We start from the raw sequence: 57,671 nt of genomic DNA, 5'->3' as shown, positions 1-57,671 counted from the left end.
TCGGAGCCTGGTCGATATCAATTTGCCGCTGAATCAGGTGCTGGCCTCGCCGCAACTGGTCCAGCAAGTGATGAAAGCGAGCGGTTTTGGCGGCAAGCCGGTTCGCGGCGCTGACGGCCATTCGACGGTGACGTATTCGCGACAAAGGAACTCGATCAATATTTACGTCGACCTGGATATCAGGAGCGTCACGATCGAGCTCGACTCAACGCATCAACACGCGGTTTCGATTTCGGCTTATCCGTCCGTGCTCTCGCGCGACATGCTCGATTATCTTGTGCAGGCACAGCTTTTACATCCCTCGGTGCTCGAACTGGATGTCGAAGAAACGCGCCCCGATTTGCTGAACAAGCTAAGCCCCGATGGAACAAGGCTTGACTTGACGCACGTGTTTGTGGCTTCGCTCCGAGATGCGCCGCCCGAGGTCACAGACGCGACCCGCGGCAATTTCACGGAGCTTGTGCTGCCCGGTACACTCAGTTCGATTCCCGCATGGGTCGAGAGCTTACCGAATCTCCGGTGCATGGAGGTACCCAATTATTTCGGCTCGGAATTGACGGTTCGCAGCCCGTCTCTCGAAGCGCTTTATACGGACGGCGGCGCGCTGCGTACCATCGAAGTGCCGGCGACTGCCGAAGCGTATTGCCGGGGGCGAACTTGGCCCGATCAAGAAAAGATCGAAGTCACATATCGCGACACACGCACGGGCGAAGTCGTGCGCAAGGGGCCAGCGATCGGCCACCTTTATTACACGTTCGATCCGAATTCGAGGATCGACTATCGGGCCCACCTGAACACTGCTGAGGCAAGGTTTCAAACGGGGAAGGAGATTGTCTGCCGGCATTTCGCCATGGACTGGGCCCACCGTCTTCAACAACATCGCGCGCGGCGTGACGTGGGGCGGTTTGTAGACGAATGGGCGGCAAGCCATGCGGACCGCGACAAGATTGAAAGTTCGGTGAGTCCCGACACGGATGCCCGGCTTGAGGAGGCTCACGCTCTTGGCCCCGAACAAGCGCTAGTCGGACATCAGCAATGGGGCACCTTTTTTCGCGACGAGTTCTCGCGAATGCGCCCCGGTGCGATGAAGCAGTTTATCGTCAGCGTGGCTACCCATGTCATGGTGATAGAACTAGCCATCACGCGGGGCGCTCATGGCAAACGCTATATCGCGACGTATTACGATCCGAATCTGACGTTGAACCGCGCACGCATTGTGGAAGACAGTCTCGATCACGTCGCGCATTGGAGCGGCGATAAGTTCATGAGTCGGTCCGAAGCCGAGGCGTACTATGGCGGGCGATCGCAACCGGAGGTCGCGCTTTTTATCTCTGTGCCCAGCGAGTTTCATTCGAGGCATATGTCCGAGCCGTTATTCGACGCACCGCCAGCAGACCGCACGTTGCGCGATTACCTGGCGCCGGAAGATCGAAGCAATAGCGCCGTTTCGGTCATTTTGTACCATTCAGATCACGTTACAAGCGATGCATTACGTTCGATGCTGGCGGGATGCCGCACGCCAGCCGAAAAAATTGCGGTCCTGGCCGGCAAGCGCCTGGACGGCTTGTCGAGCATTTGGGACGCAACGTTGCACAACCGGTCGCGATCGATAAGCGCATTTTGCGAGGTCGTCACGCAGGCTCGGCTAGCAGGCGAGCTTACCCATGATCAGGTGTACGGATTGATGTTCCCCGGACGCGACGATCTGATCCCGATGTTCCAAACGGCGATGCTTCTTAACGATGCAAAAATGGCGCGCTCATATCTTGATATGTTCGAGCGCATGCTGATGCACGATGTGTGGCCAGCTCGACAAAAGATGGGGATGCTCGCATCAGTAGCACCGAATGGCGACACCGCGCTTTATGGAGCCTCTGTCGCTCGAAACGTGGAAGCCGTGCGTCTGTTCGGCCAAACGCTGGTACGACTGCTGGCGGCCGGTCGCCTGACGCAAGAAGAATTTCTCGAACTGTTGAGCTGCGGCTCGCAAGATGGCTGCGCCATTCGCCGCGCGGTCGAAGCCCAAGATAAAGAGATGCTGCTCGCGCTTGGCGAGATCATCGGGCAAGGTGCAGCCACCGAGCGGCTGTCGAAAGACAAGGTGTTCGAGCTTATTGCCGGAAACGGGGTCATTGAACCATCGATTTTTGCCGATGCAACAAGCCGCTGGCCGATGGGGGCCATTCACCCGTTTTGCACACTGCTCAAAAACATGTGGTCGGCGGGCGCGCTCTCCAGCCCGCAAATCGTCGAGATACTGGGAGGCGAGCACGCCGGCAACCCGCCGCCTTTTTACACGGCGCTACAGGGAGCCATACCTGATGCCACGCTCGCATTTGGCGACGGCCTGCGCGATTTATACGAGGCCGGCGCATTGACACGCGACCAAGTCGAAACGTTGCTCGAAGCCAAGGCGGACAACGGCAAGATCGCCGTGGCCAGTGCGCACGACCACGGAAACGATCCGGCCGTTCAAGCGTTCTGGGCCGTTGTCGGCGAAGGGTTGAGAGGCGGCTGGGTGAGCACGGCGAAAGCACTCGAATGGACCTCGGCAAGCTCGCCCTGAGCCGCACGCGCTTCGTAAGCAGTCCTAATTAAATCTCTGCAACCCGCACCACGAGCTTGCCGAAGTTGCGCCCTTCGAGCAGGCCGATGAAAGCGGCGGGCGCATGCTCCAACCCGTCGACCACATCCTCGCGCAGCTTCACAAGACCGCTTTCGACCCACTCGCCCATCTCGCGACGGAACATATCGAAGCGTTCGCCATAGTGATCGAGGATCACGAAGCCTTGCATGCGAATGCGCTTTTGCAGCACGGTCGACATGACGAGCGGCAGACGGTTGGGACCCGCCGGCAACGCTTGTTCGTTGTAGTGCGCAATCACGCCGCATACGGGCACGCGCGCGCCAACGTTGAGCAACGGCAACACCGCATCGAACACCGCGCCGCCGACGTTTTCAAAGTAGACATCGATGCCATCCGGGCATGCGGCAGCGAGGCGCTCGGCGAATTGCGGATCCCGCCGATCGAGACAAACATCGAAGCCAAGTACATCGACCGCATAGCCGCATTTGTCCGCGCCGCCCGCAATGCCGACCACGCGCGCGCCCTTGATTTTCGCGATCTGCCCGACTGCCGAGCCGACCGGCCCGGTTGCCGCGGCCACGACGACGGTCTCGCCCGGCTTCGGCTGTCCGATATCGTGCAAGCCGACGTAAGCCGTGAAGCCCGGCATGCCGAGCCCGCCCAACGCTAGCGACGGCTTCGCTGTTTGCGCGAGCGCCGTGAGGTCCTGGCCGTCGGAGATCGCATAGTCTTGCCACCCGGCATTGGCAAGCACGAGTTCGCCCTCACGCCATTGCGGATGATTCGACGCTACCACGCGGCTCACCGTCGCACCCACCATCGGTTCGTCCAATTTCACGGAAGACGCATAGGCCGGACCGATTTCCTCCATCAAATTGCGCATGTACGGATCGAGTGAAAGATAAAGCGTGCGCAGCAGCACTTGTCCTTCGTTCGGCGTCGGCACGGCAGCCGCTTCCAGCCGGAAATCTCGCGGCGTCGGCAAGCCCTGCGGACGCGCGGCAAGGACGAATCGGCGATTGATGTTGTCGGTTTGGGGCATCGGCCTACTTCCTTTCGAAGAGAAATGTATGAGCGAATGGATCGGGTATCGCCCGCCAATTAGACCGGTCGTCTAGCGTGCGATACAAAAAAGTTGCTTCATGCCGCGTCCGGTACCAGACCCAGCAGTTGCCGGGTAGCGACCATCGCCGTGTCAAGCGGCGCGCGACTGCGCGTGATCTTCGAGAGCAGGCTTGCGCCGAACCAGCTCTGGTAAAGCGCCATTGCTGTCGTCGGCGCGTCGAGCACGGCCGGCAACGAGCCGTCGGCCTTACCCACTTCAATGCAGCGCGCAAGACGCTCGGTCACACCGCCGGTACCGCGCGCGAGTGCGGTGCGCATGGCCTCCGACAGATCGCATACCTCGGCGCCCAACTTCACCGCGAGACAGCGGCTTTGCGCTTCGTCGCCGGTTTGCGAATCGAGCCAGTCCCGGAAGTAGCTGATCATCCGCTGCGCTGCACTGCCGGGCGCGCTCAGCAACTTATCGGTTCGAGCCAAGTAAGCGTCGAAGTACGCATCGAGCAGTGCCTCGCCGAACGCTTCCTTCGAGCCGAAGTAGTGATAAAACGAGCCTTTCGGTACCTTTGCCGCCGCGAGCACCTCGGTCAAGCCGACCGCCGTGAAGCCCTTCGCCAACAACAGCGGATAGGCCACATCGAGGATGTGCTGACGGACATCGACAGGGGCGGTAGTCGCACTCATGGGAACGGACTCTAGCATCTATTAGACCGGTCGTCTAGCGCCAAAGAGAAGTCCGAGCTCCCAGGCGCATATCCGTTAAAATCACGGCACGCGCGCTCTTTCTGATCGCCGCCTGATCAATCATCCCCGTCGACGAAAACATCAAGCGAACGGCCGCCTTGCATCTGCGCAACGCGTGGCCACGCGCTTTCCCAGCTCCCGCTCATTCAACGAACGTCGAGCGTGGCGCTATAAAGATCCAGTTAGTTGGAGAAACAAACTTGTTTACGTGCAGAAACCAGAGCTGCGGTGCGCAGTGGGCGCAATCCGATGTTGTCGTCAAGAACGAAGGGCAGGGGTTACTGTTTCGCTGCCCGATGTGCGGGGCGCGCAACTATGTGGAGCGAGTCGATACGAAGGACGGTTCGGTCGTCTTTCGGCAAATCGAAAACCGCCCGTCCAACTGACTCCACCTGACGCCATCCGACGCCACTCCGACATGAACGACAAACACATCAACCCACCGGCCGCGCCTTTCAGCGAGCTCGCGCTCCCTGCTGCCACGCTCGCCACACTCGCGCAACTCGGCTATCTCGAGATGACGCCCATCCAGGCCGCGAGCCTGCCGATCGCGCTCGCGAGGCACGATCTGATTGCGCAGGCGAAGACGGGCAGCGGCAAGACCGCCGCATTTTCGCTTGCCTTGCTCGCACGGCTCGATGCGCGACGCTTCGACGTGCAGGCGATGGTGCTGTGCCCAACGCGCGAGCTTGCCGATCAGGTCACGCAGGAGATTCGCCGCTTGGCGCGCGCCGAGGAAAACATCAAGGTGCTGACGTTGTGCGGCGGCACACCAATGCGTCCGCAAACAGCGAGCCTCGAGCACGGCGCACATATCGTCGTGGGCACGCCGGGCCGCATCATGGATCATCTCGAACGAGGCAGCTTGGCGCTCGGCGCACTCGAGACCCTCGTGCTCGACGAAGCGGACCGCATGCTCGACATGGGCTTTTTCGATGACATCGCAACGGTTGTGCGCCAATGCCCGAGCGAGCGTCAAACGTTGCTGTTTTCCGCGACCTATCCGGAGGGCATCGCCAAGCTGAGCCGGCAGTTCTTACGGAGTCCTAAGGAAGTGAAGCTCGAAGAGCGTCACGACAACAGCAAGATTCGCCAACGCTTTTACGAAGTGACCGAAGACGAGCGGCTGCATGCGGTCGGAATGCTCCTCAATCACTATCGCCCGGTCAGCGCGCTTGCGTTTTGCAACACGAAACAGCAGTGCCGCGATTTGCTCGACGTATTGCGTGCGCAGGGCTTTCATGCGCTGGCACTGCATGGCGAACTCGAGCAGCGCGAGCGCGATCAAGTGCTGATTCAATTTGCGAACCGGAGTTGCTCGGTGCTGGTGGCCACCGATGTCGCCGCGCGAGGGCTCGATATCGCGCAATTGGAAGCCGTAATCAATGTGGATGTGACGCCTGACCCCGAAATCCACGTGCATCGCATCGGCCGCACAGGGCGCGCGGACCAGGACGGGTGGGCACTGAGTCTTGCGAGCGTGGACGAAATGGGGCGCGTCGGCGCGATCGAGCAAGCGCTGAGGTGCGAACTCGAATGGCATACGCTTGCGGAACTCAAACCGAGTAGCGATACCCCGTTGCTGCCACCGATGGAAACGCTTCAGATACTCGGCGGGCGCAAGGAAAAGATCCGTCCGGGCGATGTGCTGGGCGCGCTGACGGGCGAAGCGGGGTTCGACGGCGCGCAGATCGGCAAGATCAATGTGACCGAGTTTTCGACTTACGTCGCGGTGGAGCGCGGCATTGCGCGCGACGCGTTGCGCAAGCTCAGTGCAGGCAAGGTGAAGGGAAAAAAGGTGAAGGTACGCTTGATGGATGAATAGATTCGTTTGCCACGGTAGCGTTCGACAAGAAAAGCTCGCGATTATGGCGGACGTTTCGCGTGTGACCTTGAATCTGTGCCATGTCACGGTAAAGTTGCTCGGCTCGCAGAGCCCAATAATCGTCACCGAAACAGCATAGACCAACCCTTTTTGCATGAAGGACGCCATGCGCTTCCCATCCTGCAACAATGATGGGGTCGAGCGCCCGGACGAACCCGGCGACGCCAGCGGCGCTAACAGCAAAGCCACGCCCGCGCCGCAGCAACACACCGTTGCAGGCCCCCTTTCGAACCTGATCGACAAGGCGCAGCCGCGTCGCAATGCCGGTGCTCGTGTCGGTCAGGCCGAAGCATCGCCAAACGTGCCGCCGCCCGCTCGCGAGACGCCGGCTGATCCGGTAGTGATCGCGCCATTCGTCGTCGACAGCGCGCAGCGCACCATCACGAAGTTCGGGCAGCCCTGCCTGGTCTTTAGGCAAGATCGCGGCAAGTCGCGCTCGCTCACCCCCAAGGAATTCCAAGCCGCCGAACTGCTGATTCACAACATAGGCCAGTACGTATCGCGTGAAACGCTCTGTTCGCAATTGGGCTGCGATTACAAGGCGCTGCAAAAAATTCTCGCCAATGTACGTCAGGCCCTCGGCCTGGGCAGTATCAAGAATCCGCTTGCGACGCTGATGCTGTTGCCCAATGGTTCTCCGGTGCGCGGCTACGGAATATTCCATGCCGCACCGAGCACGGCCAATGCTCGCGCGCATGCCGGCGCGAATGCCGCCATGCGCGGGACGCGGGATGCACTGCTTGCGGACCTCGGAGCCGACGTGCAAACAGTGAAACCGCCGCAAGACGACCCAACACTCGTCGTGCGGATCGATGATGAAACCATCAGGCTGCGGGCCTGCCGCATCGTCGGGCGCACGCAGACAAAATTCAACGCCGCCGCAACGGTTGAATTACCCGCGCACGATACGGATGAGGTGCAGCATGACTTGATGATCGGTTGGGATCACGCGCGCGGTGTCTATGCCATCAGACGCACAGGACGGCCTCTCGTCATCAGCGCCGGACTACTCGACGAGGCACAAGCCTCCGGCACCGCCTATACGCTCGAGCAAGCGCGCGATACCCCCGATGGGGTATCCAAGGTCGAGAGTACCTGGGCTGCGCAACCCGCCGAACTCATGGCAGCGCTCAAAAATTTTCTAACGCACGAGCGCTCACAAACGGAAGGGATTCCGACCAATCTCTCGCTACAAAAGGACGCGCAGATCGCTATTTTGGAGCGCCTTGGCGCCACGCGTCACGGGTTGCCCGGACTCAACCCGCTGCCTGTCTATGGCTTACCCGCCCCTTTTCCTGAGAACGCGTTGCTTTATGCGAATACGATCTCACAGCACGGACAGCGTGGCTTTGGCATCGCGCCTACGCTTGCAAAAAGTAGCGAAGCAGGGGCTGCCGGAAAACACGCCGCGCGCTTTCATCAACGCGACGACATGACGACGTTCATCCTCGGTCTTTACCAATACGACGACACCATGCTCGTCGTCGCTTGGGACCCCGAAATTCGCTCGGAGATGAAGAAGACCCAAATACTTTTGACCGTCAACGAAGACACGCTGCGCGAGGCCAAACAACAAAGCCGCGTGGTCGGTCAAGCGCGCCGCAAGATCGGCGCCGGATATTCCGAGGAGATCTTTGCAGCGCCGCTCGAACATCTCGATGCGTTGATCGAAATGCGCATGCGCCCAAATGCACAGCAACGGATGATCGACGCGCTGGGCGGAACGGCTCGCTTAAAGGAACGGCTCAACGAGCACAGTTTGACCATCGAGAGCGCCTCGCGATTGTTCCATATCCAGTGGTGCGGCCCGCTATTTCATGAAGAAGCGTCATCGCATATCAAACCATTCTCAATCGCAGACCGTTTCGTCGCCCCGCAACCCGACGCAGTCGTCCTCTATGCGGCCTACGACATCGAGACCAACGTCATCGTGCTGTGGCATCAGGCACACGACGCGCCCATGCACAATCAGATGGCTTTTGCGGTCCCGAACCGAATCCTGGAAGAAGCACTGAGCACCGAATTTGCTGAGAACTCCGAATTAATTGGGCAAGGCCAAACCTGGTTCAGAGAGGTCGTTGCCGTCCGATGCGAAAAGCAATCCTTGATGTCGGCGTTTCGTCGCCTGTCACAGCCGTCCGATCGCCCGCAGATCTGGCGAACACCTCGGCGCGCCGACATCCATAGCGAGTTGCAGGCTTATTTGCGTCCCACGGAATGGACCGACTGGGAGCGCACTCGAATACGTCCTTGGCCTATCGTCGTGAACTTGCCCACGCTCGGGAAGACATCGCTGGCTGTCTTCGCCTATCGTGCAAACGTGCACAGCGAGCGCGCTAATTCGATCTCGCTTGTCGTGCGCCCGCATGTTCAAAGCGATGATGAGCGTCCCTCGTTTTTTGCGGCCGGACGTGAACCCCTCTTGCTCGGCGAATGGAACGGCATCTATGTGCTATTCGACGCGAGAGCGCACCCGCGCATCGCGCGTAACCAGTCCATCACAGTTGCGATGCCGCGCCGTTTGCCGCCGCAGATTCAGCGTAAGGGCATCGCGCACGTAAAGCGCTTGGTCGGAATGGGTGAGATCGAAGAAACCATCATCTTCGCGAGCGCAGAACATTTACTCGATGCGCTCGATTTGCGCTTGAAAACATTGCCCAAAGCGAATCTCGATCGGGCTCGTCGTGCCATCAACCTGAATGACACGCAGGCCGTGAACGATATGGTCGAACGCCTTCGGTATGCATTGAATCTGCCCGACCGCAACGCGTTGACCGGTACCCGCGATGCACCGGCGGCCATGCTCGTCGCCACCGAGCCGCCCGAGGGCATCGCGCTCATCGATACTGATGACGCCTTACGTGAGATTGCGCAAACACCGGGCCCCGTTGCGCCGAATCATTTGCTATGGCTTGGCGCGGACGAAGCTGATCACACGGTTGTGCTCGATGCCCGCTTGCGCGCGGTACTGCAAACCGATCAAGCGCCGCGCTGGCCTTCACCCGCACAGTTCGACGTGCTGTGGACGCTCGTGCATGCCGCGGTTCATCACGAGCCTGTTGCGAACGAAGTGATTCAATCAGCGTGTGAGCGCTCGCTTGAATGGTTGTTCCAGGGCAAGCGCGCACCTTTTGCTCTGGATCGCGAGGCTTACGGCGCGTATCGCGTGCGATTAAACAATGCTGCCGAGGACGCAGGCCCAGTGGCGTCGATGCACCCAGCCATGCTCGATCGCGTGTTGAATCATTCGAGTCTTTATGCGCCATCTGGGCGCCAGCCCAGCATCGTTTGGACATTCGTGAAGCGAGTTGGCAGAGCCCGTATCCTCCCGGCCGGCTCGGGCGACGATGTGGTGTTCGAATTGGAAGGACGTCGTGTTTGGGTTTATGGGTTGACCCGCGTTTTACGCAGAAGCGAAGATGGACAAACGGACTATGTGGTCCCCGAACTATCGAAGGCCCAATTGAACCGAATCCGGCTGCACGGCGGGGACCATCATGTATTCGCCGCATTCGATCCTGAGCGCGGCGGGCCTAGTTGGGTGTTCTGGTCTGCGCGCCCTCACCTCGACCGGTTGGGCGACCCGGGCTATCGACTGCATGTCAGCGCGGACTTGCCCGACAACGCCTCGTACGAATGGCGCGAAACGGACGACAACCATGAAGAGAAAGTCATTCTTTATCGCTCAGACGTTCGCAGCACTTCCATCATCGCTTTATTGAAGCGCGCCGTTGCCCAGCTCCCTGACACTCAGCGTCTCGCATTGCTGCAGACGGATGCTTCGGGACACGGCGTGACGTTGGAACAGGTGCTCGGCGTGATGAAGCCGCTCCATCAGATTGCCATGGCCATGCGCCATGGATTCGCACCGTATAGCAAACGTCACTCGACCAAGGAAATCGAAGCAACGCTAGGCACACACGCCATGCCGAAGGACACGGCATATAGCATGGCCGTCAAGCGCGCTCGTGCGAGCGTTGATGCAGGCGAGGCAATTCCATCGCTTGCCGACGTGATGGCGTTACTGCGCGACGAACGCGCCGAGCAGTACATCGGCTCACCCATCTTGCTCGAGATGCTACGCCAACTGTACGGGTTGACCCACGATGCCAGACCGGCGTCGTTTGTCGACGTGTTCGGCGATCGCGATCTCGCCCCGGCATCGTTGCAGCCTGCATATCGCGAGTTGGTCATGCGTCTCGTGCGAGGTAGCGGTGCGCGCGCAGCGTCGACGGAAATATCGCCTGCCACGGCGGCGGATGCTTTGGCCAACGTGCCTGGCGACGCGGCCGTCCTGCAGCCGGGCACATCGAATGCGGCAACGCCTACGCCGGCCAACAGCATTTCACGCGATGAGGTGTTGTCCGCCCTGATTCTGCCCGACCCGGAGACGCTGCAGGCCAGCTATCAGCGCGCCATCGCGGATATCGAACGGTTTGGCAGCAGGGCATGGCCTGAGGACGTCCTCCTGCCTGACGCGTTGACTCGGTTGCCTGCCGACGTCGAACTCGTCATGCGAGCCTGGCTGGGTATATGGCCCTACACGCAGGGGCAGGCGGCGGCGGCAGTGGCGGCGCAATTCGAAATCACGCCGGTTCATCTCTGCCAGTCCTTGATCCATCGCGCCTGCGAGGAGTTGATCGCCCATGCTTGTTCCATGCGAGGCATCGTGTTGGACGAAGCCTTGGCACATCCGACGCTGGAAAGGCTTAGTGTCCTGATTACGACCAGGTCCGATCACTTGAGCGACGATGAGTTGGATGCCGTGCTGACGCGGCATGGGCTCGCCGGTGCCGAGCCGACCGTTTCGGAGACAACGCGTCAAGGAGAGTTACGAGCATTCCGACCATCGGCGCAATATCGCGTTGCACTGGACAAGCTCACCGGTGAATTCGAAAAATGGCAGGCATTGCGACAAAACAGAAACGAATCGCATTGGTCGCACGAGTACGTCGATGCCATCTATAAGCGAATCGATGTGGGAGTGTACGCGCGTATTCTGCTGCTATTGCGCGACCCGGCTACACGCGATCAGACATTTTCCGACATGGTTCTGAGATCCGTCTCCGCCGCCAATCAGCGCACACTACACCGTGAGGTCGTGACGAATGGAATAAGAAAAAACACGATGCCTCGAAGGAGCGGTGCACAGCGCGGGCCTCACCCTTCGCTATTTTATGAGGCGACGGTAACGAAGGTCTTGGGTATCAATCAACGCATCGAGACATTCGCATATCGTGCGCAGACAGTCGATGCCGTACTCGAGCGCGCGCTGACCATCAGCGATGCTGATGCGAAATTAGTGAAGGCGGTCGCCCAGGACGGCCAGCGCGCGTTCGATGATTTCTACACGGCGAACGTCGACCTCGCGCGCTGGGCCGCCAGCCGGATGGGGTACTTCGAAAGCAAACCTGAAACGCACGGGTTACTCGACGATGCGATGGTCGAACTGCGACGCGCGATCGAGGGTTATGTGCCACGCATGTCGACAGCTTTTTCAGCTTATGCACGCGCTGTCCTGGACTCGAGAATGTTCGTTGGATCACTCAAGCGGTATGCGCGGCGTCTGGATGTACCTGTCAGCCGTGCCCGCGACATCATCATGACGCGGTCCATACGAAATAAATTGCGCAACAAGGCGGCCGCCCAAAACCTGCAGCGCGAGCCGACCCACGAAGAGCTGGCGCGAGCCGCATTCAAACCGGAGTTGCGCCGTCGGCTCGTGCGCGAGTTGAAGGCGGAGCCGACCGCAAGCCAAATAGAGACGGGTTGGCGCAGATACATGCCGGAGTTCATAAGCCGGATAAGAGAAATTATCGAAGTACTGACAGATGAGGACCGAGGGCGGTTTGCCGTTTCGCTGGACAACTCCGCCTTCGCCGACGGCGGCAGAACGCTCCATGAAGGTGTGGCGTCTGCGGAGCCAATCGGGCCGGTATTTCCCGGGGACGAAGCAGACACTCAGGATAACAGTGCACTCGCCGCTGGTCTGCTGGAGGCTTTCCAGCGCGTCGGGCTAAGCGAGGATGAGCAGGACACGCTTCGAGATCATTTCGGCATCGCTGGACATCCCCAGTTACCCATCGACGAGATCGCGAAGCAGCAAGGTATTAGCAAGGAGGCCGTTTCGCAGACCATCACATCCGCGCTTGCGAAGATCGGAGCGTCACCAGACGCGAAGGATCTTTTGATGGACTACCTTCGCCCATAAACGCCGCTTTCGGATACGTCGAGTAAGCCCGGAACGACCACCGAAACCGCATAGCCCAAACCTGCTCGCATGAACAATGCCACGCGCTGCTCACCCGGCGGCAACGACGGCGTCGATCGCCTGGGTGAATCTAACGGCGCCGACGGGCGGGAGTCCGACACCACGCCCGCGCCGCAGCATCGCACCATCGCAGGCCCGCTTTCCGAGTTGATGGATGGGGCACAGCCGCGTCGCCACGCATCCGTTCGGGACACGCCAGTTGATCCGGTAGCGGGCACGCCATTCGTCGTCGACCGTGCTGCGCGCACCATTACGAAGTTCGGGCAACCCTGTCTGGTCGCGCGGCCGAACCGCGGCAAGCCGCGCGCATTGACTCCGCAGGAATTTCAGGCTGCCGAACTGCTGATCGGTAACATCGGCCAATATGTCTCGCTGGACATGCTCTCTTCGCTGGTGGGCCGCAACGATAGAGCCTTGCGCAGAGTTCTGGACAACATACGCGAAGCGCTGGACCTCGGCAGCATCAAGAATCCGCTTGCGACGCTGATATTGATGCCCAACGGCTCGCCCGTGCGCGGCTACGGCATATTCGCGCCGGCTCCAGGCGCAACCATCGCCGGCGCGAATGCCGCCATGCGTGGCACGCGTGAGGCACTGCTTGCGGATCTGGGCGACGACGTTCAGACGGTTGCGGCCGACGCACAGCATGACGACGCAACACTCGTCGTGCGGATTGATAACCAGACCGTCAGGTTACGAGCCTGCCGCATCGTCGGACGCGCACAGACGAAATTCAACGCCACCGCAACGCTTGCATTGCCCGCTGCTAACACAGACGAAGTGCAGCATGACGTGCTGATCGGCTGGGATAGCACGCGCGGCGTCTATGCAATCAGGCGCGCGGGGCGGCCCGTCGTGATCGGCAGCGCAGTGCTCGACGAGGCGCAGGCCGCGGGCATCGCCTATAAGCTCGACCCATCGCGCGATGCGCCCGATGGCGTGTTCACGGTAGACAGCACCTGGGCCGCGCAGCCCGTCGAGCTACTCACGGCACTGAAGAATTTTCTGACGCACGAGCGCTCGCAAACAGCAGACATTCCGACGAATATCTCGCTGCAAAGGGATATGCAGATCCTGATTCTCGAACGTCTCGGTGCCACCCGTCATGGGCTACCCGGGCTCAACCCGCTTCCTGTCTACGACTTACCCGCGCCTTATCCCGCGAACGCATTGCTTTATGTCGGCACGATCTCACAGCATGGACGGCGTGGCTTCGGCATCCTGCCTACTCTTGCGGGGCGGGGTCAAGCGTTGGTCACGCGTTTTCATCGACGCGAAGACATGGCGACGTTCATCTTCGGTCTTTACCAATACGACGACACGATGCTCGTCGCCGCCTGGGACCCGGACAGTCGTTCGGAAACGAAGAAGAGCCAAATACTTTTGACCGTCAGCGAAGACACGCTACGCAAGGCGAAAGAACAGAACCGCGCGGTCGAAGAGTTGCGCAACATTGGCATGGGGCGTTTCGAGGAAATTTTCGTCGCGCCGCTCGAGCACCTCGATGCATTGATCGACATGCGCCTGCGCCCGAACCCGCAGCAGCGGATGATCGAAGCGCTGGGCGGAACGCCCCGCTTGAAAGAACGCCTCAACGAACACAGTTGGACGATCAAAATAGCAGGGCACGTGTTCCACGTGCAGTGGTGCGGCGGACTGTTTCGGGGGGAGACTTCGTCTCATATCGAACCGTTCTCGATCGCCGAGCGCTTCGTCGCCCCCCAACCGGACGCACTCGTTGTGTACGCCGGCTACGATGTCGAGACCAACGTTGTGGTGCTATGGCAGCAGACGCATGATGCCCCGGTACACGATCAGATGGAGTTTACTGTTGCCAACAACATTCTTGAAGAAGCACTGAGCGCCGGATTTGCTGAGGACTCCGAATTAATCGGCACAGAACGCGTCCGGTTCCGAACAGCCGTTGCCGCCCGCTGCGAAAACGACGCATTGATGGCGGCGTTTCATCGCCTGTCGCAGCCGCGTGAGCGCGCGCAAGTCTGGCGCGCAAGCGGACCTTCCGGCATTCACGATGAATTGCAAGCATACCTGCACCCTACGGAGCGGACCGATGCAGAACGCACTCGAATACACCCGTGGGCTATCGCCGTGAACCTGCCCACGCTTGGCGAGACGTTGCTTGATGTCTTCGCCTATCGCGCGAAGACCTATTGGGAGCGTATCGAATCGATCCCGCTCGTCATTCGACCGCAGATTCAACGAGACGACGAACGCCCTTCATTTTTTTCTGCGAGACGCGAACCCGTTTTGCTCGGCGCATGGAACGGCATTTATATTTTGTTCGACCCGCGAGCGCACCCGCGTGTCATGCGCAAGCAATCCATCACGGTCGCCCTGCCGCGCCGCCTGCTGCCGCGGATCCGGAAGAAGGGCACCGCGCAGATCACCCGCCCGATTGGTATCGGCGAGATCGAAGAAACCATCATCTTCGCGACCGGAGAACACTTGCTTCATGCCCTCGACCTGCGTTTGAAGACATTGCCCAAAATAAACCTCGATCGCGCTCGCCGGGCCATCGACTTGCATGACAGGGAAGCCGTGAACGACATGGTCGAACGCCTACAGCACGCGCTGGATCTACCCGAGCGTCACGCACTGACGGGCACTCGCGACATGCCGCCAGCCATGCTGATCGCCACCGATCCGCCCGAGGGCATCGCGCTGATCGAGACCGATGACGCGCTGCGTCAGGTTTCCCAAATGCCCGGCTCCTCCACGCCAGATCATTTGCTATGGCTGCGCGAAGACGAATCCGATCGCATGGTCCTGCTCGATCTGTGCTTGCGCGCTGTCCTTCAAGCAGACCAGGCGCCGCGCTGGCCGTCGCCACCGCAGTTCGATGTGCTGTGGACGATCGCGCACGCCGCGGCTCGTGGCGAGCCGGTAGCTGACGATGTGATTCAATCGGCGTGCGAGCGCTCGCTTGAATGGTTGTTCGTGGGCAAGCGAGCACCATTTATCGTGGATCGCGAGGCCTGCGGGACGTATCGCGTGCGATTAAACGATGCTACCGCGGAGGCAATGTCGGCGACGCCGATGCATCGAACCATCCTCGACCGCGTGTTGAATCATCCGACGCTTTACGCCGCGCCACGAGCCCGGCCTGACATCGTGTGGGCATTTTCGAAACGTATCGGCCGCGAGCGCGTCTTGCCGGCAGGCTCGGGCGACGATCTTGTGTTCGAACTGGATGGGCGCCGTGTATGGGTATACGGATTGACCCGCGTTTTGCGCCGAAGCGAGGATGGACAAACGGACTATATCGTCCCAGAACTATCGAAGACGCAATTGAATCGGCTCCGGCTGCACGCCGGGGACCATCACGTGTTTGCGGCGTTCGATCCCGCGCACGGTGAATATGGCTGGGTGTTTTGGTCGGCGCGTCCACATGTCGACCGGCTGGGTGACCCGGGCTACCGGCTACACATCAGCGCGGTGCGGCCGGACCATGCGGCGGAGGAATGGCGCGAGATGGAAGACGGCAGTGAAGAGAGGGTTACTTTTTATCGCGCAAAGCCTCAGAGAGGCTCCGTCATCACGTTATTGAAACGCACGGTTGCAGCGCTTCCGCGAAGTCAGCATCTCGCGTTGCTGCAAACGCATGCATCGGAACATGGCCTGCCATTCGATCAGGTGCTGGGCGTGATGAGGCCCGTCGACCAGATGGCCTTAGCGATGCGCTATGGATTCGCACCTTATACAAGACGTTACGCGCGTCAAGAAATCGAAGAAGCGCTGGGCACCGTAGCCAGGAACTCGCACGAGCAGTTTCGTCGGGCGATCAAGCGCGCCCGCGCGAGCATCGATGCAGGCGAGGCGATTCCATCGCTTGCCGACGTGATCGAACTATTGCGCGACGAACGTGCCGAGCACTATATAGGCTCAGCTATTCTGCTCGACATGCTGCGCCAACTGTACGGGTTGAATCACGATGCCAGACCGGCGTTGCTTGTCGACGTGTTCGGTGGCCATCAGTTCGGCCGCGGGCTGTGGCACGACTTGTACCGCGAGTTGGTCATGCGTCTGATGCGAGGCCGCGCTCAGCATGCAGCGGACACAGGCAAGCCACCGGCCACCGATGCGCTGATCGAGGCGCGTGTGCCCAGCGATGTGCCCCGCTCCGAGCCGGCTGCACCGGGGATGGCAACGCCCACACCGACTGTAAGCGTTGACCGCGACAGTCTGTTGCCCAACCTGGTTCTGCCGGATGCGGAGGCGCTACATGCGAGCTATCAGATCGCCATCGCGAATCTTGAACGCGAGCGCGACGCCGCATGGCCCGGAGACGTCGCGCTGCCCAGCGCCCTGGCTCGGCTGCCTGCGGATGTGGAATTGGTCATGCGAGCTTGGCTTGGGATCTGGCCTTTTGGGCAACGCCACACGACGCAAGCGGTGGCGGCGCAGTTCGATATCGCATCCCCCGATATCTGCCGGTCCTTGATCCGTCGCGCCAGCGACGAGCTGCTTGCCCACGCGCAGTCCATGCGGGGCATCGTATTAGACGAGGAGGTGACACGTCCCACGTTGGAAAGACTGGCTGCGTTGATTACGAAACAGTCCGAGCGTTTGGACGACGACGAGTTGGGCGCCGTGCTAGCGCGGCATGGACTGGCTGGCGCGCAACTCACCGTCTCGAAGACGACGCGTCAAGGGGGGCTGCGCGAGTTCCGGCCGCCCCCGCGATATCGCGTTGCGCTGGATAAGCTCACGGGGGAATTCGACAAATGGGAGACCTTGCGGCAAAAGGCCAGCGAACGGTCTCTGTCCGCCGAGCAGATCGACGACATTTATAAGCGCATCGATGCCGGCGAATACGCCCGGATTCTGCTGTTGTTACGCGATCCGGCTACACGCGATAAGACATTCTCGGACATGGTCCTTCGGTCCGTCGCGGCGGCCGGCAAGCGGAAGTTGCATCGCCAGGCGGCGACGCGAGGAATAAGAATGGGCAAGGGCCAGCGCGACGACGATGGCCTACGGCGTCTGCCCAGCACCACGTTGAGCTATGAGACGTCGGTAACCCGGGTCTGGGGAATCGATCCGCGTATCGAAACGTTTGAGCAACGCGCGCAGTTGCTCGATGCGGTGCTTGAACGTGCACTGGTCATCACTGACCAGGAGGCCGAGTCGATGAGGGCGATCATCAAGGAAGGCAAGCAGGCATTTGACGCATTCTATGAAAGGAACATCGGGCTTGCGCACCTTGCGGCCAGCGCCATGGGCTATTCCAAAGACCGGCCCGAAACGCATGGGGCACTCGACGACGCGATGGTTGCGCTGCGTCGTGCAATTGAGGGGTACATGCCCCGGATGTCCACCTCGTTCAGTTTATACGCAATGTCTGTTATCGAGCCGGCTATCTTCAGAGGATGGTGCAGGCGGTACGCGCGACGCCTGAATATATCGACGAACCGCGCCCGGGACGTCATCATGACGCGGTCCCTACGTGCTCGATTGCGCCACAAGGCAGCCATGCAAAACCTGCAACGCGAGCCTACCCGCGAGGAGCTGGCGAGAGCTGTGATGAAGCCGACGTTGCTCGATCATCTGCGTCGGAAGCTGGATGCCGAGCCGACGGCAAGCCAAACAGAGGCAGGTTGGCGAGAATACATGCCGGAGTTCCTGCGTCGCATCGACGACATCCTTGAAGTGCTCGCGGATGAGGACCAAGCGCGGATTGCAATCTCGCTCGATCAATCCGCCTTTGCCGATGGTGGCAGAACCCTCCACGAGCACGTGGCCGCGCCCGGTCAGCCAGAGCCGTCGTTTCCGGGAGACAAAGCGGACGACCTTGATGACAGCAGCCTCGCTACCAATCTACAGAAGGCGTTCGAGAGCGTGGGGCTCACCGAAGCTGAACAGGATATGCTTAAGCACCGTTTCGGTATTGCCGGATATACGCAGTTGCCCATCGAGCAACTCGCGAAGCGGCAGAGCGTAAGCGAGCAGACCGTTTCGCGAACCATTACATCCGCGCTTTCGAAAATCAGCGAATCACAAGAGGCCGAGGAACTGTTGATGGACTATCTTCGCCGATAACGGCCGCTATCGGATGCGTCGAGAAAATCCGTGATCGCATCGCGACTCGGCGTGATACCTCTTAACTGAAGAATGGCACCCGCATTGCCCCGATGATAGGTGCCGTGCAGACAAACATGCGCAATGATCTCGCCGCGTTGCATGCCGGCCGGCTTGCCGCTCGTAAAAACGAAATCGACGCGCTGTTCAAGTTCGTTCTGCGTCAAACCCTCTACATAGGACACGTACCAGTCATCGATCTGCGCCGCGCTGCTCGCAAGTTCGCGCAACTCGGGTAGCGGTTCCGATCGCGGCGCTTGAAAGCCGTGCGACAGCCCCAGCAGGTGATGCTGAAAGATTCGGTCGACCACATGAATATGGTCGAGGATACGCAGCATGATCGAGGCATCCTCTTTGGTCAGCCGGTCGATATGCTCGCTGACCACCTCGTAAAGGCCACGATCAGCCCAGCGTTTGATGGCAATAAGTTGCGCGTATGGATGAGCACTCATGAAAACCTTCCTTTTCGATTCACAAAAGGCATAATACGAGCGATTGCTCACATTTATCTACTCGCATTCCTCTGCTCCGAACATGCCGCGCAAGCCGCTCACGAAACCCAGGAAACACGCGTCTCAACAGAGATCGCGTGCGACGGTTGACGCATTGATTGAAGCAACCGCTCGCATTTTGGTCAAAGACGGTTTCGACAAGACCACCACGAATCGCATCGCTGAAAAGGCAGGTGTGAGTATTGGCTCGCTCTATCAATACTTTCCGAGCAAAGAGGCGCTCGTTGCCGCTGTCGCGCAACGCCACAACCAGGACCTGATGCGGGTGGTGCGCACCGCGCTCGCGGACGTCGCAGCGCTGCCGCTGGAGCAAGCGGTGCGCAGGCTGGTCGCCGCGGCAATCGACGGGCATCGTGTCGACCCTCAACTGCATCGCGTGCTCGCCGAACAGATCCCGCGTACGGGCAGGACCGCGAATACCGATGTACCGATTCAGCAGGCCCATGCGTTATTTGGCGCCTACCTCGAAGCTCACCGCGGTGAGCTTCGTCAGGTCGACCTCGCGCTGGCAACGTTCGTATGCGTGACCTCGATAGAGGCGCTGACGCACACGGCGGTCCTCGATTATTCCGAACGCGCATCGGACGAAGCGTTCGAAGCGCTCGTCGATGAAGCCACGCGCCTCATCGTTCGGTATCTGCAGTAGTTACTGCTATAACTGAAACACACGCGTCAGAAAGCGTCGTACATCCGCTTCCGCTTTTTTCGCAGCGTCCGCGTTGCTGCCGACAAAAACACCGGTCGTGCGGCACTTCGCGTAATCGAACACGGCCGAGAAATCCTGATAGCGCTTGAAGGTTTGCCCTGTTTTTAGAATGCGATATTCCCACGTGACAGGATCGATCTCACTCGATGGGCAATCTCTACTGGATTGCGCGTTCGGCAACGATTTGAAGTAAGGCACGGTGTTGTCGAAATCGTGATACGCCCCTTCGTACACGTGCACCTCGACATCGAGCCCGGCGGCTTTCATCGCATCCCCATAGTCGACGCAAGGAAGCGCCGGCGTGTAGTTGTCCTTGCGCGCCAAGGCCATCATGATCGGCGCGCCCGTCATCGGCGACGGCGTGGACCAAAACCGTATCGGGCAACCCGGGTAGAACGCGATATGCGCGGCAAAGCGGGTGTCATCAGAGATGATCCCTTTGCGAATCCGGTTGACCGCGGTATCGAGCGCGACGATGCCACCGCGTGAAAAACCAATCACACCTATTCGCCGGGCGTCAATGCGCGGATCGGTGGCCAATAAGCGAAGCGCCGATAGTGCATCGGCATCGTTGGCGGATTGATCCAATAACGATTGGTCGTCGATCGTGCGGTCGATATGCCGCGGCTTGAACGAATCGACCAGGAATGTCGCGATGCCGAGCTTGTTAAAAAACGGCACCCAACGGTCGATATCCTTGTTTTGGATGCCGGCCGAACCATGTGCGATCACCATCGCCGGAAGCGGGCTTTTTGCATCAGCCGGGAATGACAACGTTCCCCATATCATCGTCGGTTCCGGATTGTAGGTTCTGCGCGCCAGCTCGAAACGGCTTTTCGGCGTCACGCTATTGAAGTAAATCTGCCCGACCGGTTGCGTCGATAAATCGGTCAAGACCTGCTGCGCCGCTACGTTGCTCGACATTGCGAATATGATCGGCAACACCGTTAAAGCCAGTTTGGCTACCGCTTTGAGCGTCATCGCTTCCCCGTTAAAACCACCACTTCGTATTCAGGCACCCATGTCACGCTCCGCGGTTCGGCGCGTTGTTCGTGTGCCGCGCCAATCCACCAGGGCAAGCCATTGTAGTAGTAGTCATCGATCGAGTCCGCACCTGAAAACAGGCGCCCGCGGTCAACCCGTTACTTTTTCGCCGTGACCCCGCCTGCGTTTACCGTTCCGTTAGGCGGCATGATGCCGAGCAGCCACGAAAAATCCTGTTTGTTCCACCCGGCCAACGGCGATGGGATCCCCACGGCGGGCGTGCCCGGAAACGCGCCGAAATTCGGATTTTCGACGATGGGTTGGGTGTTGCTTGTAAAGGATGCGTACGAATGGCAAGTCATACATGACGCTTGTTGCGGCGGCACCTGTGCATTGAATTCGGTGAATGAATTCCCGAGCAACACCGGTTGTTTCTGCGCGTTCACATAGCCTGTTTGCACGCCAACCAAACGATAGTTGTAGAACGCGCGACGAAGCGCGGCGGCGTCCATCAGGTTTCTTAACTGCGACGTCATACCCGTGCGCTGCCCGTTACTCGGCGAGACCAACGAGCCCCAAGGATCGACGCAATTCGAGTAAAGCTTGTCATTGCAGCGATTCGGGTTGGTGCTCGTGCTTTGCGGCTCGAACGTCGCCCACACCCAGTTGGGAAGCAGTTTTGAAGAGATGTGCAGGCCGACCAGCGCATAGCATTCGTCTCCGATTTTCTCTACGTAATACCCGCTGGAAACGGGCTCGGCGCAATTGAACCCAGGGATGATCGCGTTTGACGGCAGCCAGTCCGCTTTGACTTCAAGCGCGGAGGATGGAAACGACAATGGCCCGTTGTTGTAGATATAGTCGTTTTGTCCCGGGAGCGTCTGCAAGCTATATTTAACGTTCCTGCCTTGGGGAGACATAATGAAGTCGGCTTCGGCCTGGTTGACGTGAACTTCTTCGCAAAACTGAGGATCGGCGGACAAATTCTTCGGCACGAACGGAAGCAGCGCACTATCGGTCGTGGTTTTTGCGGTTGTCATTGGCTGGCAAAGCGCGGGCAAGTCACGCGCTTTCGAGGCTAATACGCTCGCATGCAGACGTTGTCGTCCTTCTTGGTTGGTGCAGTCTTTGCCGCCATGGAGCAAGCATGTTTGCTCCGCCCAGGTCTCCCACATCAGCGGCGAAGTGGTCTTCGAACTGGCACAATTCGCGGCAACAAATAACTGCCAGGCGAAATGTTCCATTGAATCGGGGCCGTCCGGTATTTTCGTGGGAATCGTACAAGGGGAGCCGGTCGGGCCAGCCGCATCGGTCGCCGCCCGCGCCGGGACACATTGAATAAAAGCAATCATGCCGAATGCCGACAACAGCAGCGACAGAAAACGAGGTGCTTTCATTTTTCGCTTCTCCCGAGACAGTGGAGTGCCGCGCCGAAATAGCGGCGAACGGTGATTTGCTCTGCATCTGTCAGGATAAGAACGTCATCAACGTAGCGGCCTAGCAGAGTTGTTAGTTGTGAAGATGTAGCTTCACCAAGCAACGGCTCCGCGTGCATTGTCATTCTCGCCATGTCCAATCTTCGCAATCTAACGTTCGAACATCTTCTGACCTACATCGCAGTCATCGAGACCGGGTCATTGACCCGCGCGGCAGAGCGCCTCGGTATCGGGAAGACAGCGGTAAGCAAAAACATTCAGCGGCTCGAACACGAGCTCGGCGCCAGCTTGATCGTCAGGACGACACGACGCATCAACGTGACAGAGGCAGGGGCATCGTTTTTCGAAGCCTGCAGCGAGATCGCACAACTGGCTGGTGAGGCCATGTTCGCTGTCAGCCCTGCTCCGGACCAGCTGCGCGGTACGTTAAGGGTGGCTTCCTCTGTCGAGTACAGCGCGCTCGTGCTTGCTCCGGTGCTTGCGCGCATGCGCACCATGCACCCGGGATTGCGCATCGAAATGGTGTCCGGTGACCGTCCAATCGACATGATCGCGGAAGGGGTCGATGTTGCACTTCGTCTCGGCGAACTGGCCGACTCGAGCCACCGCGCGGTTGGCATCGGCAAGTATTCGAAGTGGCTTGTCGCGAGCCATGATTTTGTCGCGCATCATGCGCTTGCCGCGGACATCCATGCCGCCGGTGATGCGCCCTTCATCGGGCTCTCCGTTCTCCCTCATCCGTCGCGTTGCAACTTGCGTCACGTCAATGGCGAATCCCTGCAGATCGACTTCGTTGCCGAATTCATCGCCGACACGTTTTATGCGTGCCGCGCAGCGGCTGCCGAGGGCGCTGGCATCGCGTTGCTGCCTGACTTTTCCGTTCAAGCCGACATCGCTGCCGGGCGGCTGGTTCGCGTTTATCCGGAGTGGTCGAGCGCGCCACTTCCGATTCACGCGTTGCTTCCGCCCGGCAAGCACATCGCGCCGAAAACCCGGGCGTTGATCGACATGCTCAAGGCAGGCGTCTAGCTACTGGGGAGGCACATGTCGCATGCAAATGGCCGTTGCGAAGAAGGATCACCGTCGGGGTCTCCGCAAACGGTTCGTGACGAACGCCCGAATGCAGGCGCAGCCATGTTCCCGCTGGATACCGGTGGCTCGCGCTTCTCAGCTCGCCGCTCAGCACGAAGATCTCTTCGCCATGTGGATGAGCATGATCGCGTGTGCGCGCGCCGGGCTGCCATGCAACAAGGCTGAGAAGATGGCCATTACGTGAAAGTGGAGCAACACGCATCAGCGGATTACGCCCGTCATGCCATATGCGCTCGCCTGCCCGATCAACTGCCGGCTCACATCGGGCATCCGACGCTTCGCTATAGAGGAACAGACGTGCGCCATCGCGCCCCGCGCGCAATGCGGCCGGAGCGCATCGAATCGTGAAGTCATCGGCATGAAGATTTTGGTCGTTGATCTCGATGGTGCCGCGTAACACGTATAGATCATGGCGTTTTCGCGCATCGAGCGTATGAACCTCTGATGCGCCAAGGTCCACGACACCTGCCCAGAGCGGCGACGCCGCGTCGGTCAGAGCGGTAATCAACGCGCTTCGCGCCGGAGCGTCGAGATCGGCCCAATTGCGCTCGATGCGTTTGTTTTGCATGGCTTGCTCCGCACGTTGTGCAAGTGCTATTCATCGCTTCAAGCGGCCCGATGCTCCAGGCCGATCGCCGACCGCTCAAACGGAATGAAGCCCGGTAGCGACTCCATTCTTTCGAGCCAGCGGTTGACGTTTCGATAGGGCGAACGGTCGACGTTGCCTTCGGCCGCGCGTTCGATGTAGCTGTAGAGCGCGATGTCGGCGATGGTCGGTGCGAGCCCTGCTATCCAGTCGCGTTGCGCAAGCACCTCGTCGAGCTGCGTGAGAATGGCATGCGAACGCGCGATGACTTCCTCTGCATTGCGTGGTGCGCCGAAAAGCGTAATCAGACGTGCCGCAGCAATGCCGTAGGTGATCTCGCCGGAGGCAACGGAAAGCCAACGTTGGACCTCGGCCGCTTCGAGCGGCGTCTCGGGAAGCCAACTCTTTGGCGCGTATTGCTTCGCCAGATAAACGAGGATGGCCGTTGAGTCGGGAATGACGGCATCGCCATCAATTAGCACCGGGACTTGGCCGAACGGGTTGAGGCTCAGATAGGCGGGCGATTTCTGTTCGCCGGCCCGAACATTCACCTCGATCGTTTCGTATTCCAGTCCGAGGATGGAGAGAAAAAGATGCGTCCGATGAGCGTGGCCGGAAAGCCGAAAACTGTAGAGCTTCATGATTGCCGTCCTGTTGCGTGGTGGAGTCGGTCAAGCGTTGAAGCGATTGTGCTGGGTAAGACTGCACGTGATAAGTGCGCGGGGCGGCGATTCAGAATCCGCGTTTGGGGGACAGTGGCGAATTTCGATCAAGCATGATGCTCATTTGGCGTCTGTGGCTCGGTTTTCATCCCGTCGATATTCCGCCGGCGCCTTGCCCACCAACTTCCGGAAATCTCTCGTGAAATGCGCCTGGTCGAAATAGCCGAGCTGGTTGGCCAATTCCACCAGATCGACCGGTTCGCCGCCGGCGAGCTTGTCGGCGGCTTCATGCAGGCGATAGCGGCAGATCACCCACTTTGGCGTCACCCCCACGTAGTCAGCAAAAAGCTGCTGCAACGTACGCTCGCTTGAACCGGCACGGCGGGCAAGATCACTCACCCGCGTAAGCCCGATGTCCTGCTCCAGCATCTGCAAGATCGCGTGGATGCGCTCGACTTGGCGGTCGGGCTGCGGCAACACGCGCAGCAGCAGCGCCTCTGCGGCCGAGACCATACCGGCATCATCCTGGGCGCCAAGCACGATATCTTCGGCTTCGGCGTCTGTGCAGCCCAGCAGCGTCGACGCCGGCAGCACCTTGTCGGTCAGCAGATGCACGGGCTTGCCGAAGAATGCGCGAAAGGCGCCGGGCCTAAAACGCAAGCCGATCACGCGCCCTGCTTCGGCGAGCGTGGTCTCGAACGCGCCCGACACCACACCGAATACGCCGGTCTGCCGTCGGTCGAACACCAGGTTCACGCAGGGATACGGCAGCGTGCGCTGCACGTAGGGCGGCTGACCGCGCAGATCCCATTCGACAATCCAGTGGTGATCCAACACACCGGCGAGTTCGGCGCACGGCTGGTAGCGATTCAGGCGAAAGCGCTGGTGGAAGGCCCGGGGGCCGACCACGCCCTTGGGCGCGGCGGTGACATTACGCAAGTCGGTCATGGTGCTGGCGGTGCAAACGGTAGATGTGGTTTCGTGATGATGCACTGCCGCAGCGGATTTTTCCAAGACGGCCGCGCAACGCCATCCTATATTTGGTTCTCTTTTCGACCCTATTCCGGAGCCCGTCATGCCGCAAGACCGCCACCTGATCTTCTACCATGCCCCGCGCAGCCGATCCGCGGGCGCCCGCATGCTGCTTGAAGAGTTGAAGGCCGACTACGAACTTCACGCGTTCGACCTGTCTCGCGGCAAACATCACGACCCCGACTACCTGCGCGTCAACCCGATGGGCAAAGTTCCCGCGCTGCGCCACGGCGACGTGATCGTTACCGAGCAGGCCGCCGTCTACATGTATGCGGCCGAGCTGTACCGGGAAGCGGGCCTGGCGCCGGCGATAGGCGATTCGTTGCGCGGACCGTACCTGCGCTGGATGGTGTTTTACGGTTCGTGCTTTGAGCCAGCCGTCGTCGACCGCTCGATGAATCGCCCGCCCGCGGCCTACTCCACGTCGCCCTATGGCGACTTCGAGACCGTCGTCAATGCGGTTGGCGCACAGCTGGCCCAAGGCCCCTACCTGTTGGGCGAGCGCTTTACGGCAGCGGACGTGCTATGGGGCGCAGCGCTGAACTGGATCACGATGTTCAAGCTGATACCCGAGACACCCGTATTGCGCGCTTATATCGATCGAATCCTTGCGCGCCCGGCCATCCAGCGTGCGCAGGCCGCGGATGAGGCACTGGCGGCGGAGCATGACAAGGCCAAGGCAGCGGCCGATTTGAGTTGATGTTGTAGGTGCCTACTTGATGAATGATCCGGTTAGTCGGAACCGCTACGAAACGCGGCTCACACGCGCGCTCGATTATGTTTACGATCATCTCGCAAGGCACAACGCACCTATAGCCGGCTTCGTCCGGCGCTCTCTGGAGACAACTCAATGGCGATGCACGAAGTGGCAATCCGTCACCTGGAGCCAATGGAAATTTTATCGGTCGATCACGTTGGACCGTATATGCAAATCGGCAACGCGTTCGATGCGCTGTGCGGCTGGCTGGCGAAACACAATTTGCTCACGGCGGATATCAGGATGGTTGGCGTTTACTACGATGACCCCAGTGTCGTCGAAGAAAATGCGTTGCGCTCGAAAGCCGGCGTGCTATTGCCGGAATCCGTTCGAGCGTCCGTGACGTTGAGCCCACCGGTTTCGCTCACGCATGTGAAAGGGGGCGAATACGCGGTGCTACGGCACCAAGGACCCTACGCGGATATGCCTGCGGCGTATCAGTGGCTATATGGAACGTGGCTCGTGCAATCGGGCCGCAAAGTGGCTGATGCGCCGGCCTTCGAGGCGTATCTGAACAACCCGCGGGACACGGCGCCAGCTGATCTGATCACCGAGATCTGCTTGCCGCTGGTGTGAAGTCGATGCTTCACTCCACGGTTCGCGGTGCCGGTACGACGACTGCCATCGTTGCGAGATGCGCATCGGCATCGACCGGCACCGGATAATCCGTCAACCCTTTTCGAACGGCTCCCCCCACCGCGAGAACTCGCTCCGTTGCGGATCACGCTCGGGGCACGCTTCGCTCGGCAATTTCGTCTTCTCCTGTACCCGGCAACCGCAGAGCTTGCAGATCTGCCCGGGCAGCAGCCGATATATCTGCCGATCAGGCGCTTGCGTCAGGTTCGGGCACGAGAGGCATGCATCACGTCGGCGCGTAAGCGTTGCTTCGTCGACAACCGAGAAGCCCGTGCGTGCCCAGCGGGCCATCGCCGCCGCAGCACGTCCAACCAGCTCCGCGTTCGACCATCGAGGCTCGGTGACGCGCAAACGCGGCGGGTTGGCAAGCAGGATCTGCATCATCGCCGGCGTGCGGCGGCTGGCGAGTAGATTGTGCGCATACGTGTCGTCGTTTAGCGCAGCCTCGAGCACCGTCAACGGTACAGGTTGATCGAGGCCGAGCGTCGAGGCCAGTTGCATGCGCTGCTGCATCAGAGCGTCCTGGCTGTCCGTCATGACTGAACTCCCGCCGCGGCTCGGCGCGGCCGCACGTCCGCCCCGACCTTGAATGACACGGCCGTTCGGTCCGGATCGAGCGTCGAGCCATCTTCCGCTTCGACGTCGCGCACCCGCAGTTCATACTCACCGGCGGCAGGATCGGGGAAAGTCACCGTCAGCACCACTTGCTCCGGCACATCGGGCGCGACAAGCGCCGTGGTGATAACCGACTCCGGCGTGATGACGTAATGCGTAATGTCACGCGCCGAGCGCGCATCGACCGGCATATTGAACGTTGCGATGATGCTCGGCGTCCCTTCGAACACGACCGCTTCGGCCTTTTCGAGCCTCAACGTGTCCGCAGTCGGCCCGCCGGCACAAGCCGGCAGCGGCAAGCCGGCCATGCCGCTCTGCAACGCGTCGAGGCGGCACTTCAACGACGGCTCGTGGCATTTGCTCGGCCCACCGGCATTGACGTCGGCGAATCCGAACAGCTCCTTGACCTGCTTGAATGCCTCGAGCACCACCGAATTCTGAAACTCGAAGGCTGTCGGCAACACATACGAGATTGCGTCGAAGTCAGCTGCGCCGGTGCAGGCATAACCGCGGCGGTCGAGCTGCGACAGACCGAGCAGACGCGCAATGCCATGAGCGAGGATCAGCGCGAGACCTTCACGCTTGACGGTCAGCGTGCGCAACAGCCGGCCGGCCACATACACGGTCTGAGTACCGAATTGGCGGAATGCGTATAGGTTCGGGGTCTCGTCCGCCCATTCGAGGTGGAGGGTGATACCGGGAAAGAACCCATCGAATAGCTCCTTCAGATAGCGGAAGTTCGCCCGGTTCAGTTCCTCGCTCACCGGCACGTGCGGCGCTTGCTTGCCAATGCTGGCTGCCTGCTCGTCCGTCAGAAACCGGGGCGCCCATTGGGGCACGCCTCGCGGCGTCGTGATCGCCTCATGCGGTTCGAAATGCACGGTCCGAACCGCGCGCGGTGCAGCGCCGGCGTGGCTCGAGAAAATCGTGGCACTCCCCGCCGCCGCGGCGTATTCCGTGCTGCCGATGGCGGGACGCTGATCGAGATCGGCAACCAGATACGGCTGGACGTCGTCCAAGCCCTGGCTGATCTGCAAGATGTAGTCCGCTGTGACAAGGCCGTTTGCGCTGAGCAGGTGCCCGTCGAGCGAGATTGCGCCAGGCGTGAATTCGGCCGAGATGTGATGAATGCCGCCCGTGTAGAGGCCGAGCTGCACGTCGTACGCCGTGACCGAAGCGCCGTCATCGGCAACCAGCACGTCACCGGCACGCAGCCGGTCCGCGCGTATCAATTTGCCCTCGGGCACGAGGAAAAGGTGATCGGGTGTTACGATGATCTCGCCGTCCGCGCCATAGTGCACAAGCACCATCTCCTGACTGCCGCCGCCTGTCCCCGCACTCATGACCACCGGCCGCTGGTTCCACGTGATGCCGAGTCGGCTGCCCGCTTGGTCGATCGACGCGACATAAACCGGATCGCCCTCTTCGAAGTTCTGAATGTACCGGACCTCGCCCGTGCTGATCGCGACTCTCGTGTCGTACGCGAAGCAGGAGCAGCAGCAATAGCATTCACTGTAGGTCCAGTTTCTATCCTTGTCGCGCCGGTCCTGGCACGCATCGGCTGTGGACAGAACCTGTTCGCCCGTGGCCTTGTTGTAGCAAATGAAGAAGCCGATCGGCGTTGTCGGTCCCTTGACTTGGCACTTCGGAATCTCGACGCCGGAGGACGTCCGGCAAAGACACTTTTGCTTGAATTGGGTCGTATTCTCAAACTTGTTGCAGTGAGCCCCCGTACAGGGCATTTGTCCCGGTTCGAGATATTTCTCGCATTCAAATGCCATGACATGTACTCCTGATGAAGTGTTGATATAACGGTTCGTCGAATGGAGAATTCATCCGCAGCCGAACACGCACGCCTTGGTGACAAGAAACAGCTGAACGTCGAGGAATAAATCCGGATCGAGACGGCCATCGGGCCGGAGCAACGCTTTCAGCTCGGGCTGTTTTGCCATTGCATCGACGTTGACCGACAACAGCCAGGGGCCAACGAATTTGTCCTTTGGCACGCCGTTGGAAAACGTTGTCGTGCCGTATGCCCCTTCCATCTTCAACGGCTGCGTCACGGCCGCCTTGTCGACGCGCAGCGAGATGAATTCCGATTTGGATGGCAGTTTGATACCGCTGTCGACCACGATCTGCGATTCGATCTGCATCATCAACGCCTTCGCGATATTCGACGGCAGCAGGTCCGGTTGATCGACAGTGAACACGAGCGTCTGGAATCCACCCGACGGTTGCGCTTCGGCAAACGCGGCCCACGCGTCGGCGCCAACGAGTTGCTTGAGATCAAGAAAGATCGCGGCGGGTAACAGGTAGCCGCCAAGCAGTTTCTCGACGTCCCTGCGGGCTCCGGTACCGCCGTTCAGTGCAAAGTATTGCAGCATGATCCGAACATCCGAGATCGACATGAGGTCGATCGTGTTCGTCGCTTTCGGGATGCTCAAGTGCCACTCCGAAACGGCGCCCGTTCCTTCGAACGGGATGTAGCGCTCGTCGTAGATGTTCACCGAAGACAGCCCGAGGCCAACGCCAGTGACGCTGTCTCCGCTGTAAAGCGCAATCTGCTGCGCGGCCTGCCAGTTCCTTCTGATGCTCGATGGGATCTCGCCTTTCGGATCGAGCAGATAGGCGACCGCTTTCGGATCCGCCGTCAGCACGACGTCGTTGCGCGTCTGCGTAAGCATGCCGTTGAGCGTCGTGAACACCTCGCCTTTCTCGTCGAGGACGCTCAACGCGATCGCCACGATCTGCCTGCAGTAGTGGCCGGGAAAATCGAAGTCGAACAGGGCTTCGGTGAGCGAGAGCGTGCACTCCCCGGTCTGTTTCAGGCGCAGCAGCTCCGCTGGCGCGATCGTCGCCAGAGAGACCTCTTTCTCGATCAACAACCGCCGACGGTTGTTGCGAAGGTAAGTGCTCTCCATCTGATCAAGCGACAGCTGCAGTGACTCCCCCGACAGCAATCCTTGATGAAGGCTATCCCAGTAATCGAAGTTGATAAACGTGTCGTCGCGGTCGAGTTCGTATCGATAGGCAGCCTGCACGGCCATCGCGGCCTCCAGCGCAAGCCGATACGTCTGGAAGAACAATGTCGACAGCCGGCCCGTCATCCAGACGTACAGCTCCTGATTGTCGAACTTGTTCGTCAGAAACTCCTGCTCCTTCGCCGCATTGGTGATCGCACGCTGATGGATTTGGAGATCTCGCTGGGCGATAGCGAGCTGCCCGGTCGCTGCGGCGATCTGCTTCGTCAGCGCTGCCGCATCCATGCCCGCCTGTTCGGCATTGAAGCGCCATTCCTGTGCGCGGCGCTGATAACCGCCGACCGTGAGGCTCGTGCTGGCCGCAAAGTCGGCCACTCCCCCGAGCACCTCAGCCACCTGCCCCGCGGCATTGAGCGTGTTCCCGAGTTGGATGCCGCCATAAGTCATCGCGAACGGCGATCCGACTTGCGGCGTGGCGTAGGCGATCGAGGCGGCCGCTTGCAGCGTGCCCGCCATCACGCTAAAGCGCAGCGCGATCGCCGACGCGACGAGGTTGGCGATCTCCGCGGGATTGAGAAACTCGTCCGCCAGGTCGTTATAGAACTTGCGCCTCGCGTCCAACGCCTTTTTGTTTTCCTGCAATCCGTCGAGTGTTGCCTGCATCACATCGACCTGCCGCTTCTTCGATTCGCTTGTCAGGTTCAGGATGTCGATCTCATTGCGTGCGCGCAACCGCGCCAAGCCTTCGATATCGCGCGATTGCAGCGCGGCCGCGAGCGATGCGCCGAACGAGATTACATTCGCCGTCAGTTGCCGTGCGAACAATATGAGCGACGTAAATCGATACGGCAGGATCGTCGCCTGTTGCTGCTGCAGAACATTGAGCGACGACTGGCCTGCCGCGCTGGCTCTCACGAGTTGCAACGGGTTGATCGGCGGCTGAAATAGCGCTAGCTGCCGCGGACGGCCCTCCAGATCGAGGCAGTTGCGCAGCTTATACAGCCGGTCCTCGAGCGTGTCCCAGTATGCAAGTAGTTGCGGATTTTCCGGCACGCAAAAGTACGGGTCGATTTCGGTAAACGGATTCCCAAGCAGACCCGGCGCGACGATATCGTTCGCAGGCAACAGGTTCTCGACGTAGATCAGGAACTGTGGAATACCGTCCGGCGCACTCTCGTACGCTTTCTTGATTTTCTCGAACGTGGTGACCGGTTGCACGGGACACGGCTCAAGGCCGGTGGGCCGCGGACCCAGCAGATCGAGCGCGTAAAAATAGAGCAGGCTCGCCGCCGTCAGCGACTCCCATGTGAACTGCGTGAACAGCGAGTCGCCCCACGCGATCAGCGTGTCGACATAGCCCATGAAGATCGACTTCTCGAACGCGCCGATTCGCAAGCGCGCGATGGCGAATGGGTCGAACGGATCGTTGTTGTAGGTCGCGATCTGGACCGGGTCCGTAAGGGCAGCGATCAGCGACTTCACGGTATGGTTGCGCAACGGCTGGAATTGCCAGAAGCGCGCCGCGGGTCTCGCCACTTGGTTGTTCAGCAAGATGTTGCGCGCCTCGCGGATTCTTCCTTCTTTTTCCGGCGGCTGCAATTGCGGCCAAAGGAAGCTGAGATCCGTTCCCGCCGTGAACTTCTCGGATACGCTGCCGTCCGCCAAGATAATGTCCTTGGCGCGCAATTCGCCGAACGCCTCTTGCGCCAGCGTGCGTGGGATATTGGGCGTGATGAACGAGTCCACCGTCAGCGGCGTGGGACGCAACGTCGGATTGAAGATGTATTGATACCAGCGCAGCGCCTCCTCGAACCGCATGTCGGACTTGAGCGAGGCTGCAACCAGTTGCGGCGAGTAAAAGAAAAGTTCCCAGTAGTAGAGCCCATACGGACCGTCGAAGTCGACTTGCGCGCCGTCGAACCGAACCGGCGCAATGACGCGCGACGTCGGCGCATACCGCGAGAACGGCACCTCCGGCACGACCGGAATCTGTTGCAACTTGAGTGACAGCAGCGAGTCGATGCCGCCCGCGAACAAGGCCCGGCTCAGCCGACCTGTCGATGCGGTCGAAAGCCGCGTAAAACGGAACTTCAAGTCATACAGCGTCGTCTGCCACGCCGCCGTGCGATGCGCGAGCAAAATGCGGCGAACCTCCGCAATCAACGCCTGCCGAATCGACGGATTCGCGCTCGGAAAAAGGAATGCGAGGTCGGTCTCGTCGTTGACGAGCCTCGAGATCAAGCCCGTCGAGTCGACGATGCCTTTTTCGCGCAGTTGCGCAAACACCTCGGCTGATTGAGCTTCGTCGATGCCCGAGCCGATGAACGAGCGCGCGTCGAGCAGCTCGAACTCGAGTTCATAGTAGTAGCGAAAGCCGGTAATCGACGGCAAACCGAGCAGGGTCTCGCGGACCTCCGCAATCCGTATCCCACGGCGCGGCTCCGGGTCGCCGGCTAGCAGTGACGAAAGATCGGTCCGCGGCGTGAACTGCTCCACGCGATCGTCCTCGCCCACGATGCCAAGCCCCTTGAGGTCCGCGATGATCTGCTTTGACACGGTCAGATCGATGTCGGGCGTCACGAACGTGTCTTCGTAGACGCGTGGCTGCGACTCGATTGCGGCGATGCGCATCCACCTCGAGATCGGCGGTAACTCGGTGGCATCGGACGTGACGAGAAACGCCTCGTTGCCGTTGTTGAAAACGAACCAGCCCGGCTGGTTCTTCACCATCATCACGGATGCGTTTTCGCGCGCGATGCGCTCCAGCAGCGGCGGGTCGCCGAGATAGACAAACAGGACGCGGCGCACTTCATCGATCAAGCGCCCTTTCTGCGGCTCGGCAATCGATGGAAAAAGAAACGACAGGTCTGTGGCCGACGTCAACGTCGGGACGACTCTTCCGACTCCATCCAGGATTCCCTTTTGCGCGAGCGCCTCGTGCACCTCCTTCGAGCGGGCAGTGTCGATCGGATCCAGAAGAAACGAGCCGCCATTGGCAGGCACACCGGCCGCGCGCAGGTCGAACAGAATGCGCTGCACCGCCGCGATTAACGGCGCGGCGACGGATCTCGGCTCGCCCGGAAACAGGAAGAAAAGGTCCGTATTGCGATTGAAGGTAGACGACACCATCCCAGTGGAATCGACAATACCAACCGATTCGAGGTCGCCAAAGATCGTGTCCGACTGGATAGCGTCGATACCGCGCGCAATGAACGCGTCGACGCCAACTCGCCGAGACAGCGATGCCGAGCTGATCACAGACGTGTAATCGCCGTCGTAGTTCGTCCGCAGCACGTTGAACGACGAGGTGACCGCGAGTTGCGATGTCGGCAGATCGATCTTCGGCGCCAACGCTGGCGGCACGCCCGGCGAAAGATTTTGGCGCAACAGCGGAAACTCGGTCATGTTGAGGATCGAGTCGCGGTTCAGGTCGGCGTTGATCGTGGTCGCGTTGCGCAGTGCCGTCGGGCCGCGCGTCCTGGTTTCCAGCGCCTGGTTCACGTTGATCGCAGCACTCCGCACGTCTGCCGCGAATTCGTAGCGCGGCGGGTTCGCGGTTGCTTGCGCGGCCAACGGGCGGGCGGGCACCGGGTCGATCCGGATGCCGTCGATGTTGTTGTCGAGGAACGGCCCGTAGAAAACGGTCAGCTTCTCGGCGGCCGCCGTATTGTCTGGCTGTGTCGTCAGCACGTCCGGCAACACATGCACCACGTTGACCTTGCGCCAGTAGAGACTGTCCATGTCGAACAGCCGGAAGCCTGACGAATCCTTGAATGTGGACGGCGACGGCGTCACGTAGACGACTTCGTCTTCGTACACCGTCTGCGCGGGAACCCACGTCATCGTGAAGTCGTAAAACGTGAAACGAATCGCCGCCCGATAGACGATCTCGTTTTCCGATACCGCCTCCAATTGCGGCGTGGAGGATGCTTTGATCTGGGAGATCGACACCGGTGTGAGTTCGACCCAGAAGAGGAATAGACGGTTGAATGCGAAAACCGGCGACACGTAGCGGGAGCTGATCGATACGTCGATCGGCAGCCATTCGGACCATCCGGCCGAGACTTCCTTGCGCGAATAGAAATAGGCGTAGGGCTCGGTCAGCGTGCGAGCGAAGAGGAATAGCGTGTCGATCGCGCCGCGTCTGGCATCCTCGACCGTGTAGCGGCAACTGTCGATGCATGTCAGCGTTGCGCGTGCTGCCACGCCATCGAGGTATGTCTTGTACGCCGGGGACACCTGCTCGGGCGAGAGATCGGACTGCTGAAGCGAGTCTTGTAGCGCGCGAAACAGCGTCGTGCGCGACTTGCGCAGCGATGGAATAAGGTAGTTCTCGGGGTAGAGAAATATCTTCCGATTCGCCTCCCACACGCGGTAGTTCAGCATCCATTCCCACCACGCTTCGGGGACTGAAATCTTCTCGACGCCGACTTCGAGGTTGAGCCGGCTACGCTGCAGATAGAGCTGAACCGCGTTCAGACCTTCGACGACGAGGGAGATGTCATTGCAACCGCTGCGCTCCACATCGATCAGCAGATAGTCGCTCAGCTGGCGCGCGGAAACGAAGTGCGGGTCCTTCTGACGCAGCGACCAGAGCAAACGCTCCAGCAACAAGTCGCGCCGCCGCTCGTTCAGACCTGCGATAACGCGGGCACTGACTGCGGTCCAATCACTTTCATTGCGGGCTTTCGAGAGCGCGGCGACCATCGCGACGGTTTCCGACCACACCGGCCAGTCGGCGGTCTGCGCCGACAGGTTGCGTAACCGCAGGATGGCGGCCACCGCGATCGTATCCATTCCTGACGCAGCGAGGATCGCGAAACAGCGCTGCATTCGTGCAAGGCCTGCAAGCGAGTCATAAAGCATCGTTGACCCGCCGAGGTCTTGGGCGACGCGGCAGATCTGCGCTTGCGGCCAGCCGGACAACTGCGACAGTGCCGCGCTTTTCGCACCGTTTGTGCAAGCCGTGTCCGTCGGCATCGCGAGGAACGCGAGAATGTCGCGCGGCCGCGCTTTCCACAATGTTTCTAGATCGTGTAGCACAAGCACGGATCGAAGCGCGTCGAAGCTCGGATCGAGCAGCGTCGCCGTGTTGAGCGCGTAGACCGCGGGGTGATCGGCGACACTCCGAATCTCGGCGGCCTTCATCGACAGCAACTCCGCCACAAACACGGCCCGTGCAATGGCGAGCAGGGCCGCTTCGATAGCCTCCCATGAACTCCCCGCCTCGTCGTCCAGAAGAACGGGCGTTGCCAGCAATTTGATGAAATCCGGAAGGACGATGGCCTGGGCGAAGTAGTAGCGAATCGCCGCTCCGATCTGCGAGGTCGTCTCGAACAGCCCGGCGAGTTGCTCATCGAGTAGATCGTTCGTCGCGTTGTACGCGCGACGAAGCGCTTGGCCGATGATATGAATCTCGGCCTTCGAGAAATCGGGATCGAGGAACGTCAGTTCTTCGTCGGCCACTTGCCTTGAGATCAGTGCAAGCTCGGTTTCGAGCACCGTATCGAAGACTTGCTCATAGGCTGCGCGAAGCAGCACAAAAATTCCGCCCTTCGTTTCGATCTTCTTGAACGCCGCGGCGGATTGCTCCTCGGTAAGGAGGTCGGCGGTGAACGAGGTGGGCGTCAACAACTGCGGTTGCGACAGCACCCAGATCGTTTTCATCGCATCGTATAGCGTCGCCGACTGATACGTCGGCGCTTCGGAAAGCGCCGCGTTTCCTGTGACCGCATACGTGAGGTCGCCGACCGCGAGTTGGTGCTCGGAGAGTTCCCGTGCAGCATGGAGAATACTGAGCAGATCAGCTGGTACCGGCACAGCGGTGATATCGAGACCGATTAGCGCAAGCAGCGCTACGTACTCGTCCATATCGAGCTTCACCGCCGCCATTATCTGTACGGTTCGGTACAGACGCGAAAGGTTCGGCACATCGAGGGCAACCGTTGCCTCGGCGCCGAACAGCGCCTCGCCCATCGCTGCCAGCTTCGTTTGCTCGAGACCGAGCGCCGCGGCCATGCGGGCTTGCGTAAATGACTTGCTGCTGGTCTCGTTCGTAGCGAGCTTCCAATGCACGACCGTGTCCGTGTAGAGCGGATTGCGGGCGTAGAGCGGGCGATAAGGAGGTGCTCCGTCAAGCACCTGCACGTTGTTGTAAATCCGATCGAAGAGATCCTGCGGCTCGCCTCCATTCCCTGTACCGATCGTCTTCATATCGGACCACAGCGCGGCCGCTGCATCGGCGTCAATCTCGAAGGCCTGCTTTGCCGCCACTGCGTTCGCGAGTGCCTCGATCGAGGCTGCGTCAAGCTCAGTCAATCCCAGCGAAGCAAGCAGCCAGTCAAGATCGGCGAATGCGAGCCCTGACCACCGTGACAGGCGGATAAACCGATTGATACGATCCAGCGATTGCGGAACGAGGTTCGTCAGCTGCTCGCTTTCCGGTCCCGATTGAACGATGGCAATCGCATCCGTCCCGCTCAACTTCTGATTGAAGAAGAACTGATGTGCGATACCTACCTTGCGCTCCGCTGCGCCAAGCCCCTGGTCCAGCAGCACGCCGAGGTCTTCGCGCGTGAGCGCGGTCTGCAACAGGAAGGTGGGCACCTTATCGAGCACGCTCAGGTCCTGAGATGCGGCAAGACCATAGCGCGCCTTTAAGACCGCGACGTCTGTCGACGCAGTGGTGGCAAGCTCGTACTGCTCGATCGACAGTGACAGCCGTTCGCGCGCGGTCGCGAGCGCAATCGCCGCGCTGGGTGGCTGCGGCGCAAACGTCGCAAAAATCTCGGCCACCGACGTCCGCAACGTCTGGACGTACAGACGAATTTCATCTTGCGCGCTGTTTCCCGGGAGGTTTAGAGGATAGTGCGCGACAGCAAGCTGCTGATATACGTTCGGTCCCGGCAACTCGGCTGCGAGCCGCGTGGCCATCACGTCGTTCACGATCTGCAGATACGGCACCAGTCCGTTCGTCGCCTCGCATGTCAACGGCAACGTGAAGAGTGATGGCCTCCGGCTCGAGAGGTGAAAATCCAGCGGAACGGTCGGGATCGTCGCCTCATTCACCTTCGTGATGTAGCGATCGGCAATCCGCATCACATCGACGAAATACGCCGCGGCGCCAAGAATTGATTTGCATTCCTCACAGGCGCACCCGCCAAACGGGCCGAACAGGTCGCGGTAGCTCGGCATACCGAGAAAGAAGCCCTCCAATGCGGGGCTCACGTTGAAGCTCGGCAGCTGTGACGATTGCCGCGCCGCGACGGTGCCGTGCAAGGTCGCCCAGAGATTGAGCACCTGGCCCTTGACCGTACTGGCCTTTTGATGAATGGCCTGCGCTTGCTCCGCGCGGCCGGGGAGGATGTTCCGCCATTCGCCGACGAATATTTCCTCGGGCACCGCCGCGATAGCGTGTGCGGAATCGTAGCCGGCTGCGGCAAGCGCGTCAGTGCAAAAGGCATCCCCCGCTACGCGGAGCAGCCGCTGCCGCGCGCGAAGCTCCGGCAATACATCGGCAAGTGCTACGTCGTCTAAACGAAGCGAAGCAACGGCGGACGGATCGAGAAGGTCGGAATGCAGCAGATCGAACTCAGGATTGAGTTCGAAAAAGCGAAGTATTGAAGGAACATGTAACCCGCATCTCATCGCCCACTCCCCCGTCGCGCTGCGGATTTATAAAAATTTCGTTTTATCGCTTGATTAATATAGGCCTATTTATATTATGATTTCAAGCACTCGAAACGCTGTCTTTGTGCTTGATTGCCAGGTCTGTATATTTTTATAAACTCGCGAATACCGTGATTGAATCGCGGCTAATTTGGCGTGCACACGCCGATAACATTAGGAGGCCAAAATGATCAACGACAAAAACACTCAAGCTTCGATTCCTTCCATCGAGAGTGGCGACGAGATTTTCGAACCCGGCTCTGCCACGCTCGTTCAGATGTCGGACCCGGAGCCTCAAGCGAAGCCGCCTGGAAGCCGTGACGCGCGCCAACAGGCAAAGAATAAGAACAAGGGTCATACGGACACCGACAATTACCGTAAATAACAAAATCGGCAGCGATCGGGGAGTTTGCATGCTTGACCTTCACATCGAAATTCCCGATCGTCCGGGAACGTGGCGCGCAACGACAACGGGATGGGCGAACGGCCAGAGCCGCCTCGATCCATTTCGCAATGTTGCGTTAGAGAGTTTCGCGCTTGCATCATCGCGCCGGCTGCTGTTTGTGGTGCGTGAACGTTGCGCGGGACTGGCATCGGTTGAATCGTCCCGGGTCGGTGATCCGATTCCGATGCTCGATGATGAGGCGTGGCAGCAGCAGCTCGACGCGGCCACTCAGTGGCCACTGCAATTTGTCGCGGTTGTGGTTGCCACAGACAGCACAGACAGCTCCGAACCGTACGTGCAGCTCGAATCCGGAGATTGGGCGAACGGATCGGTTTACCTGGTTGCTTGCCCTGGTGCACTGATGGGCAGTTGGGACGCTGCACGGCTTTATCGCCATTTGCCGGAGCAGCGTCTCGATCCGATCCTCGCATCGCACTTTCTCGCGACATTCGACGCACCTTATTCGCGCCGGACGATGTTCACAGGCATGCAAGTGATGACGCATCGCAGCCGCGCGCGGTGGGACGGACGTGCGGTCGCCATCGACTATCCGCAGGCGGTGGATGCGCCGGCGCCAATGCGGCTCAAACCCGATGTGGATGTTGTTGCCACGTTCCGCAAGATCGTCAGATCGTCAATGGCGCGCTGGCTTCCATCTGGTTTTCGCGGGGCGTCAGCGGAGTTGAGCGGAGGTCTCGATTCGGCGATCGTTTCGGCTACGGCGTCGGAGTTGCTCGATACGCCGCTGCTTACGCAGGGGATCATTCTTCTTGGCGAGATGGGCGAAGCGCAGCGCGAACGACGCCAGGAACTCGTCACACGCTTCGGCTTTTCTGACGATACGGTCGATATCAGTGATTTCATTCCGCTGCATGCCGGCTCGGTTCGCTTGAACGGCATGCCGGCGGTGCCTTGGGAAGACTGTTATTACGAAGCGCTCGATGCGATGCTTCGCCGCGCGGTGACGCGCGGGGCAGCGATTGTTTTCACCGGCATCGGCGGTGACGAACTGTGCGGCCCGGGGCTCTATAACGACGTCGATCATGAGATGACGGGTGAGGCACGGCAGCAGGACGAGCCCATCCCGGCCTTTCTGACGGAACATGCGAATGAGATTGTTCGCAGCACGGAGACCACGCTTGATCGTGCTCCGTTGGCGCTCGTCTGCTCGTCTTCGCTTTGCGCGTCGCAGCGTTCGTCAGCGTTGGCAATGCGGCTCGGGCTTTGGACCGTCAATCCGCTTTGCACGCCGGAGTTGGTTGCGTTCTGCGATCGCCTGCCGGCAGAATGGCGCCGCAATCGCGCTATTGAGCGCAGGACGCTTGAAAGCCTCGGCTGCTCCCGTAATGTGTTTCAACCGCCGGCACCGGATGATTTTTCAAGCGCTTGCGTGCGAGGCATGCGCAATGCTGGGCGCGGCACTATCGAGGCGCTTTTTCGGGAGTCGCGGCTGGCGGAATTAGGTTTGGTGGATCGCGATCGTTTGGTCTCAGACTATACGCAGTGGTGCAATAGTGGACGTGCCGATGGGGATTTGCCGTTTTATGCGGCGGCGATTTTGGAGCAGGCGTTGCGGCAGTGATTGTTTTTCATCGACCATCTCTCACCACATACTCGGAGGCCGACGCCATAACGGACGGTCAAAAAGTGGAAAAACTGCGTGAGGAGCAGCAGGTTGGCGACGTGACACAATCAACGATAAGAGCCGGCCCCAAGGCATTTGTTCAGGCACTCCGCCAGGGATTTGAATTCGCTCAGTCAATCCGAGAAAGTGCGCGACCGCATTCACGGACTGTATGTAGGGTAGGCCAACCATTAAATGCCAACCGGCGTTACTGTCAGGCAACTTATTATTTGCAATTAAATTCAGCGAACCCGAGAATGTCTTCAGCATGGGCTCCAAGCGTGGAACCTGCGCATCCGCCATCACACACTGCCATTTGCCGTCAATTTTCGCGAAAAAAACATTGCCGTCGCCGATCGTATCCAGCGTCATCCTCGTCGTATTGGAAAAGTGGATCGCGGCAGACACGAAATCGCGCACCTCACGCTGGAGGTCGGGGTCATCAGCGTGCATCAGAAGCCGATTCAGTGTGTCCTGCTGCCCAGAGAGGCCATGAATCTTTTCGAACAGCATCCTCTCTTCGGGGCCGAATTTGCGGCCTGGGTACCGGTTTGCAACCCACAGATCGGAGACCAACTTGTATTGCTCGATATCCGGTAATGAATGCGATGGATCTTCGACATAGTGGCCTCTAAAACTTATCGCATCTTCCCCACGGGCTAATCTGCCGTAGAGTTCACTCAAATCCTCCTGGAAGCGTACGGTAAGGTCGAACGGATAGACTCGATTGCTATCGATTGCCATCGGCGAGTAGATCGCGTTTTCGCCGTCAACAATGGGCTCCTGATGCCCGAGTTCTTCCTGCGCCAGTAACTTGAGCGTCCTGCCAGGAACCGGTACGGTCATGCGCCTCAAAAACTCTCGGGGAATGCGTGGACCAAAAAAACGCCGCATCTCCCGCAAATTGCTCCGCTCCTGCCGCAAGCCATCATCGGCCATTTCGGCAAGACAATCAGGTTCGTAGCTAAGCTCCCTACCTGCGAATTGCCGGTTATAGCCTGCCAGAACCCGCGGCTGCAACATGTCGACCTTGGCCATGAGCGGATGGCCGGGTAGCCTGTAGACCGCATTGAACACGGCCCCTGCGTTCACGAACTCCGGTCGCAGCGCGGCAAAAACCGGATGTTCGCTGGGGTGAACCCGCAATGCCCGCCTTCGCAGCCACTCGTTAATCGCGGCCCCACGCTCCGCCGGCGATCGATCCGCGTGCTTTCGTAGCTCGGCGTGATATTCGTGCACGTCGTAGGTTGGACCGAGTACTTCCTCGACCCAAGCTTGCAATGTTGCCGTGGACGACCCGGCAGTGTTCGTTCGTGCATTGGCGGAAGGAGAGATGTTTAGCCGCGGCTTCGAGGTGACGCTCGTCGCCGAAGTAAGCAACTGATCCGGTGCTCTATCGGCAGACGCCCTTTCGAGTTCTGCACTCACATTCCGCTGCTCGCGCGGCCCTTCGCCATTCAAGCCGGCCAGCGGACCCGTGACGGGGCGTTGCTCGGACGCTGACGTTGTGGACAGAGATTCCGTGGCCTTGGGACACGCACCCTTAGGTGAGTGCTGCGTTGGATCGGACACACGGCGAATAGGCAACGATGACATAGATAGATCGTGGCACTGGCACCTGCAAAGCGCGGTCCTACGTAGTCAGTTCACGCGGCGCAGGGCCAACCGTGCCCCCTCGGGTGAAGGACCTTGCACTGAAAATGGCTCAATGCGGTACCGTTTGACATGAACCGCGGGCGAATCGTACACGGACGAAGCGCTCCGTTGCATGCACGCGCGAAGCGGCGTTGTTCTGCACGACAAAACGGAGCCGTGAAAAGGCACTTTGGCGGCAACATCTCGCGCAATACGCTGGCAGCTAGCGTGAGCGAATGAGCACGTTGTATGGTTCGGATTTCAGTGGATGGGATAGTCAACCGGACAATACCGTTCGATCTGTATAGGAACTTGCAATGTCTCCAACTTCGTTCACCATCCGGGCAGTTGCGCCAGCTGACGTTTCATCGTGGCGCTTGTTAAGGCATATGCTCTGGCCGCATGCAAGTGCAGACGACCATGTACGCGAAACTGAGCAGTTGCTTGCCGAGCCACATCGTTACGCAACGGTTATCGCCGTCTCATCTCAAGGCGAGGCGCTCGGCTTTGCTGAAGCTGCAATACGATGCGACTACGTCAACGGCTGCGACACTTCGCCGGTGCTTTTTCTCGAAGGAATTTACGTAGTACCCGGCATGCGTCACCAAGGCATCGCGAGAGCGCTGTGTACATCAATCGAACAATGGGGCGCTTCGCGTGGATGCGCAGAATTTGCCTCCGATACCTCTATCGACAACGTCGATGCGCAGGCATTACACCGCGCACTCGGCTTTGATGAAACTGAGCGTGTCGTGTTTTTCCGGAAGCGTTCTTTTGAATCGCGCATTTCGTCGTTGAGATTCGATTCGTAGTGTTCCAAGGCAGGAACGCCGTTTATTCGTCGGCGGTATCCGCCAGAGGCAACTTCTGGAACGACATGCACCGATAACTATCGGGATCGATGCCGTTAGTCTTGGCACGTCTCGACCAGCGAGTAGAGATTCGCGCTCGCCTGCGCACCGGCAACCGTGTCGGCAAACAATCCTTGCAACCGACGACTACCGCAGTCCTTCACCTTCTCACACGACGCCGGCACAGCTGCACATAGCAACAAAATTCCACGTCGGGCTCTTGCGCTCAACGGGGAAGCCCTTGTAGAACAAAGCCGCCGTAGCTCGGCTTCGACGGTCGGCGCTTGTCGACTTGTGTGCTTCGGCGCACATCAACGTCCACGCGAAATAATTACGCTCGCCTTACGCATCGCAAAGCAGGTCAGCCACTCCGCTCGGAGCCTAGCACGGCGCCGTGAGGCGGTCGCGCGCGTTCCGAACATACGCGGCGACTTGCATCGACACGCGCGTTTCCACCCGCGCAGTGCCGATGCAAGGGGCACTCCTGCTTTGCGCATGCGCCCCCGAGGGTGTGACGTTCGATAGCGCGCGGCATGCGTGCAGGGTCGACATACGCCTTTGCACGACACCGTTAATTGGAGCCTCTTGTGAATCTCCCCCTCGCTATTCGTCTGGCGCCGACCGTATGGGCCGTGGCGCTGCTCACTGCCGGCGTCCAGGCAGCCGAGCCCTCCGCGCCGAACGCTGCCCCACCCAGCCAACATCACCGCGTCGCGCCGCCGACGAAGCCGATTGTCGTCACGGAAGTCGTGCCGGGCATCCCGGAGCAAGAGCGGCTTGCGACAGAGCAGGGCAAGGGTCGAGCCCGAGGCTTCGATACGCGTCGGCACCGCTTGCCGAACGGCGATTACGCCCGCGACTGAACGAGAGGACCATCATGAAGAAAATTCTGCTCGCATGCCTATTGGCGCTCGGCTTCTTGACCGCGCAATGGCCCGCCGCCGCACAGGCGCAAACGACGACGGCGAAGATCCTCGTTCTGTACGATGCTCCGCCCAACGATCCTTATACGAAACTCGGCTTCGCTTACGCGATCATGCTGCGCAACCTGCTTGGCCATTTCAACACTAACGTGACGCTTGCTCCCGTATCGAGCTATGCGTCCGGGAACGTCGAAAACTACCAGGCGACGTTCTACCTCGGAAGCTACTACGACAACGCCATCCCAACGGCTTTCCTTGCCGACGTCGCCAAGACGAACAAGACCATCGTTTGGTTCAAAGACAACCTCTGGCAAGTGGCCTGGGATGCGAGCTATGGTTTCGCCGCGCGCTACGGCTTCACGTTTTCCGCGTTGCGCGGCTTGTCGGCAATGCCGTCGAGCTCGAATCCGACACCCGATTTCTTCGACACCGTCGTGTACAAGAACCAGAGCATGGTCAAGTACTATGCCTTCAACACGAGTACCGGCGTCATCAACGCGGACCCCGATATCGGCGTCACAACTGTGTCCGACGCGACCAAAGCGACCGCGCTCGTGACGATCAAAAACAGCCGAACGGGCGAGCAAGCGCCGTATGTCGTGCGGGCCGGTAACTTCTGGTACTTCGCGGATTTGCCGTTGTCGTATATCGGCCCGCGAGACCGGTATCTTGTGCTTTGCGATCTGCTGCACGACATACTCGGCACGAACCAGCCCGTGTTGCATCGTGCGTTGGTGCGCTTGGAGGACGTCAACGCCTTCACGACAACCGCTGCGATGAAGTCGCTTACCGACTATCTCTACAGCAAGCGCATACCGTTTTCGATCGCAACGATTCCGCTTTACGTGGATCCACTTGGCGCCTACAACGGCGGCGTTTCGTTGACGGTGCATCTCTCGCAAGCAACAGGGCTGAAGAATGCGCTCAATTATGCGATCGCACGCGGCGGCAAAGTGCTCATGCATGGATACACGCATCAATACAACTCGACGCCTAACAGGGACAACGCGGTAAGCGGCAACGATTTCGAATTTTGGCTAGCGACACAAAATCGCCCGGTCGATGAGGACTCCGTGCAATGGGCGAGCGCGCGGCTCAGTGCAGGGCTGCTGGAATTCAAATTGAACGGCTACACACCTTTCGCATGGGAAGCGCCGCACTATCAGTCGTCGCCGCTCGCGATGAAAGCGGTCCCGCTGCTGTTCAAGACCACTTATCAACGTGCCGTGTATTACACGTCCGATACGCCGAGCCTCAATTCGACCGCGCCCAATCACGATTATTCGGTGGGGCAGTTCTTTCCGTACATCATCAACAGCGATTATTACGGGCAACGCGTCATTCCGGAAAATCTCGGCAACATCGAATACAACATCTGCTCAGTCGACCCATTCTCTTGCTTGAGTTATACGTGGAGCGACCTCTATACGAACGCACAGTATGCGATCGTCGTACGTGACGGCTTTGCGTCGTTCTTCTTTCATCCGTTCTGGCTGGAACCCGATCTTGGTACGCCGGGGCTCCAGGATTTCAAGAACATCGTGCAGGGCATTACTGGCCTGGGCTTCACATGGGTCGGCGCCGATACAGTGAAATAAGGAGGCTTATTCGGCCATGCAGCGCGGCCGGATGCAGAAGTCAAATACCCACCGGCAAAGCCGGTGGCTTGAAATTGTGAGCGCCTCGAAGGCGCCCATAAAACCGTGAGCCGCCCGTGGCGGCTTACTCCGATGGAAACCCGCAATCAGTTGGAGCCCTGGCGTAGACTGCGCAACGCGTTGAGAGCATCGTCGATTCCGGGCGCCTGATTCGTTTCCCGGAAGGCCTGCAACAGCGTGCCGACCGCTTCCACGTCTCCGCTCTCGACTCCCGTCAACCCGCGTTGGTCCGGGTGATATTCGTTGAGCCAGCGGCTCAGCTTGCGCAGGTCCGCCTGGTAGGTCTTGACGACGCCCACGACGAGGCCCGCCGCCGCGGCCGCTCTACCGAATTGCTCGAGCACCGCACGATCCCCAGGGCGCAGCGTGCGCGATTGCTTGGGGCGCGGCTCGCCGCGAAGCGCAGCAACCGCGCCGTTGATGTGGGTCCCGTGAGTCGACAGCCGCCCAATTGCGTCGCGGTATTCATTCACCCAGCGTTCCGCGATCGTCTGATCGGCTTGCTCGATGGCCGCCAGCCCGCCTCTTTCGGGGTGATTTTGCCGTAGCCAGACACCCAATGCCCGCAAGCAAGTCTGGTGCGCTTGCACGGTGCCGCTCTGCATGGATTGACTCGCTCGTTTGCCGAGGCGCTTGAGCACGGCCGCATCATCCAGGTCCGCAGCGTCGTCGTCGACGCCCACCGCGCTAGGCGTTTTCGCCAAGCCCGTCGCCGAACCGAGCACCACCACATCGGGTTCGTCGAAATGCCTGCTTAGCGCATCACGTGCTGCTCGTTTGATTTGCTCGATCGACGCCCGCCCGCCCCGGAACGGACCTTTCCAGAAAGTCTCTGCGCCGACACGGCGCAGTAACGCTTCGGCAATGCGAAGCTCACGCAGATGCGGGAACGGGAGGCGTTGAATGCCTTCGCGCGCCATTGCCTCGCGCACCTGCTCGATATACGCGTCGACGAATTCTTCCTTGTCGAAAGGGCCGCGGGTCATCCGGACTGCCACCCGCGTTGCCCACCAGTAGACGACCGCGCGCAGCAGGTCAGGCTGAGATGACAGCTCGGCCATTCTGTTCGAGACGATCAACGCATGGACGAAACGGGCATCGACGTATCCGCCCACGATCTGCTCAAGCGCTTTGAGATTCGGCAACCGCATCAGATCCGTCAACGGCCCCAGTTCCGCCGGTACGGCCATGATTCGCCCTGAGGCAGGATCGTCCAGCGGGTCCGACGTAACCCACGTGCGCTGATCCAGCCCGTACACACGGCGCACGACACGATCGAGTTGCCGCAATGACAGCTTGCTCAACTCCGGTGGACCCATTGCGCGAAGCGCGACAGCCCGCCTCGGGGTCTTCATCCGACGCCCCGCCCTTGATACGCGGCAGGACCACGAACTCGTGCGTGCGGGAATCGCGCAATAGCAAGAATCGCTGGCCGCACGCAGGCTCGCCGGGCAAAAGCACATCCGCGGCACTGGGACTGCTTCGTTTCGTCAGCACCCGCGCGTTGACGATGCGACCGCCCGTGAATGAAAGCCTTAGCGAGCGTTCACCGCCGGACGGGATCGGGGCGCGCTGCAAAGCCGCAAGGGACGCTGGTGGTGCCGCACTAGCGGCCGACGGCTCGGAAACGGCCGTCCGATTCGTACCGGACGACTCATCGAGCGTGGAAGATTCGGCTCTGGGGCCGGTAAAGCGCACGTGCATGGCGAATGAATAAATAGGCTTTGTTCGGAGGGGGTAATCTTCCGGCTTTTAACGCGAGGCAGACGTAGAGACTGTGCTGCGGCCATGAGCCGCTATTTCGGCGTCATGCCGCCAAGGCCCATGTTTGCGTAGAGCCCCTTTGCTGGAAATTCTACCTCTCATCCCGCCTACTGGATGGGAGGATTACCCACGGGCCAAAGCGCCATCAGCGCGATGTATTGCGTTTTCACGTCGATGACGTTCTTTTAGCTGCGTACCAATAGGTAAACAATGAAGGTACCGATGAGCACCGCCCCAGCGCCGTAGAACACTGGCTTGTTTCGGAGGGCATCGAGCTTGGACGCAGGCGGTTCGCTCTCCCCGTCGAGGTCCCAGTAGTCGATGCCCGGGTCACCCGTGAGATTGATGATAATCAACAAGGCGGCACAGATGAAGAGCACGAAAAGAACTATAAATATTGACGTCGACATTTTTCGGCGTTCCGCTTAGTCGTTCATCCAGTGCATGAAAACAGGCAGTTCTTCTTGATACATGTCGTTTCCGACTTCGGCCGCCACGCCTCCCAAGTTACTCCCGATGAACACCAGCGCGATAGCGCAAGCGGGTTCAGCGGGGCCACAAACGAATGAAACAGCGAGCCCTGCGAAGCTTCCACCAATCATGCCGCCGGCGATGATGCTTCCCTGCCGGGCGGCCTCCTTCACTTTGTCCTTGGCGTCGACAACTTCGCCGGTCGCAATGATAGCGGTGAACAGGATGGCGACTCGGGCGCTGATTTGCAACCGGCGGACTTTCGCTGAGACATTGGCATTGGCGCCGCCCGCTTTTTTCAGCACCGTGTAGTAGATACCGCTACGCTCCTCAGTGGTCAGCGCGTCAAAGTTCTTGCCGAACTGCGCCTGAGCATACTTGTTCAGGTAGTGGTCGAATCCTTTGGATTTGAGCTTCAGTGCTTCGGCTTGCGCGACTCCGACGGCGGACGTGTACTTCCGATACTCGACGAAAAGCTTGTCGCGCAGTTGGCTGCAATATTCGGCCCCTTCTTTTACGGTCATGTTGCCGTTGATAACCTCCTGCCTCACCTGGCCGGAGATTTCCCTGATGTGCTTGCTATATTGCCGGCGAACTTTGTCATCGCTGATTGCGTTGACGGCGAAGGTTGTCGCGATTGCTTCGTAGTCCGCGATGGCTGCTTCCAGGAGGCCGCTCTTGATGTCATGAGTCTGCTGGGTATTGAACGAGCCACTGGCGACGGTGTTCTTGCTTGCTGTCGTATCGATCAATTTTACCCCACCATCGCCATCAGAATGTTGCCCGTCACCGACTGGTTACTTGTCCAGCCGCCGTCGAGCACGACATCGACCCTCTGGCACGTGGAGGCGTTGGGGCGATGGAAATGAACCTTGTTGTCGGCGTCGAAGACGCCTTCTTCAACAGAGCCATCGGCAAAATGGGCGCGGCAACGCAAGCCTTCGCAACTGCCTGCATCGTTCAAAGAGAACCGAATCCAGTGCTCGCTTGCCGGCTCGTCGGACAGGTAGCTTCCTGCCGGTCCGTAGCCCATGCTTGCCAGTCCTTGGCCCTCGAAGCTCTGATACATATTGGACTGCGAGGGAAGCATTACCGGCGGCGGACTACACTTGCAGACACAGATGTCTCCTTCCAGGGCAGGCTCTTTGCCCATCATCGACCCGGGCCGGCGCGGACCTTTCGCGACAATGCGGCCCACCGTTTTGCAGGCTGGACAAACGATCTGCGCCCCGATGAAAGTAAGTTCGGTGCCGTAATGCGTTGTCCGCGGTATGCCTTCTGTGACAGTTCCGCCGGCCGACGATTTATCGCCGATTTTCAGATAGCTACGTCTCATTCTGCTAACGCCCTCGGTAGTTTTATGTATTGAGAGGCGAATAGATAGCAGATGCGTCGCGTGCGGAGCAAAAAGGCGGCGCGAATCGGTCATAAGGAGGACTAGACAGGGTGGGCTAGCCACAACAGCGGTACGGCTGCCGTAGTACGGCCTTCTGTGTATTCGCGGTCGGCGCCGGGTGGCAATAGGGAGCATCTCATAAAATGTCTGGGGACCGAGCTTGATAGCCTCAAATCGCCCGTCTCAAAAAAGGAATCAGGCGCGCCCACCGGTGCGGGCGACTCCATTGTAACGGTTCAAACCGGTATGGCCGTACACACGTTGGCGGCGCCAATAGCGCGCTACGGAGCGAATCTGGCAAACCTTTGGAAAATGCCCATGCCAACGGCCGTGGTTTTGACATCAGCCAAAATCACTGGAAAGTGCAAATAATATTTAGTATTCTGCTTCGCAGAATAGAGCGATTTCACCTTGCAGGATAAGACTCTTTCAACTACGCAACGGGGGCACCATGGGCAGCTCAGGCTCGGGTTCTTTTTCGGATTATCCCGGAACAAAGGCCAAGGAAGTGCCTGGAGACGGAGCCGGGATGGCTGGCGGCGAAAGCGGCGTCGACCGATGCCAGCAAGCATTTACCAGTGTGTTGGACGACGTCGGGTTATGCGACTTCTTTTCGCAAAGCAGGACTGTGCCCGTAGCCAATGACCGACTGACCATCATTTTCGATGGCAAACGCGTCTTTGCCGTTGATATGAATCGAGTGAAGGTCGGTGCGCTTCCCACGAACCGTAACTATCTTGCCGCATGCCTGGCAAGCGGCGTAAAGTATGTCGGCGTCGTGAAAGGTTCGGCGGTGGCCCCGGTTCCCACTGTTGAAGCCGACTTCGTTGCGCAGTAATTATGGCCTTCTCAGGTGCGCTTCTAGTTGTTGGGGAGCTTCTTGCCGACTTCACGCTCGCTCGACATGGCGTGAAGAGCAAGCTTCGTTTAGGGGGCGTAGCCCACGCCGCGCGAGGACTCTGGGCCGCGGGGCTCGACTACTCCATCGCGGCATTCTGTCCACAATATCTCGTCGGTGAAGCCGAGCGCTACCTAAACGAGCTCGGCTGCAACGAGTTTATCTGGCTCGGTGATGTAGTCGGTTCTCCCAACGTAATCATCATCGGAGACGCCACAGAAGTTTTGCATCAAGGTTATGAAGACTTGATGCGCGATACGAAACGCGTGAAGCCCCGAGACCCGCTGCCTAGCCTTGAGGCTTATAAGCGAGTCATCGTCTTTCCTGGGCGATTCGACGTTAAGGCACTTGCCGACGCGTTCTCGCGAGATGGGCGATTCTCGTTTGACGTGGCGTATGACGTTGATGACTTGTCGTCGCTGGAAGGAATTCGGGGGCGCGTCCAGGCGGTCATCATTTCAACGTCGTCTTCCCTCTTCATGAGCCTCGGAGCGGATGATGTTGAGGGCGTAATAGCCGCAGTGAGGACGCTGGCGCCGGATGTCTTCCTGCTCAAAGAGAATCGTGGTGGCAGCCGGCTCTTTAATATGCGCGAAGGCGCTGTCGAAGAGATACCTGCGACCTTAGGCAATACGGTCAATTCTGTCGGTGTGGGCGACGTCTATTCTGCGGTGATGGTGGGCCTTGCTGATAGGGGCTGGACGGAAGCAGCTTGGCGAGGATGCCAGACCGCGACGGCATACTCTCAGTCGACGTTTCCCGATGACATTAAGCGGGAGGTGCAGCGGGGTTTTCAGCTTACGCTGAGTGAGCTGCGAGCGCTGAGCGGGACCATCCTTCCGTGGCACGACCGGCAGCGGTATTCGATTTACCTCGCTGGTCCGGACTTTTCATACGTGAATAAGCCTGAACTCGACCGGGCTGCGGACAGCCTCACGTATCACAACTTCAAAATACGCCGCCCTACCTTGGAGAATGGCGAGTTGCAGCGGCCAGCGAGCGAGGGCGAGCTACTTCGCACGTATCACTTGGACTGCCAACTGCTGAGGGAGTGCGACGCGGTCTTCGCAGTTCCTCTCGCCCGCGACCCCGGCACACTCGTCGAAATCGGCATGGCGATTGAGATGGGCAAGCCTGTCATCACGTACGACCCACGGCACGAAAACGAAAACACGATGGTGGTCGTCGGAAGTTCGGTATACTCCGCCGACCTTGACGTGTGCCTCAACGGTACATTCGACGCGCTCGCCAAATTGAGGACTGCATCGCAATGAAAAAGGCGCTCCTGCTTGCCTCCGGTGGGCTGGACTCCACGACTGTTGGATACAAGCTCGCGGCAACTGGCGTTGAGGTTGTCCCAATCTTTTTTGACTATGGGCAACACTGTGTGGAAGTTGAGTGGGGCCGCGTTAACGAAGTCCTTCCTGCCGATATGCAGCGGCCTGAGCGCTTCGACATATCGGATATCTTCAGAGGTTCGCCGTCTCGATTGATTCGCGAAGCTGACCTCTGGACTGAGGCGGTCAAGGATGACGATTTGTACATTCCGTACCGAACAATGTTGTTCTTCGCCGCGGCAGCGGCGCGAGCACAGACGGTCGGTATTCTGGATGTCTATACTGGCTTCATCAACAGTAACCACGCGAAAGAAATTGACTGTACTGCTGCGTTCATGAACAGCCTCGATGGACTCACATCCAGCATTGGGCCCGTCCGCTTTCATTCGCCGTTCCGCTATTCGTCCAAAGCCGATGTGGCTCGGGCAGCCGCGGAGCTTGGCGTGCCTATTGGACGGACGTATTCGTGCCAAGCGTCTGCACATTTCCCATGCGGTGCCTGTCCGAACTGCGTTGAGCGCCTGAACGCGTTGAAAGAGGCGAAGTTGGTATGAGCAGCATTGGTGAAAAAGCGGCCGCCTTCGAGGTGTTGCTTGCAGCGCGTCGCATTGCCGACCATGCGGAAGACGAGGGTGCGCTCTTCGACGAGAAACTCCCGCGTACTACGTGCGACCACCTGGGAGCGGTTCTCGCGGATTCGGTCCTCCAAGCAGGACTCAACTATACGACGGTTGTACGTCCTCGGGTGCAGGCCATCTTGCGAGCGCACCCCACTCGAAACACGATTTCCTCATTGGTCTCGTTGATACAGGATGGCAAGACCGGCGCATTCCTGAACTGGCGCCACCACGAGAAAGTCCGTCGTTTCGAAGCGTTGGTCGCCTTTATGGACCACTGGGGAATCGAGGAAGTGAAGGACTTACGCGCGAGGTTGGCGTCCGACGAGTTCCGTGATGCGATTCAAACCGTCAACGGCATCGGACCGAAGACCGTGGATTACATGGCATGTCTCATTGGCATCGACTCTATTGCAGTTGACCGTCACGTACGGACATTCGCAAAGACTGTCGGGGTCGAGAACAACGACTATCAGTTTCTGCGTAGGTCCTTCTGCTGCGCCGCGGACCTTCTTTCACTACCGCGACGTGAATTCGACGCATGGCTCTGGCGCCGCGCTGCCACGCCGGCCCAAGTTCAGCTGACGCTCGGCGTCTAGGTCTGCCCAAGCCGGGAAATGCGGCACACAGCGCCGATTCAGTTTCCCGCGAGCCTGCAAAACAGCTCAGCTTGACGGGTAGTTTTTTCGGATGCAATGATGGGCAGTGGTCATGGGAGCTTCGTTAAGAAGATGCTTGGTGGTTAGACGCGCCTCGCTGGGAAGCAAAAAAATCTCATGCGATGGCTCCCAAAATCTCAATCGAGACGCCTCCCTCTGCCCGGAGCGCCCGGCTTGGCGGAGGTGAAAATCTCACGTTATGGGTACTGCTACGCAACCCTCAAACATCAATATTCCCCGCCCTCAACGCATTCGACTCAATAAACGCCCGACGCGGCTCCACCTCATCGCCCATCAGCGTAGTAAAAATCCCATCCGCCGCAATCGCATCTTCGATCTGCACGCGCAACAACCGCCGCACAGCCGGGTCCATCGTCGTTTCCCAAAGCTGCCCGGGGTTCATCTCGCCCAACCCCTTATACCGCTGCTTCGAAACGTTGCGCTCCGCATCAGCAATCAACCACCGCATCGCGCTCTTGAAATCCGTCACAGCCATACTGCGCTCGCCACGCTTGATCACCGCACCCGCGCCGATCAACCCCTTGAACGTATTCGCCGTGTTCACCAACTGCTGATAATCCGCCGTCAGCAAAAACTCCTCATCCAGCACCGACACTTTCACATTGCCGTGATGCCGCCGCTCGACCCGCAGCGAGCGCAACTCGCGCGCCGGATCGTACACCGGGAACACACTGACCTCAGGCTTCAACGGATCGCTACGTAAAGCAGCTTCCAACGTCTGCGCCGAAGCCGCCGTCGCCGCCTCGCTACTCAGATCGATCGCCACACCATCCATCACAGCCTCGAGCGCGCTGGCATCGTAAAGCCGGCTCAACCGCTCGACCACCGCCTGCGCGAGCAAGTACGAACGCGCGAGCTCACCCAACGCATCCCCCGCAATCGGCACAGCGCCTTCGCTAGCCATAAGCTCCGAGCCTTGCAACGCCAAGCGCAACATATGCGCATTAAGCTCCGACGCATCCTTCAAATAACGCTCGTCCTTACCCGCCTTAACCTTATAAAGCGGCGGCTGCGCAATGTAGATATAGCCGCGCTCGATCATCTCCGGCATCTGCCGATAGAAGAACGTCAGCAGCAGCGTCCGAATATGCGCACCGTCCACGTCCGCGTCGGTCATGATGATGATGCGGTGATAACGCAGCTTCGCGAGGTTGTAATCCTCTTTGCCAATCCCACACCCAAGCGCGGTAATCAACGTCACGATCTGCTCGGACGACAGCAGCTTGTCATACCGCGCCTTCTCGACGTTGAGCACCTTGCCGCGCAACGGCAAAATCGCCTGGAATTTACGGTCACGGCCCTGCTTCGCGGAGCCACCAGCCGAATCGCCCTCGACGATATAAATCTCGGATTTCGCCGGGTCCTTCTCCTGACAATCGGCAAGCTTGCCCGGCAAACCCACACCGTCGAGCACGCCCTTGCGTCGCGTCATCTCGCGCGCCTTGCGCGCCGCATCGCGTGCACGCGCTGCATCGACAATCTTTCCGCAAATAATCTTCGCGTCATTCGGCGTCTCGAGCAAAAACTCTTCGAGCGCCTTCGCCACCACTTCCTCCACCGGCGCACGCACTTCCGACGAAACAAGCTTGTCCTTCGTCTGCGAACTGAACTTGGGCTCAGGCACCTTCACCGACAACACGCACGAAAGCCCTTCGCGCATGTCGTCACCCGAGGTCTCGACCTTGGCCTTTTTCGCAATTTCGTGATCGGCAATGTATTTGTTGATCACGCGCGTCATCGCAGCGCGCAAGCCCGTCAAATGCGCGCCGCCATCGCGCTGCGGAATGTTGTTCGTAAAACACAGCACATTCTCGTTGTAGCTGTCGTTCCACTGCATCGCGACTTCCACGCCAATGTTGTCCTTCTCGCCAATCACATGGAAAATCGTCGGGTGCAGTACGCTCTTCGTCTTGTTGATGTATTCGACAAAGCCCTGCACGCCGCCAACGAACGCGAAGTCGTCTTCCTTGCCGGTGCGCTGATCAGTAAGGCGAATGCGCACACCGTTATTGAGGAACGACAACTCGCGAATGCGCTTCGCAAGAATGTCGTAGTGATATTCGACATTACCGAAGATCGTCTCGTCAGCGATGAAGTGCACTTCGGTACCGCGCTTTTCGGTGTCACCGAGGCATTGCATCGGCGAAATACGCTCGCCGTTCACTTCCTCGATCACGCGGTTTTGCGGCACGCCACGGTGAAACTCCATGAAGTACTTCTTGCCGTCGCGGCGCACCGTCAGGCGCAGCCATTTCGATAGCGCGTTCACGCAAGACACGCCCACGCCGTGCAAACCGCCCGACACCTTGTAGCTGTTTTGATCGAACTTGCCGCCCGCGTGCAACTCGGTCATGACGATCTCGGCCGCACTGCGTTTCGGGTCGTGCTTGTCGTCGAGCTTGAGGCCAGTCGGAATGCCGCGGCCGTTGTCGGTCACGGAAATGGAATTGTCCGCGTGAATCGTCACGTGGATATCGTTGCAATAACCGGCCAGCGCTTCGTCGATCGAATTGTCGAGCACTTCAAAAACCAGGTGATGCAAACCGGTGCCGTCCGACGTGTCGCCGATATACATCCCGGGCCGCTTGCGTACTGCCTCCAGACCCTCGAGGATCTGAATCGACGAGGCGCCATAGCTGTTATCGGGCTCTGTGCTGTGCTGTTCACTCATGGATAGGTTCCGGTTCTGCAGGTGCTGCAATGACTGCTGACAATATTTCGATGTGCCAAATAAACGCCAAAGGGGCGCTGTGCCCCTTGATATTGGCGTCTTGATAACCCACGCTTTAAATGCGCATCGGCATGACGACGTACTTGAAATCGTCGTTCTCGGGAATCGTGATCAACGCGCTCGAACTTGCATCGGCCACGCTCACCTGCAACATATCGACTTTCAGATTCGCGAGCACGTCGAGCAAATACGTGACGTTGAACCCCATGTCGATACTGTCGCCCTGGTAAGCGATTTCGAGTTCTTCCTGCGCTTCTTCCTGATCGGCATTCGTCGACATGATCTTCAACTGCCCCGGTTCGATCACACAACGCACGCCCTTGAACTTATCGGACGTCAAAATGGCCGCGCGCTGCAGCGAACGCTGCAATTCGTCGCGCCCGATCACAAACGTGTTCTTGTGCGCCTTCGGAATCACGCGCTGAAAATCAGGGAACTTGCCCTCGACCAGCTTCGAAACCAATTCGACCTGCCCGAACGTGAACTTCGCCTGCGTGGAGGCAATGTCAATCCTCAAGGTGTCGTCAATATCTTCGAGCAGACGCTGCAATTCCAGAATCGTTTTGCGCGGAACAATCACTTCCTGCCGCGGAAATTCGCCCTCGATCTTCATCGACGAATACGCCAGACGGTGCCCGTCGGTCGCCACCGCCATCAGCCTCGAGCCATCGACCACCAACAGCATCCCGTTCAGGTAATAGCGGATGTCTTGCTGCGCCATCGCGAAATGGACCATGCCGAGCAATTGACGGAACGTCTTTTGCGGCACGGAGAGGCTCGCGCCGTAGTCCTTCGACTGCGCGACCGTCGGGAATTCGTCCGCCGCCAAGGTTTGCAGCGCGAAACGGCTCTTGCCCGATTGCACGGTCAGACGTTTGTCCGCCAATGTGAGCGTCACCTGCCCGTCGGGCATCGCACGCAGGATGTCGAGCAATTTGCGCGCGGCCACGGTGGTCGCAACCGATTCACCTCCGACGCCGAAATCGGCTCGCGTCGTGATCTGCAGTTCCAGGTCCGTCGACAGGAACGACACGTCCGGGCCGTTCTTGGTAATCAGCAGATTCGCGAGGATCGGCAACGTGTGGCGGCGTTCGACAATGCCGCTCACGGTTTGCAGCGGCCTGAGGAGGTTGTCTCGTTCGGTCTTGACCAGTTGCATAGGGTTCCTTCGTTGATGTGACGGCGTTTTTAGCCGCCTCGCCCGGCAGATTCATCGACGAAACCGTCGACGCCCCGCATTTCTCCGCGCTTTGTGCTCGAGCCTAAGCACTTTTGCGCCGCCCGCGCAGTCAGGGCGGCTAAACCAATATTGTGCCTGAAAAAGAAACGGCCTCGCCAAAATGGGGGGCAGTCGGAACGGCACCCAGGCGCAAACCCGGCAACTGCCGTCTCAGCCCTTTAGCGTCTGCTCCAGCACGTGCAATTCGTGATTCAACTGCGCGTCCTTGCCACGCTCGTCCGCAATCTTGCGCACCGCGTGCAAAACGGTGGTGTGATCGCGCCCGCCAAACAACTCGCCGATCTCGGGCAAACTCTTTTGCGTCAATTCCTTCGCGAGATACATCGCGATCTGCCGAGGCCGCGCAATATTCGCAGGGCGCTTTTTCGAGTACATGTCGGCAACTTTGATGTTGTAAAAGTCGGCAGCCGTCTTTTGAATATTCTCGACGGAGATCTGGCGGTTCTGTACCGTCAGCAAATCCTTCAGCGCTTCCTTGGTCAACTCGATCGTGATCTCGCGGCCATGGAACTTGGAATACGCGAGGATCTTGCGCAGCGCTCCCTCCAACTCGCGCACGTTCGAACGCAAGTGCTTGGCGACGAAGAACGCAACATCTTCCGAAAGGCTCACGCCCTCGGATTGCGCTTTGCGCATCAGAATGGCAACGCGCATTTCGAGCTCGGGCGGCTCGATGGCCACCGTCAACCCGGAATCGAAGCGCGAAATGAGACGATCGTCGATGCCCGAAATTTCCTTCGGGTAGGTATCGCTCGTGATGATGACCTGAGCCTTGTTCGCAACGAGCGCTTCGAACGCATAGAAAAACTCTTCCTGCGTGCGCGACTTGCCCGAAAAGAACTGGATGTCGTCGATCAGCAGCAAATCAAGCGAATGGTAATAGCGCTTGAAATCGTCGAATGCCTTGCGCTGATAGGCCTTCACCACGTCGGATACGTACTGCTCCGCGTGGATATAGCGAATGCGCGCGCCCGCCTTGTCCAGCAACAACTGATTGCCGATGGCGTGAATCAGGTGCGTCTTGCCGAGGCCCACGCCGCCGTAAAGAAAGAGCGGGTTATACGAAACGCCGGGATTGTCCGCCAC

The 57,671-nt window shown here is 59.4% G+C and carries 37 protein-coding genes (1 of these 37 running past the window's edge); 18 read left to right on the top strand and 19 right to left on the bottom strand.

Annotated features, from left to right (window positions below; genetic code table 11):
* A protein-coding gene (locus ACSQ20_RS00185; RefSeq protein ID WP_436016334.1) for a ShET2/EspL2 family type III secretion system effector toxin crosses the window boundary here: on the top strand, positions 1–2,566 show its 3' portion. Its footprint begins 257 nt before the window's first position; only the last 2,566 of its 2,823 coding nucleotides appear in the window; the start codon falls outside the window, past its left edge; it ends in the stop codon at positions 2,564–2,566.
* Positions 2,567–2,594: 28 nt separating this feature from the next.
* Here the strand turns inward: ACSQ20_RS00185 and ACSQ20_RS00180 are convergent, their stop codons facing one another.
* The gene (locus ACSQ20_RS00180) at positions 2,595–3,629 is read right to left on the bottom strand and encodes an NADP-dependent oxidoreductase (protein WP_436016332.1); all 1,035 of its coding nucleotides are present in this window, start codon (positions 3,627–3,629) and stop codon (positions 2,595–2,597) included.
* A 98-nt stretch (positions 3,630–3,727) separates the two neighbouring features.
* Positions 3,728–4,333: a TetR/AcrR family transcriptional regulator gene (locus ACSQ20_RS00175; protein ID WP_436016330.1), complete on the bottom strand. Its 606-nt coding sequence runs from the start codon at positions 4,331–4,333 to the stop codon at positions 3,728–3,730.
* A gap of 260 nt (positions 4,334–4,593) precedes the next feature.
* On the opposite strand from ACSQ20_RS00175, the gene ACSQ20_RS00170 reads away from it, so the two are divergent.
* The 4 genes from ACSQ20_RS00170 to ACSQ20_RS00155 all read left to right on the top strand — a co-directional run bounded on the left by ACSQ20_RS00170 (position 4,594) and on the right by ACSQ20_RS00155 (position 18,609).
* Positions 4,594–4,779 (top strand): hypothetical protein, encoded by a 186-nt coding sequence (locus ACSQ20_RS00170; RefSeq protein ID WP_436016328.1) that lies wholly within the window; start codon positions 4,594–4,596, stop codon positions 4,777–4,779.
* Between the two features lie 32 nt (positions 4,780–4,811).
* Positions 4,812–6,218: an ATP-dependent RNA helicase DbpA gene (gene dbpA / locus ACSQ20_RS00165; RefSeq protein WP_436016326.1), complete on the top strand. Its 1,407-nt coding sequence runs from the start codon at positions 4,812–4,814 to the stop codon at positions 6,216–6,218.
* A gap of 166 nt (positions 6,219–6,384) precedes the next feature.
* The gene (locus tag ACSQ20_RS00160) at positions 6,385–12,489 is read left to right on the top strand and encodes a hypothetical protein (RefSeq protein WP_436016324.1); all 6,105 of its coding nucleotides are present in this window, start codon (positions 6,385–6,387) and stop codon (positions 12,487–12,489) included.
* 69 nt (positions 12,490–12,558) lie between these two features.
* Positions 12,559–18,609: a hypothetical protein gene (locus tag ACSQ20_RS00155; protein ID WP_436016322.1), complete on the top strand. Its 6,051-nt coding sequence runs from the start codon at positions 12,559–12,561 to the stop codon at positions 18,607–18,609.
* Here the strand turns inward: ACSQ20_RS00155 and ACSQ20_RS00150 are convergent.
* A complete protein-coding gene (locus ACSQ20_RS00150) occupies positions 18,594–19,100 on the bottom strand; it encodes a DinB family protein (RefSeq protein WP_436016320.1) in 507 nt (168 codons plus the stop codon). The genes ACSQ20_RS00155 and ACSQ20_RS00150 overlap by 16 nt on opposite strands.
* A gap of 154 nt (positions 19,101–19,254) precedes the next feature.
* On the opposite strand from ACSQ20_RS00150, the gene ACSQ20_RS00145 reads away from it, so the two are divergent.
* Entirely contained in the window at positions 19,255–19,806 is a 552-nt protein-coding gene (locus ACSQ20_RS00145; protein ID WP_436016318.1) for a TetR/AcrR family transcriptional regulator, read from the top strand.
* A gap of 6 nt (positions 19,807–19,812) precedes the next feature.
* On the opposite strand, the gene ACSQ20_RS00140 is transcribed toward ACSQ20_RS00145, so the two are convergent.
* A complete protein-coding gene (locus ACSQ20_RS00140; RefSeq protein WP_436016316.1) occupies positions 19,813–20,847 on the bottom strand; it encodes a dienelactone hydrolase family protein in 1,035 nt (344 codons plus the stop codon).
* A 161-nt stretch (positions 20,848–21,008) separates the two neighbouring features.
* Entirely contained in the window at positions 21,009–22,094 is a 1,086-nt protein-coding gene (locus ACSQ20_RS00135; protein WP_436016314.1) for a hypothetical protein, read from the bottom strand.
* 324 nt (positions 22,095–22,418) lie between these two features.
* Here ACSQ20_RS00135 and ACSQ20_RS00130 point away from each other — a divergent pair, with 324 nt between their 5' ends.
* Positions 22,419–23,315 carry a LysR family transcriptional regulator gene (locus ACSQ20_RS00130; RefSeq protein WP_436016312.1) on the top strand — a complete coding sequence of 299 codons (897 nt, stop codon included), beginning with the start codon at positions 22,419–22,421 and terminating at the stop codon, positions 23,313–23,315.
* Here the strand turns inward: ACSQ20_RS00130 and ACSQ20_RS00125 are convergent.
* The 3 genes from ACSQ20_RS00125 to ACSQ20_RS00115 form a co-directional block, all read right to left on the bottom strand.
* Positions 23,299–23,946 (bottom strand): cupin domain-containing protein, encoded by a 648-nt coding sequence (locus ACSQ20_RS00125; protein WP_436016310.1) that lies wholly within the window; start codon positions 23,944–23,946, stop codon positions 23,299–23,301. The two genes, ACSQ20_RS00130 and ACSQ20_RS00125, sit on opposite strands and share 17 nt — an antisense overlap.
* Before the next feature lie 38 nt (positions 23,947–23,984).
* Positions 23,985–24,605, bottom strand: a complete 621-nt coding sequence (locus tag ACSQ20_RS00120; RefSeq protein WP_436016308.1) for a glutathione S-transferase family protein — start codon at positions 24,603–24,605, stop codon at positions 23,985–23,987.
* A 141-nt stretch (positions 24,606–24,746) separates the two neighbouring features.
* A complete protein-coding gene (locus tag ACSQ20_RS00115; protein WP_436022798.1) occupies positions 24,747–25,574 on the bottom strand; it encodes an AraC family transcriptional regulator in 828 nt (275 codons plus the stop codon).
* A gap of 127 nt (positions 25,575–25,701) precedes the next feature.
* On the opposite strand from ACSQ20_RS00115, the gene ACSQ20_RS00110 reads away from it, so the two are divergent.
* Both ACSQ20_RS00110 and ACSQ20_RS00105 read left to right on the top strand, forming a co-directional pair.
* Positions 25,702–26,358 (top strand): glutathione S-transferase family protein, encoded by a 657-nt coding sequence (locus tag ACSQ20_RS00110; RefSeq protein WP_436016306.1) that lies wholly within the window; start codon positions 25,702–25,704, stop codon positions 26,356–26,358.
* A gap of 150 nt (positions 26,359–26,508) precedes the next feature.
* Positions 26,509–26,991, top strand: coding sequence for an AraC family transcriptional regulator (locus ACSQ20_RS00105; protein ID WP_436016304.1), 483 nt, complete (start codon positions 26,509–26,511; stop codon positions 26,989–26,991).
* 93 nt (positions 26,992–27,084) lie between these two features.
* On the opposite strand, the gene ACSQ20_RS00100 is transcribed toward ACSQ20_RS00105, so the two are convergent.
* Genes ACSQ20_RS00100 through ACSQ20_RS00090 form a run of 3 tightly spaced genes read right to left on the bottom strand, consistent with a single transcriptional unit; the run spans position 27,085 to position 38,294 of the window.
* Positions 27,085–27,588 (bottom strand): hypothetical protein, encoded by a 504-nt coding sequence (locus ACSQ20_RS00100; RefSeq protein WP_436016302.1) that lies wholly within the window; start codon positions 27,586–27,588, stop codon positions 27,085–27,087.
* A complete protein-coding gene (locus tag ACSQ20_RS00095; protein WP_436016300.1) occupies positions 27,585–29,447 on the bottom strand; it encodes a Hint domain-containing protein in 1,863 nt (620 codons plus the stop codon). Before ACSQ20_RS00095 ends, ACSQ20_RS00100 begins: the two co-directional genes overlap by 4 nt.
* Before the next feature lie 51 nt (positions 29,448–29,498).
* On the bottom strand, positions 29,499–38,294 hold the full coding sequence (locus ACSQ20_RS00090) for a neuraminidase-like domain-containing protein (protein WP_436016298.1): 8,796 nt from the start codon (positions 38,292–38,294) through the stop codon (positions 29,499–29,501).
* 208 nt (positions 38,295–38,502) lie between these two features.
* On the opposite strand from ACSQ20_RS00090, the gene ACSQ20_RS00085 reads away from it, so the two are divergent.
* Together ACSQ20_RS00085 and ACSQ20_RS00080 are read left to right on the top strand one after the other, a co-directional pair.
* The gene (locus ACSQ20_RS00085) at positions 38,503–38,700 is read left to right on the top strand and encodes a hypothetical protein (RefSeq protein ID WP_436016296.1); all 198 of its coding nucleotides are present in this window, start codon (positions 38,503–38,505) and stop codon (positions 38,698–38,700) included.
* A 28-nt stretch (positions 38,701–38,728) separates the two neighbouring features.
* A complete protein-coding gene (locus tag ACSQ20_RS00080) occupies positions 38,729–40,342 on the top strand; it encodes an asparagine synthase-related protein (RefSeq protein ID WP_436016294.1) in 1,614 nt (537 codons plus the stop codon).
* A 21-nt stretch (positions 40,343–40,363) separates the two neighbouring features.
* Here the strand turns inward: ACSQ20_RS00080 and ACSQ20_RS00075 are convergent, their stop codons facing one another.
* Positions 40,364–41,812 carry a hypothetical protein gene (locus ACSQ20_RS00075; RefSeq protein ID WP_436016292.1) on the bottom strand — a complete coding sequence of 483 codons (1,449 nt, stop codon included), beginning with the start codon at positions 41,810–41,812 and terminating at the stop codon, positions 40,364–40,366.
* 524 nt (positions 41,813–42,336) lie between these two features.
* Between ACSQ20_RS00075 and aac(6') the strand changes: the two genes are divergently transcribed.
* The 3 genes from aac(6') (at position 42,337) to ACSQ20_RS00060 (ending at position 45,391) form a co-directional block, all read left to right on the top strand.
* Complete coding sequence (gene aac(6'), locus ACSQ20_RS00070; protein WP_436016290.1) at positions 42,337–42,831, top strand: aminoglycoside 6'-N-acetyltransferase; 495 nt, start codon at positions 42,337–42,339, stop codon at positions 42,829–42,831.
* A 626-nt stretch (positions 42,832–43,457) separates the two neighbouring features.
* Positions 43,458–43,733, top strand: a complete 276-nt coding sequence (locus ACSQ20_RS00065; RefSeq protein WP_436016288.1) for a hypothetical protein — start codon at positions 43,458–43,460, stop codon at positions 43,731–43,733.
* A 14-nt stretch (positions 43,734–43,747) separates the two neighbouring features.
* Positions 43,748–45,391: a DUF2334 domain-containing protein gene (locus ACSQ20_RS00060; RefSeq protein ID WP_436016286.1), complete on the top strand. Its 1,644-nt coding sequence runs from the start codon at positions 43,748–43,750 to the stop codon at positions 45,389–45,391.
* A 146-nt stretch (positions 45,392–45,537) separates the two neighbouring features.
* Here ACSQ20_RS00060 and ACSQ20_RS00055 read toward each other — a convergent pair whose 3' ends face one another.
* From ACSQ20_RS00055 to ACSQ20_RS00040, 4 genes are all read right to left on the bottom strand, one after another.
* Positions 45,538–46,806 (bottom strand): hypothetical protein, encoded by a 1,269-nt coding sequence (locus ACSQ20_RS00055; RefSeq protein WP_436016284.1) that lies wholly within the window; start codon positions 46,804–46,806, stop codon positions 45,538–45,540.
* Positions 46,807–47,400: 594 nt separating this feature from the next.
* The gene (locus tag ACSQ20_RS00050) at positions 47,401–47,625 is read right to left on the bottom strand and encodes a hypothetical protein (RefSeq protein WP_436016282.1); all 225 of its coding nucleotides are present in this window, start codon (positions 47,623–47,625) and stop codon (positions 47,401–47,403) included.
* 15 nt (positions 47,626–47,640) lie between these two features.
* On the bottom strand, positions 47,641–48,438 hold the full coding sequence (locus ACSQ20_RS00045; RefSeq protein WP_436016280.1) for a hypothetical protein: 798 nt from the start codon (positions 48,436–48,438) through the stop codon (positions 47,641–47,643).
* Positions 48,439–48,440: 2 nt separating this feature from the next.
* Positions 48,441–49,022 (bottom strand): PAAR domain-containing protein, encoded by a 582-nt coding sequence (locus tag ACSQ20_RS00040; protein ID WP_436016278.1) that lies wholly within the window; start codon positions 49,020–49,022, stop codon positions 48,441–48,443.
* Positions 49,023–49,533: 511 nt separating this feature from the next.
* Here ACSQ20_RS00040 and ACSQ20_RS00035 point away from each other — a divergent pair.
* The 4 genes from ACSQ20_RS00035 to ACSQ20_RS00020 are packed head-to-tail and all read left to right on the top strand — an operon-like array spanning position 49,534 to position 52,533.
* On the top strand, positions 49,534–49,920 hold the full coding sequence (locus ACSQ20_RS00035) for a hypothetical protein (RefSeq protein ID WP_436016276.1): 387 nt from the start codon (positions 49,534–49,536) through the stop codon (positions 49,918–49,920).
* Between the two features lie 2 nt (positions 49,921–49,922).
* Positions 49,923–51,254, top strand: coding sequence for a nucleoside 2-deoxyribosyltransferase (locus ACSQ20_RS00030; protein ID WP_436016274.1), 1,332 nt, complete (start codon positions 49,923–49,925; stop codon positions 51,252–51,254).
* Positions 51,251–51,871: a 7-cyano-7-deazaguanine synthase gene (locus ACSQ20_RS00025; RefSeq protein ID WP_436016272.1), complete on the top strand. Its 621-nt coding sequence runs from the start codon at positions 51,251–51,253 to the stop codon at positions 51,869–51,871. The genes ACSQ20_RS00030 and ACSQ20_RS00025 overlap by 4 nt, the downstream gene beginning before the upstream one ends.
* Positions 51,868–52,533, top strand: coding sequence for a hypothetical protein (locus ACSQ20_RS00020; protein WP_436016270.1), 666 nt, complete (start codon positions 51,868–51,870; stop codon positions 52,531–52,533). Before ACSQ20_RS00025 ends, ACSQ20_RS00020 begins: the two co-directional genes overlap by 4 nt.
* A 280-nt stretch (positions 52,534–52,813) precedes the next feature.
* Here the strand turns inward: ACSQ20_RS00020 and gyrB are convergent, their stop codons facing one another.
* The 3 genes from gyrB to dnaA all read right to left on the bottom strand — a co-directional run.
* A complete protein-coding gene (gene gyrB / locus ACSQ20_RS00015) occupies positions 52,814–55,285 on the bottom strand; it encodes a DNA topoisomerase (ATP-hydrolyzing) subunit B (protein WP_436016268.1) in 2,472 nt (823 codons plus the stop codon).
* A gap of 115 nt (positions 55,286–55,400) precedes the next feature.
* Positions 55,401–56,504 (bottom strand): DNA polymerase III subunit beta, encoded by a 1,104-nt coding sequence (gene dnaN, locus ACSQ20_RS00010; protein WP_436016266.1) that lies wholly within the window; start codon positions 56,502–56,504, stop codon positions 55,401–55,403.
* A gap of 231 nt (positions 56,505–56,735) precedes the next feature.
* Positions 56,736–57,671: chromosomal replication initiator protein DnaA (dnaA, locus tag ACSQ20_RS00005; protein ID WP_436016264.1), on the bottom strand; the 936-nt coding region annotated here is incomplete at its 5' end.

Origin of the sequence: Trinickia sp. LjRoot230 (assembly GCF_964253315.1) — a bacterium.
In the GTDB taxonomy this organism is placed as follows: domain Bacteria; phylum Pseudomonadota; class Gammaproteobacteria; order Burkholderiales; family Burkholderiaceae; genus Trinickia.
Note: the sequence above shows the minus strand (reverse complement) of the source record. Positions and strands in the feature narration are given on the sequence as shown.

Excerpts from the sequence above, each read along its gene's own strand:
- ACSQ20_RS00120 (WP_436016308.1), bottom strand. The coding sequence starts at position 24,605 with ATGAAGCTCTACAGTTTTCGGCTTTCCGGCCACGCTCATCGGACGCAT.
- dnaN (WP_436016266.1), bottom strand. The coding sequence starts at position 56,504 with ATGCAACTGGTCAAGACCGAACGAGACAACCTCCTCAGGCCGCTGCAA.
- ACSQ20_RS00100 (WP_436016302.1), bottom strand. The coding sequence starts at position 27,588 with ATGACGGACAGCCAGGACGCTCTGATGCAGCAGCGCATGCAACTGGCC.
- ACSQ20_RS00095 (WP_436016300.1), bottom strand. The coding sequence starts at position 29,447 with ATGGCATTTGAATGCGAGAAATATCTCGAACCGGGACAAATGCCCTGT.
- ACSQ20_RS00115 (WP_436022798.1), bottom strand. The coding sequence starts at position 25,574 with ATGACCGACTTGCGTAATGTCACCGCCGCGCCCAAGGGCGTGGTCGGC.
- gyrB (WP_436016268.1), bottom strand. The coding sequence starts at position 55,285 with ATGAGTGAACAGCACAGCACAGAGCCCGATAACAGCTATGGCGCCTCG.
- ACSQ20_RS00040 (WP_436016278.1), bottom strand. The coding sequence starts at position 49,022 with ATGAGACGTAGCTATCTGAAAATCGGCGATAAATCGTCGGCCGGCGGA.
- ACSQ20_RS00150 (WP_436016320.1), bottom strand. The coding sequence starts at position 19,100 with ATGAGTGCTCATCCATACGCGCAACTTATTGCCATCAAACGCTGGGCT.
- ACSQ20_RS00110 (WP_436016306.1), top strand. The coding sequence starts at position 25,702 with ATGCCGCAAGACCGCCACCTGATCTTCTACCATGCCCCGCGCAGCCGA.
- ACSQ20_RS00155 (WP_436016322.1), top strand. The coding sequence starts at position 12,559 with ATGAACAATGCCACGCGCTGCTCACCCGGCGGCAACGACGGCGTCGAT.
- ACSQ20_RS00160 (WP_436016324.1), top strand. The coding sequence starts at position 6,385 with ATGCGCTTCCCATCCTGCAACAATGATGGGGTCGAGCGCCCGGACGAA.
- ACSQ20_RS00090 (WP_436016298.1), bottom strand. The coding sequence starts at position 38,294 with ATGAGATGCGGGTTACATGTTCCTTCAATACTTCGCTTTTTCGAACTC.
- ACSQ20_RS00130 (WP_436016312.1), top strand. The coding sequence starts at position 22,419 with ATGTCCAATCTTCGCAATCTAACGTTCGAACATCTTCTGACCTACATC.
- ACSQ20_RS00030 (WP_436016274.1), top strand. The coding sequence starts at position 49,923 with ATGGCCTTCTCAGGTGCGCTTCTAGTTGTTGGGGAGCTTCTTGCCGAC.
- ACSQ20_RS00180 (WP_436016332.1), bottom strand. The coding sequence starts at position 3,629 with ATGCCCCAAACCGACAACATCAATCGCCGATTCGTCCTTGCCGCGCGT.
- ACSQ20_RS00135 (WP_436016314.1), bottom strand. The coding sequence starts at position 22,094 with ATGGAACATTTCGCCTGGCAGTTATTTGTTGCCGCGAATTGTGCCAGT.
- ACSQ20_RS00080 (WP_436016294.1), top strand. The coding sequence starts at position 38,729 with ATGCTTGACCTTCACATCGAAATTCCCGATCGTCCGGGAACGTGGCGC.
- ACSQ20_RS00020 (WP_436016270.1), top strand. The coding sequence starts at position 51,868 with ATGAGCAGCATTGGTGAAAAAGCGGCCGCCTTCGAGGTGTTGCTTGCA.
- ACSQ20_RS00125 (WP_436016310.1), bottom strand. The coding sequence starts at position 23,946 with ATGCAAAACAAACGCATCGAGCGCAATTGGGCCGATCTCGACGCTCCG.
- dbpA (WP_436016326.1), top strand. The coding sequence starts at position 4,812 with ATGAACGACAAACACATCAACCCACCGGCCGCGCCTTTCAGCGAGCTC.
- ACSQ20_RS00055 (WP_436016284.1), bottom strand. The coding sequence starts at position 46,806 with ATGAAGACCCCGAGGCGGGCTGTCGCGCTTCGCGCAATGGGTCCACCG.
- ACSQ20_RS00060 (WP_436016286.1), top strand. The coding sequence starts at position 43,748 with ATGAAGAAAATTCTGCTCGCATGCCTATTGGCGCTCGGCTTCTTGACC.
- ACSQ20_RS00050 (WP_436016282.1), bottom strand. The coding sequence starts at position 47,625 with ATGTCGACGTCAATATTTATAGTTCTTTTCGTGCTCTTCATCTGTGCC.
- ACSQ20_RS00085 (WP_436016296.1), top strand. The coding sequence starts at position 38,503 with ATGATCAACGACAAAAACACTCAAGCTTCGATTCCTTCCATCGAGAGT.
- ACSQ20_RS00035 (WP_436016276.1), top strand. The coding sequence starts at position 49,534 with ATGGGCAGCTCAGGCTCGGGTTCTTTTTCGGATTATCCCGGAACAAAG.
- ACSQ20_RS00025 (WP_436016272.1), top strand. The coding sequence starts at position 51,251 with ATGAAAAAGGCGCTCCTGCTTGCCTCCGGTGGGCTGGACTCCACGACT.
- ACSQ20_RS00140 (WP_436016316.1), bottom strand. The coding sequence starts at position 20,847 with ATGACGCTCAAAGCGGTAGCCAAACTGGCTTTAACGGTGTTGCCGATC.
- ACSQ20_RS00105 (WP_436016304.1), top strand. The coding sequence starts at position 26,509 with ATGGCGATGCACGAAGTGGCAATCCGTCACCTGGAGCCAATGGAAATT.
- ACSQ20_RS00175 (WP_436016330.1), bottom strand. The coding sequence starts at position 4,333 with ATGAGTGCGACTACCGCCCCTGTCGATGTCCGTCAGCACATCCTCGAT.